Source organism: Oceanicella sp. (genome assembly GCF_056449545.1).
Window position 1 is genome coordinate 1 of sequence record NZ_JBWOMN010000020.1, and the last position, 47195, is coordinate 47195.

47 protein-coding genes are annotated in these 47195 nt (G+C 67.0%); 25 read left to right on the forward strand and 22 right to left on the reverse strand.

Features of this window, described 5'->3' with window-relative positions; genetic code table 11:
- From AC1HC7_RS03340 to AC1HC7_RS03365, 6 genes are all read left to right on the forward strand, one after another.
- A partial coding sequence (locus tag AC1HC7_RS03340; RefSeq protein ID WP_479498688.1) for a murein hydrolase activator EnvC family protein occupies nucleotides 1-556 on the forward strand: 556 nt, incomplete at its 5' end.
- A gap of 14 nt (nucleotides 557-570) precedes the next feature.
- Nucleotides 571-1890 (forward strand): S41 family peptidase, encoded by a 1320-nt coding sequence (locus AC1HC7_RS03345; protein ID WP_479495827.1) that lies wholly within the window; start codon nucleotides 571-573, stop codon nucleotides 1888-1890.
- Nucleotides 1891-1897: 7 nt separating this feature from the next.
- Nucleotides 1898-2392 carry an RNA pyrophosphohydrolase gene (locus tag AC1HC7_RS03350; RefSeq protein WP_479495826.1) on the forward strand — a complete coding sequence of 165 codons (495 nt, stop codon included), beginning with the start codon at nucleotides 1898-1900 and terminating at the stop codon, nucleotides 2390-2392.
- Nucleotides 2393-2486: 94 nt separating this feature from the next.
- Nucleotides 2487-5027, forward strand: coding sequence for an ABC transporter transmembrane domain-containing protein (locus AC1HC7_RS03355; protein WP_479498689.1), 2541 nt, complete (start codon nucleotides 2487-2489; stop codon nucleotides 5025-5027).
- A gap of 82 nt (nucleotides 5028-5109) precedes the next feature.
- Nucleotides 5110-5571, forward strand: a complete 462-nt coding sequence (locus AC1HC7_RS03360) for a cyclic nucleotide-binding domain-containing protein (protein WP_479495824.1) — start codon at nucleotides 5110-5112, stop codon at nucleotides 5569-5571.
- Nucleotides 5568-6620 carry an MBL fold metallo-hydrolase gene (locus AC1HC7_RS03365; RefSeq protein WP_479495823.1) on the forward strand — a complete coding sequence of 351 codons (1053 nt, stop codon included), beginning with the start codon at nucleotides 5568-5570 and terminating at the stop codon, nucleotides 6618-6620. The genes AC1HC7_RS03360 and AC1HC7_RS03365 overlap by 4 nt, the downstream gene beginning before the upstream one ends.
- A 106-nt stretch (nucleotides 6621-6726) precedes the next feature.
- Here the strand turns inward: AC1HC7_RS03365 and AC1HC7_RS03370 are convergent, their stop codons facing one another.
- From AC1HC7_RS03370 to AC1HC7_RS03400, 7 genes are all read right to left on the reverse strand, one after another.
- A complete protein-coding gene (locus tag AC1HC7_RS03370; protein ID WP_479495822.1) occupies nucleotides 6727-8172 on the reverse strand; it encodes an aldehyde dehydrogenase family protein in 1446 nt (481 codons plus the stop codon).
- Nucleotides 8169-9779 carry an ABC transporter ATP-binding protein gene (locus AC1HC7_RS03375; protein WP_479498690.1) on the reverse strand — a complete coding sequence of 537 codons (1611 nt, stop codon included), beginning with the start codon at nucleotides 9777-9779 and terminating at the stop codon, nucleotides 8169-8171. Before AC1HC7_RS03375 ends, AC1HC7_RS03370 begins: the two co-directional genes overlap by 4 nt.
- Nucleotides 9776-10594 carry an ABC transporter permease gene (locus tag AC1HC7_RS03380; protein ID WP_479495820.1) on the reverse strand — a complete coding sequence of 273 codons (819 nt, stop codon included), beginning with the start codon at nucleotides 10592-10594 and terminating at the stop codon, nucleotides 9776-9778. Before AC1HC7_RS03380 ends, AC1HC7_RS03375 begins: the two co-directional genes overlap by 4 nt.
- Nucleotides 10591-11541, reverse strand: a complete 951-nt coding sequence (locus AC1HC7_RS03385; RefSeq protein ID WP_479495819.1) for an ABC transporter permease — start codon at nucleotides 11539-11541, stop codon at nucleotides 10591-10593. The genes AC1HC7_RS03380 and AC1HC7_RS03385 overlap by 4 nt, the downstream gene beginning before the upstream one ends.
- Nucleotides 11541-12026 (reverse strand): GNAT family N-acetyltransferase, encoded by a 486-nt coding sequence (locus tag AC1HC7_RS03390; RefSeq protein WP_479495818.1) that lies wholly within the window; start codon nucleotides 12024-12026, stop codon nucleotides 11541-11543. The genes AC1HC7_RS03385 and AC1HC7_RS03390 overlap by 1 nt, the downstream gene beginning before the upstream one ends.
- 115 nt (nucleotides 12027-12141) lie before the next feature.
- Complete coding sequence (locus tag AC1HC7_RS03395; RefSeq protein ID WP_479495817.1) at nucleotides 12142-13614, reverse strand: ABC transporter substrate-binding protein; 1473 nt, start codon at nucleotides 13612-13614, stop codon at nucleotides 12142-12144.
- A 56-nt stretch (nucleotides 13615-13670) separates the two neighbouring features.
- Complete coding sequence (locus AC1HC7_RS03400) at nucleotides 13671-14933, reverse strand: acetylornithine deacetylase/succinyl-diaminopimelate desuccinylase family protein (RefSeq protein ID WP_479495847.1); 1263 nt, start codon at nucleotides 14931-14933, stop codon at nucleotides 13671-13673.
- Nucleotides 14934-15026: 93 nt separating this feature from the next.
- Here AC1HC7_RS03400 and AC1HC7_RS03405 point away from each other — a divergent pair, with 93 nt between their 5' ends.
- Complete coding sequence (locus tag AC1HC7_RS03405; protein WP_479495816.1) at nucleotides 15027-15596, forward strand: helix-turn-helix transcriptional regulator; 570 nt, start codon at nucleotides 15027-15029, stop codon at nucleotides 15594-15596.
- Between the two features lie 83 nt (nucleotides 15597-15679).
- A complete protein-coding gene (gene dapB / locus AC1HC7_RS03410) occupies nucleotides 15680-16486 on the forward strand; it encodes a 4-hydroxy-tetrahydrodipicolinate reductase (protein ID WP_479495815.1) in 807 nt (268 codons plus the stop codon).
- 31 nt (nucleotides 16487-16517) lie between these two features.
- Here dapB and AC1HC7_RS03415 read toward each other — a convergent pair whose 3' ends face one another.
- From AC1HC7_RS03415 to AC1HC7_RS03425, 3 genes are all read right to left on the reverse strand, one after another.
- Nucleotides 16518-17198: a Smr/MutS family protein gene (locus tag AC1HC7_RS03415; protein ID WP_479495814.1), complete on the reverse strand. Its 681-nt coding sequence runs from the start codon at nucleotides 17196-17198 to the stop codon at nucleotides 16518-16520.
- A gap of 10 nt (nucleotides 17199-17208) precedes the next feature.
- Nucleotides 17209-17982 carry an MltA domain-containing protein gene (locus AC1HC7_RS03420; protein ID WP_479495813.1) on the reverse strand — a complete coding sequence of 258 codons (774 nt, stop codon included), beginning with the start codon at nucleotides 17980-17982 and terminating at the stop codon, nucleotides 17209-17211.
- Nucleotides 17983-18299: 317 nt separating this feature from the next.
- A complete protein-coding gene (locus AC1HC7_RS03425) occupies nucleotides 18300-18968 on the reverse strand; it encodes a Tim44/TimA family putative adaptor protein (protein WP_479495812.1) in 669 nt (222 codons plus the stop codon).
- Between the two features lie 181 nt (nucleotides 18969-19149).
- On the opposite strand from AC1HC7_RS03425, the gene AC1HC7_RS03430 reads away from it, so the two are divergent.
- Complete coding sequence (locus tag AC1HC7_RS03430; RefSeq protein WP_479498691.1) at nucleotides 19150-19731, forward strand: FxsA family protein; 582 nt, start codon at nucleotides 19150-19152, stop codon at nucleotides 19729-19731.
- A gap of 194 nt (nucleotides 19732-19925) precedes the next feature.
- On the forward strand, nucleotides 19926-20408 hold the full coding sequence (secB, locus tag AC1HC7_RS03435; RefSeq protein WP_479495810.1) for a protein-export chaperone SecB: 483 nt from the start codon (nucleotides 19926-19928) through the stop codon (nucleotides 20406-20408).
- 86 nt (nucleotides 20409-20494) lie between these two features.
- Here the strand turns inward: secB and dnaQ are convergent, their stop codons facing one another.
- The 5 genes from dnaQ to AC1HC7_RS03460 are packed head-to-tail and all read right to left on the reverse strand — an operon-like array spanning nucleotide 20495 to nucleotide 24190.
- Nucleotides 20495-21193: a DNA polymerase III subunit epsilon gene (gene dnaQ / locus AC1HC7_RS03440; RefSeq protein ID WP_479495809.1), complete on the reverse strand. Its 699-nt coding sequence runs from the start codon at nucleotides 21191-21193 to the stop codon at nucleotides 20495-20497.
- A complete protein-coding gene (gene coaE, locus AC1HC7_RS03445) occupies nucleotides 21186-21833 on the reverse strand; it encodes a dephospho-CoA kinase (protein ID WP_479495808.1) in 648 nt (215 codons plus the stop codon). The genes dnaQ and coaE overlap by 8 nt, the downstream gene beginning before the upstream one ends.
- 4 nt (nucleotides 21834-21837) lie before the next feature.
- The gene (locus AC1HC7_RS03450; RefSeq protein ID WP_479495807.1) at nucleotides 21838-22674 is read right to left on the reverse strand and encodes a shikimate dehydrogenase; all 837 of its coding nucleotides are present in this window, start codon (nucleotides 22672-22674) and stop codon (nucleotides 21838-21840) included.
- Nucleotides 22671-23285: a Maf family protein gene (locus AC1HC7_RS03455; protein WP_479495806.1), complete on the reverse strand. Its 615-nt coding sequence runs from the start codon at nucleotides 23283-23285 to the stop codon at nucleotides 22671-22673. Before AC1HC7_RS03455 ends, AC1HC7_RS03450 begins: the two co-directional genes overlap by 4 nt.
- An 8-nt stretch (nucleotides 23286-23293) precedes the next feature.
- Nucleotides 23294-24190 carry a pyruvate, water dikinase regulatory protein gene (locus AC1HC7_RS03460; RefSeq protein WP_479495805.1) on the reverse strand — a complete coding sequence of 299 codons (897 nt, stop codon included), beginning with the start codon at nucleotides 24188-24190 and terminating at the stop codon, nucleotides 23294-23296.
- Between the two features lie 411 nt (nucleotides 24191-24601).
- On the opposite strand from AC1HC7_RS03460, the gene hemE reads away from it, so the two are divergent.
- The 8 genes from hemE (at nucleotide 24602) to AC1HC7_RS03500 (ending at nucleotide 33099) form a co-directional block, all read left to right on the forward strand.
- Nucleotides 24602-25639 carry a uroporphyrinogen decarboxylase gene (gene hemE / locus AC1HC7_RS03465; protein ID WP_479495804.1) on the forward strand — a complete coding sequence of 346 codons (1038 nt, stop codon included), beginning with the start codon at nucleotides 24602-24604 and terminating at the stop codon, nucleotides 25637-25639.
- A 1-nt stretch (nucleotide 25640) separates the two neighbouring features.
- Nucleotides 25641-26093 carry a protoporphyrinogen oxidase HemJ gene (gene hemJ, locus AC1HC7_RS03470; RefSeq protein ID WP_479498692.1) on the forward strand — a complete coding sequence of 151 codons (453 nt, stop codon included), beginning with the start codon at nucleotides 25641-25643 and terminating at the stop codon, nucleotides 26091-26093.
- A gap of 156 nt (nucleotides 26094-26249) precedes the next feature.
- Nucleotides 26250-27521 (forward strand): transcription termination factor Rho, encoded by a 1272-nt coding sequence (gene rho / locus AC1HC7_RS03475; RefSeq protein ID WP_479495802.1) that lies wholly within the window; start codon nucleotides 26250-26252, stop codon nucleotides 27519-27521.
- A gap of 66 nt (nucleotides 27522-27587) precedes the next feature.
- Nucleotides 27588-28895 carry a tRNA uridine-5-carboxymethylaminomethyl(34) synthesis GTPase MnmE gene (mnmE, locus tag AC1HC7_RS03480; protein WP_479498693.1) on the forward strand — a complete coding sequence of 436 codons (1308 nt, stop codon included), beginning with the start codon at nucleotides 27588-27590 and terminating at the stop codon, nucleotides 28893-28895.
- A 3-nt stretch (nucleotides 28896-28898) separates the two neighbouring features.
- Nucleotides 28899-30773 carry a tRNA uridine-5-carboxymethylaminomethyl(34) synthesis enzyme MnmG gene (gene mnmG, locus AC1HC7_RS03485; protein WP_479498694.1) on the forward strand — a complete coding sequence of 625 codons (1875 nt, stop codon included), beginning with the start codon at nucleotides 28899-28901 and terminating at the stop codon, nucleotides 30771-30773.
- Nucleotides 30773-31411, forward strand: a complete 639-nt coding sequence (gene rsmG, locus AC1HC7_RS03490) for a 16S rRNA (guanine(527)-N(7))-methyltransferase RsmG (RefSeq protein ID WP_479495799.1) — start codon at nucleotides 30773-30775, stop codon at nucleotides 31409-31411. Before mnmG ends, rsmG begins: the two co-directional genes overlap by 1 nt.
- Complete coding sequence (locus AC1HC7_RS03495) at nucleotides 31389-32210, forward strand: ParA family protein (protein ID WP_479495798.1); 822 nt, start codon at nucleotides 31389-31391, stop codon at nucleotides 32208-32210. The genes rsmG and AC1HC7_RS03495 overlap by 23 nt, the downstream gene beginning before the upstream one ends.
- Before the next feature lie 22 nt (nucleotides 32211-32232).
- Nucleotides 32233-33099, forward strand: a complete 867-nt coding sequence (locus AC1HC7_RS03500; RefSeq protein WP_479495797.1) for a ParB/RepB/Spo0J family partition protein — start codon at nucleotides 32233-32235, stop codon at nucleotides 33097-33099.
- Here the strand turns inward: AC1HC7_RS03500 and holA are convergent.
- The 4 genes from holA to AC1HC7_RS03520 form a co-directional block, all read right to left on the reverse strand.
- The gene (holA, locus tag AC1HC7_RS03505) at nucleotides 33081-34058 is read right to left on the reverse strand and encodes a DNA polymerase III subunit delta (protein ID WP_479495796.1); all 978 of its coding nucleotides are present in this window, start codon (nucleotides 34056-34058) and stop codon (nucleotides 33081-33083) included. The two genes, AC1HC7_RS03500 and holA, sit on opposite strands and share 19 nt — an antisense overlap.
- A gap of 50 nt (nucleotides 34059-34108) precedes the next feature.
- Nucleotides 34109-34636, reverse strand: a complete 528-nt coding sequence (gene lptE / locus AC1HC7_RS03510; RefSeq protein WP_479495795.1) for an LPS assembly lipoprotein LptE — start codon at nucleotides 34634-34636, stop codon at nucleotides 34109-34111.
- Entirely contained in the window at nucleotides 34623-37199 is a 2577-nt protein-coding gene (gene leuS, locus AC1HC7_RS03515; protein ID WP_479495794.1) for a leucine--tRNA ligase, read from the reverse strand. The genes lptE and leuS overlap by 14 nt, the downstream gene beginning before the upstream one ends.
- A gap of 215 nt (nucleotides 37200-37414) precedes the next feature.
- Nucleotides 37415-37933, reverse strand: coding sequence for a DUF3576 domain-containing protein (locus tag AC1HC7_RS03520; protein ID WP_479495793.1), 519 nt, complete (start codon nucleotides 37931-37933; stop codon nucleotides 37415-37417).
- Nucleotides 37934-38234: 301 nt separating this feature from the next.
- On the opposite strand from AC1HC7_RS03520, the gene AC1HC7_RS03525 reads away from it, so the two are divergent.
- The 4 genes from AC1HC7_RS03525 to AC1HC7_RS03540 all read left to right on the forward strand — a co-directional run bounded on the left by AC1HC7_RS03525 (nucleotide 38235) and on the right by AC1HC7_RS03540 (nucleotide 42481).
- Entirely contained in the window at nucleotides 38235-39239 is a 1005-nt protein-coding gene (locus AC1HC7_RS03525) for a porin (protein WP_479495792.1), read from the forward strand.
- A gap of 243 nt (nucleotides 39240-39482) precedes the next feature.
- Nucleotides 39483-40481, forward strand: a complete 999-nt coding sequence (locus tag AC1HC7_RS03530; RefSeq protein WP_479495791.1) for a porin — start codon at nucleotides 39483-39485, stop codon at nucleotides 40479-40481.
- Between the two features lie 280 nt (nucleotides 40482-40761).
- On the forward strand, nucleotides 40762-41745 hold the full coding sequence (locus tag AC1HC7_RS03535; protein WP_479495790.1) for a porin: 984 nt from the start codon (nucleotides 40762-40764) through the stop codon (nucleotides 41743-41745).
- 82 nt (nucleotides 41746-41827) lie between these two features.
- Complete coding sequence (locus tag AC1HC7_RS03540) at nucleotides 41828-42481, forward strand: YggS family pyridoxal phosphate-dependent enzyme (protein ID WP_479495789.1); 654 nt, start codon at nucleotides 41828-41830, stop codon at nucleotides 42479-42481.
- Here the strand turns inward: AC1HC7_RS03540 and AC1HC7_RS03545 are convergent.
- A complete protein-coding gene (locus AC1HC7_RS03545; protein WP_479495788.1) occupies nucleotides 42472-42978 on the reverse strand; it encodes a L,D-transpeptidase family protein in 507 nt (168 codons plus the stop codon). The genes AC1HC7_RS03540 and AC1HC7_RS03545 overlap by 10 nt on opposite strands.
- Nucleotides 42975-44084: a GTP cyclohydrolase II gene (gene ribA / locus AC1HC7_RS03550; protein WP_479495787.1), complete on the reverse strand. Its 1110-nt coding sequence runs from the start codon at nucleotides 44082-44084 to the stop codon at nucleotides 42975-42977. The genes AC1HC7_RS03545 and ribA overlap by 4 nt, the downstream gene beginning before the upstream one ends.
- A gap of 167 nt (nucleotides 44085-44251) precedes the next feature.
- Here ribA and AC1HC7_RS03555 point away from each other — a divergent pair, with 167 nt between their 5' ends.
- From AC1HC7_RS03555 to AC1HC7_RS03565, 3 genes are all read left to right on the forward strand, one after another.
- Complete coding sequence (locus AC1HC7_RS03555; protein ID WP_479495786.1) at nucleotides 44252-44938, forward strand: response regulator transcription factor; 687 nt, start codon at nucleotides 44252-44254, stop codon at nucleotides 44936-44938.
- 223 nt (nucleotides 44939-45161) lie between these two features.
- Nucleotides 45162-45947 (forward strand): exodeoxyribonuclease III, encoded by a 786-nt coding sequence (locus AC1HC7_RS03560; RefSeq protein WP_479495785.1) that lies wholly within the window; start codon nucleotides 45162-45164, stop codon nucleotides 45945-45947.
- Nucleotides 45948-45950: 3 nt separating this feature from the next.
- Nucleotides 45951-46700, forward strand: a complete 750-nt coding sequence (locus tag AC1HC7_RS03565; protein ID WP_479495784.1) for an enoyl-CoA hydratase/isomerase family protein — start codon at nucleotides 45951-45953, stop codon at nucleotides 46698-46700.
- A 9-nt stretch (nucleotides 46701-46709) separates the two neighbouring features.
- On the opposite strand, the gene AC1HC7_RS03570 is transcribed toward AC1HC7_RS03565, so the two are convergent.
- The coding region (locus AC1HC7_RS03570; protein ID WP_479498695.1) for a LolA family protein at nucleotides 46710-47195 on the reverse strand (486 nt) is incomplete at its 5' end.

Genomic DNA, 47195 nt, shown 5'->3' on the forward strand with positions numbered 1-47195 from the left:
GCTCGCCGCCGCCCCGACCGCCCCGACCGCCCCGCGCGCCCCGCGCGCCCCGACCGACAGGCCGCCGACGCCGACGCCGACGCCGAACGCCCCCGCCTACGGCGCCCTGACGCCGCCGGTGGTCGGGGTGCTGACCCGGGCCTTCGGCGCCCCCGACGCGGCCGGGCGCCCCGGCGTCGGCGTCACCCTCACCGCCCCCGCCTATGCGCAGGTCTCGGCCCCCTTCGCCGCCACCATTCGCTTCGCCGGGCCGCTGGAGGGCTACGGCAACGTGGTGATTCTCGAACCCGCGCCCGGGCGCCTGCTGGTGCTCGCCGGGCTGGCGCGCATCGACCGCGCCGTCGGCGAAACCGTGCTCCCCGGCGAGCCGCTCGGTCAATTGGGCGAGATCGAGCCGGGCGCGGCTGAGTTTTTGATTGAAGCCCCCGGCTCCGGCGGGGCAATGTCGGACGCAATGTCCGAAGAAACGCTCTATACAGAGAAATCGCTCTATATGGAGGTCAGAGAGGACGGCGCGCTTGTCGATCCGGCCTCGTGGTTCGCATTTGCGCAGTGAAGGGTTCCGACCGCATGAAGAAACTAGCCATCGCAGCGTCCATCGGCGCTATCGCCGGCGTTCTCGCCACCAGTCAGGTCGCGGCCCCGCTTCTGGCGCAGGAAAGCGACGCGCGCACCACCTATGAATATCTCGACCTGTTCGGCGACATCTTCGAACGCGTCCGCAGCGTCTATGTGGAGGAAGTGGACGAGAAAAAGCTGATCGAGAGCGCCATCAACGGCATGCTCACCTCGCTCGACCCCCATTCCAGCTACATGCCCCCCGACGCCTTCGAGGACATGCGGGTGCAGACCAAGGGCGAATTCGGCGGCCTCGGCATCGAAGTCACCATGGAGAACGGCTTCGTCAAGGTGGTGTCCCCGATCGACGACACCCCGGCGGCCGAGGCCGGGATCGAGGCGGGCGACTTCATCACCCAGATCGACGGCGAAAGCGTGCTGGGCCTGACGCTTGCCGACGCGGTGGACAAGATGCGCGGGCCGGTGGGCTCCGACATCATCGTCACCATCGCCCGCGAGGGCGCGGAAGAACCCTTCGACGTCACCATCACCCGCGCGGTGATCAAGATCCGCGCCGCCAGGGCGCGGGTCGAGGGCGACGTGGGGGTGCTGCGCGTCACCACCTTCAACGAACAGACCTATGACAACCTCAAGGCCGGCATCGCCAAGATCAAGGAAGACCTGGACGGCGCCGAGAACGTCAAGGGCTACGTGCTCGACCTGCGCAACAACCCCGGCGGGCTGCTCAACCAGGCGATCGCGGTGTCCGACGCGTTTCTCGACAAGGGCGAAATCGTCTCCACCCGCGGCCGCGACCCGCAGGAAAGCGACCGCTACAACGCCGAGCCGGGCGACCTCACCGACGGCAAGCCGCTGGTGGTGCTGATCAACGGCGGCTCCGCCTCGGCCTCGGAGATCGTCGCGGGGGCGCTGCAGGATCACCGCCGCGCCATCATCCTCGGGTCGAAAAGCTTCGGCAAGGGATCGGTGCAGACCATCATGCCGCTGTCGGGCAAGGGCGCGATCCGCCTGACCACGGCGCGCTACTACACGCCCTCGGGGCGCTCGATCCAGGCGCTGGGCATCGAGCCCGACGTGCTGATCGCCCAGCGCAAGCTGGCCGAGGAGGACGCCGACGCGCCGCGCCGCCGCAGCGAGGCGGATCTGCGCGGCTCGCTCTCCAACGACAGCCTCACCGAAGACGAGCGCAAGCAGCTGGAGGAGGAGCGCGCCCGCCACGAGGCCACCGCCAAGCTGCGTCAGGAGGACCTGCAGCTGGCCTATGCGCTGGACCTGCTCACCGGGCTCTCGGTCTACAACGACGCGAAGTGAGGCCGCGATGCCGGACCTGACCGACGCGCAGATCGCCGCGCTGCCCTACCGCCCCTGCGTGGGTCTGGTGATCCTGAACAAGGCCAACCAGATCTTCGTGGGCCGGCGGCTGGACTATCGCGGCGACGCCTGGCAGATGCCCCAGGGCGGCGTTGACGAGGGCGAGGCGCCGCTCGACGCGGCGCTGCGCGAGATGGGCGAGGAAACCGGCATCGCCCGCGACCGGGTGGCGCTGCTGGCCGAAAGCCGGCGCTGGATTCCCTATGACCTGCCCAGGGCGCTGGTGCCCAAGCTGTGGAAAGGCCGCTACAAGGGCCAGAACCAGCGCTGGTTCGCCTTCCGCTTCCTCGGCGACGATTCCGAGATCGACATCGCCACCGAGATCCCCGAATTCGGCGAATGGGGCTGGTCGGACCGCGACGACGTCATCGCCCGGATCGTGCCGTTCAAGCGCGAAACCTACCGGCTGGTGCTCGACGAATTCGCGCATCTGTTCGACTGAGCCCCGGCGCCGCCCCGGCGCAACTCTTGCCTTCCCAATCCAGCGCAATTCGTCAATGATTGCCGATGCGAACGATCGGGGATGATCTGGCCGGATGGCGGACAAGCTGACCACTTTCGCCTGGCGGCATTCCAAGCGGGACCAGGTCATCATTCTGGCGCTGACCCTCAGCAGCTTTCCGCTGATCTGGATCATGCTCGAACTGCCCAAGATGATCATCAACGACGCCATCGACGGCGAGGATTTTCCGCGCGACGTGCTGGGGCTGGAACTGGAGCAGGTGCAATACCTGCTGGCGCTGTGCGGGGCCTATCTGGCGGCGGTCGGCGTCAACAACGCCATGAAATTCCTGCTCAACCTGCGCCGCGGCGTCACCGGCGAACGCATGCTGCGGCGCATGCGCTACGACCTGTTCCGGCGGGTGATGTCGCGCCCGCTGTCGCGCCTCAAGACCACCAGCCCCGGCGAGACCGTGCAGATGATCTCAGCCGAACTGTCGCCGATCGGCGATTTCATCGGCGCGATCTTCGCCACGCCGATCATGCAGGGCGGCTCGTTTCTGGTCTATCTGGGCTTCATCATGGTGCAGAATCCGCTGATCGGGGCGGCGGCGCTGATGCTCTACCCGGTGCAGGCCTGGCTGATCCCCAAGCTGCAGGCGAAGGTGGTGGAGGGGATCCGCGCCCGCCTGCACAACATCCGCGCCATGGCCCGCGAGATCAACGAAAGCATCGACGGCGCCGTCGAAATCCGCGCCCTGCGCACGCGGCGCTGGCACATGGCGGTGATCTCGCGGCGGCTCTACGACAACTTCGTGATCCGGCGGCGGATCTTCGTGCTCAAATTCCTCATCAAATTCGTGAACAACGTCGCCAATCACGTGACGCCGTTCTTCATCTTCCTGATCGGCGGCTATTTCGTCATCCAGGGGCGGCTCGATCTCGGCGCCCTGACTGCGGTGCTGATCGCCTACAAGGATCTCGCTTCGCCCTGGAAGCAGCTGCTGCGCTACTATCAGGACTTTTCGGACATGAACGCGCGCTATCAGGACCTGCAGGACCAGTTCCGCGACGACGTCATCACCGACGGCCAACCCGACACGGCGCCTGTCGGACCCGACGCGCTGGCGCTGCAGGGCGCGCATATCGACGGGTTCGCGCATCCCGTGACCTGCGCCGCGCCGCGCGGCGGGATCACCGCCGTCTACGCCGCCAACGACGCCCAGCGCATGGCGCTGCTGCAGGGGCTGGCGGGGCTTGACGACCTCGTCGAAGGGACCTGGAGCGCGGCGCAGCCCAAGCTCTACCGCGCCGTGGCCATGGCCACGATTGACGGGCGGGTTTTCACCGGCTCGTTCCGCTCCAACCTGCTGCGCGGGCTGCAATTCCGCCCGGTGACCGACGCGAACGACCCCGAGGCCCCGCTGCGCCGGCGCGAAGCCGCGCTCACCGGCGCGCCGCCCGACGATACCGAGGGCGACTGGATCGACCCGGTCGACGCCGGGTATCGCGACATGGCCGAGGTGGAGGATCGCATGCTCGACCTCGTGGACAAGCTGGGCCTGGATGACGACCTCTACGTGATCGGGCTGGGCAGCCGCGCGGACCCGGCGCGCCACCCCGATCTGGCCGCGACGCTGCTGACCCTGCGCCGCAAGATCGCGGCCTCCGAAGAACTTGGCGAAATGCGCGAGGATTTCATCGACGTGTGGCGACGCGATCGCTTCAACCCCAACGGGCTGATCAGCGAGAACCTGTTTTTCGCCCGCCCGGCGGATCCGGCGCTGGGCTGGGCCGATTTCGCCGCCGATCCCGCGATCTACGCCCTCATCAAATCGGCGGGGCTGCGCGACACGCTGGTCGATATCGGCGCGGATCTGTGCGAAACCCTGATCAGCCTGTTCGAGGGCGTCGCCGGAGACAGCGACCTGCTGCGCGAATACGGGCTGTTCCCGAAATCCGAGATCCCGGCGATCGAGGCCATGCTGCGCAAGGCCCGGCGGCGCGGCGCGGCGCGGCTGAACCGGCGCGAGGCCCAGCGCATGATCGCCATCGCCTTCGACTATTGCCCGGCGCGCTACCGCCTGTCGGTGGTGCGCGCCCGCCAGCGCGAGGCGGCGCTGGTCGCGGCGCGCCCGAAGATGCTGGCGGCGCTGGCCGGCGACGACAGGTTCGCGGCCTTTGACGACTCCCGCTACGTGGCCCCGTTCTCGATTTCCGAGAACCTGTTCTTCGGACCGGTGAAACTTGAACGCCGCGACAGCTGGCGCCCGTTCAAGGCCCGCATCGACGCGCTGGCGCAGGAAACCGGGCTGCGCGAACAGGTGCTGCGGCTGGGGCTCGACCAGCCGGTGGGCGACGGCGGGGCCACGCTGAACGCGGTGCAGCGGCGCAAGCTGGCGCTGGGGCGGGGCCTGATGAAAAACCCCGGCGCGCTTGTGATCGACGGCATCGCCGACACCGGCGCGGACAAGGACCGCGCCCTGCGCGCGATGCTGTTCGACGAACTTCGCGGCGGCGCGCTGGTCTATGGCGTGCAGCTGCCCGCGGCGGCGGCGGGCGCGGATCACGTGATCTGGATCGGCGACCACGGGGGCGGGGTGCAACAGGGTTCTCCTGAATCATTCACGCCTTGACGTGGAGAAAGGAGAGGACCGATACTCGCCCCGGGGATTTTCCGCGTGGCGCCGGTCTGGTGCGCTCCTGGGGAAGAGGTTGATGAAATTTGAAACCGAAGTTGCGGCGTTGCAACGGACACCCATGTTTCAGGGCGTCGACGCCTCCCGCTTGAGGCTGCTGGCCTTCATGGGCGAGGATCGCAGTTTTCGCGATGGTGAATTCGTGGTCCGTCAGGGCGACAACAGCTACAGCGCCTATCTCATTCTCGAAGGCGAGGCGGATGTGATCGTCGAGGTGGACGGGCGCGCCTCCACCGTCGCGCATCTGGGCCATTCCGAGGTGTTCGGCGAAATGGCCATGCTGTGCGAAACCCCGCGCACCGCCTCGGTGCGCGCCAGCGGCGATCTGCGCACCCTGATGTTCGAACGCGAGGGCATGCTGCGGCTGCTGCGCGAATTCCCGGAAATGGCCATCGAGATGTCGCGCTCGCTGGCGCATCGGCTGGAACGCACCACCAGCGAACTGGCGAGGCTGCGGGTCGCGGGCGGCGACCGGGCGTGACCGACGCGGCCAGCGCCCCCGGCTCCGGCCCGCCGCGCGCGGGGGACTCCGATGACCTGCCCGCCGCATTCCGCCCGACGGCCGGGCGGAACGGCGCCGACAAGGCCGGGCGTCGCCGGACCAACGGGCGCGACCCCACGGACGAAACCGCGGAATCGCCAGGAACCCTGCTTACCATCTGGGGCGCGGGCGGGTCGGCCCCGACCGGCGATCCGCGCCGCGCCGGGTTCGGCGGCGACACCATCTGCTTCGAAATCCGCCGGCTGGCGCCGGGCGCGATTCCGCTGGTGGTGGATCTGGGATCGGGCGCCGCCGGGCTGGGCGCCGATCTGGCGGCGCGCGCCATCGCTTCGGGGCGGCGGGTGGAGATCGACGTGCTGATCAGCCATCTGCACCTGGATCACGTGATCGGCGTGCCGTTCTTTTCGCCCCTTTACTGCCCCGAGGCCACGGTGCGGCTGCATTGCGGGGTGACCGCGAACGCCCGGGATCTGCAGCGGCGGCTGACCACGCTGGCCTCGCCGCCCTTCTGCCCGGTGCGACCGCTGCAGATGGGCGCCGCGACCTTCAGCCAGTTCGCCCCGGACGGCGGGTTTTCGCTCGCCGCGTTCGAGATCCGCGCCGTGCCGCTCAACCACCCCGGCGGCTGCTGCGGATTCCGCATCGCCGGACCCGACGGAACGGTGTTCATCGCCGGAGACCACGAACATGGCGACCCGGCGATCGACGCGCGGCTGCGCGACGCGGCGGCGGAGGCGACGGTGCTGCTTTACGACGGCGCCTATGACGACGAGGATTACCACCATTACGAGGGCTGGGGGCATTCCACCTGGCAGAAAGGCGCCGAGATCGGGGCCGCGACCGGGGCAAGGCGCACGCTGATCTATCACCACCAGCCCGAAAACGACGACGCCCAGCTCGCCGCGCGGGACTCGAAGCTGCGCGCCCGCCTGCCCTCGGCGTCGCTGGCGCGCCAGAACATGCGCGTGCTGCTGCGCGACGGCGTCGCCGAGATCCTGCCTGCGGAAGCGTCGCTCGCCGCACCCTGACGCCTGCGCCCTGCATCGGCCAATGGCGGATCGGGATCCGCCCTACGCAAGACCCGGGATCGGCGCCCGGAAATCCCGCGCCGGCCCGGGGTCGCCCGCAGGCGTTTCAGCCGTGCAGGGCGGCGACGGTTTTCAGGGTCGAGAACCCGTAGAGCGCCGCAAAGCCTTTCTCGCGGCCATGGCCGGACTTGCCGCGCCCCCCGAAAGGCAGTTCGACCCCGCCCCCGGCCCCGTAATTGTTGATGAACACCTGCCCCGCGCGCAGCGATTTCGCCAGCCGCATCTGGCGCGCGCCGTCCCGCGTCCAGACCCCGGCCACCAGCCCGTAATCGGTGCCGTTGGCGATGGCGACGGCTTCGGCCTCGTCGTCGAAGGGGATCACCACCTGCACCGGGCCGAATATTTCCTCCTGCGCCAGCTTGTGATCGCCGGACGCCCCGGCGATCAGCACCGGGGCCACATAGGCGCCGCCCCTGGGCGCGTCATCGACGATGCGCCCGCGCGCCACGATGTTCAGATCGGCGGCGGCGTCGAGATAGCGGGTGACGATGGCCTTCTGGCGCCCCGAGATCAGCGGCCCCACATCCGGGTCCGACATGGCCGGGCCGACGCTGAGGATGCGGTATTTTTCGGCCATGCGCGCCACCAGCCGATCATGGATCGCGCGATGCGCCAGGATGCGCGAGGCCGCCGAACAGGTCTGCCCGGCGTTCTGGATCCCCGCATTGACAAGAAACGGCAGCGCCGCATCGAGATCCGCGTCCTCGAACACCAGCTGCGGCGATTTCCCGCCCAGTTCCAGCGTCACCGGAATGACGTTGCGCGCCGCCGCGCCCTGCACCAGCGTGCCGGTGGCCACCGAGCCGGTGAAGCTGAGATGGTCCACGCCGGGATGCGAGGACAGGGCGGCGCCCGCCTCCTCGCCGGTTCCCGGCACGAGGTTCAGCGCCCCCGCCGGCAGCCCGGCTTCTTGGGCGATGCGCGCAAAGGCGATGGCGGTCAGGCAGGCTTCTTCGGCGGGCTTCAGCACCGCCGCGTTGCCCATGGCCAGCGCCGCGCCCACCGAGCGCCCGATGATCTGCATGGGGTAGTTCCACGGGATGATGTGGCCGGTGACCCCGTGCGGTTCGCGCAGGGTGTAGACCGTGTAGCCGTCGAGATAGGGGATGGTCTCGCCATGGATCTTGTCGCAGGCGCCGCCATAGAATTCCATGTAGCGGGCCAGCGCCAGCGCATCGGCGCGCGCCTGTTTCAGCGGCTTGCCCACGTCGCGGGCCTCGAGCTCCGCCAGGTATTCGACGCAATCGCCCACCAGCCGCCCGATGCGGGTGAGGATGCGGCCCCGGTCAACCGCCGTCATCCGCCCCCATTCGCCATCCAGCGCCGCGCGCGCCGCATCCACCGCGTCGCCCACGTCACCGGCGGAGGCGCGCGACACCTCGCACAGGTTGAGCCCGGTCGAAGGGTCGGTGAGCACCATCATCCGATCCGCCCGGCGCCAGACGCCGCCGATCAGCATTTCATGGGGTTCGACGGGGAGGGGGTCGGTCATAGGGATGGGCTCCGTGCGGTTTCGGCGCGCGTCTGAAGCGCGCGTTCAAGGTCTGGCGTCGCCTCAAGCAGCGTGCGCGTGTAGGGGTGCTGGGGCATCGAAAAGACCCGCTCGGTGGGGCCTTCCTCGACGATCTTGCCCGACTGCATCACCAGCACCCGGTCGGTGATGGCGCGCACCACATGCAGGTCGTGGCTGATGAACAGGTAGCTCACGTCGAGCCGGTCCGACAGATCCGCCAGCAAATCAAGGATCTGCGCGCGGATCGACACGTCGAGCGCCGACACCGCCTCGTCCAGCACCACCAGCTTGGGTTCGGTGATCAGCGCGCGGGCGATGGCGATGCGCTGGCGCTGGCCGCCGGAGAATTCATGGGGGTAGCGGTCGGCGGCGTTCGCCGACAGGCCGACGCGTTCCAGCATCAATTCCACCCGCGCGCGGCGTTCGGCCTTGTCCGGCGGCGGGTGCATCAGGTGGAAGGGCTCGGCGACCAGCCTTTCGACCCGCCAGCGCGGATTGAAGGATCCGTAGGGGTCCTGAAACACCACCTGCGCGTTGCGCCGCAGATCGTCGAGCCCCGGCGCCCCGGGATGGAACGGTTGATCCCCGAGCAGCACCCGGCCCGCCTGCGCGCCCTCCAGCGCCAGAATGGCCCGGGTCAGGGTGGATTTTCCGCAGCCGGATTCGCCCACCAGCCCGACGTTTTCGCCAGACCGGATCGACAGGCTCACCCGGTCCACGGCGCGGAAATGCTCCTGCTTGCGGAACAGCTTTCGCGGCATGGGGTAGTCGCGCACCAGGTCTTCGACCCGCAAGACCTCCGCCCCCGGTTCGCGTCCGTGGCGCGAGGGCTGATGGGTCGAGGCCGCGAACAGCGCCTTGGTGTAGGGGTGGCGCATGTTGCGAAACAGGTCCACGGTCTCGCCGGCCTCCACCACCTCGCCGGTCTTCATGATGGCGATGGCGTCGGCGATGTCGGCGACCACCGCGAGGTCATGGGTGATCATCATCAGCCCGGCCCCGTCTTCGCGCGCCAGCCGCTTCAGCAGGTCGAGGATCCGCGCCTGCGTGGTGACGTCGAGCGCGGTGGTGGGTTCGTCGGCGATCAGCAGCCGCGGGCGCAGGGCCACGGCCATGGCGATCACCACCCTTTGCCGCTGGCCGCCCGACAAATCATGCGGGTAGCGCGACAGCGGGAATTGCGCGGCGGGCAGGCCGACGCGCTCCAACGCCTCGCGCGCGCTGGATTCAGGGTCGCGGTCATCGGTGTGGATGCGGATCACCTCGGCCACCTGGCGGCCGATGGTCTGCACCGGGTTGAGCGCGGTCATGGGTTCCTGAAACACCATGCCGATGCTGGCCCCGCGCAGCGCGCACATGGCCGGTTCCGGCTTTTGCAGCAGATCCTCGCCGTCGAGCAGGACGCGCCCCGAGACCTCGCCCTCGGGCGCCAGCCGCATCACCGACAGCGCGGTCATGGATTTGCCCGAGCCGCTTTCGCCGACCACGCCCAGCACCTGCCCGGACTCGATCCGCATGGACACCTCGCGCAGGATCGGCGCGCCCCTGATGGAATAGCTGAGGTTTTCGATGCTGAGCAGGGTCATCGGGATCTCCGCAAGCGCGGGTCGAGCATGTCGCGCAGCCCGTCGCCCAGCAGGTTGAGCCCCAGCACCGTGAACACGATGGCGAGGCCGGGGAATATGGCGAACCAGGGGGCGACGTAGATCATGGTCTGGGCCTCGTTCAGCAGCCGCCCCCAGGACGGGATCGGCGGCTGCGCGCCGAGGCCCACATAGCTGAGCCCCGCCTCGGCCAGAATGCCCAGCGAAAACTGGATGGTGCCCTGCACGATCAGCATGTTGAGCAGGTTGGGCAGGATGTGCTCGACCGAGATCCGCGTCGCGCTCTTGCCCGCCACCTGCGCCGCGAAGATGTATTCGCGGGTCCACAGCGACAACGCCGCGCCCCGCGTCAGCCGCGCGAACACGGGGATGTTGAAGATGCCGATGGCGATGATGGCGTTGACCGCGCCGGGGCCGAGCGCGGCGGTGATCATGATCGCCAGCAGCAGCGACGGAAACGCGAAGATCAGGTCGTTGCCGCGCATCACCAGTTCATCGAGCCAGCCGCCGCGCCGCGCCGCCGCCAGCAGACCCAGCGGCACCCCGGCGATCATGCCGACCCCGACCGCCACCAGCGCCACGGCGATCGAGGTGCGCGCCCCCACCATCACCATGGAAAAGATGTCGCGCCCGAAATGGTCGGTGCCGAACCAGTATTCGCCCGAGGGCGGCTTCAGCCGCGCGGCGATGATCAGCTTGGTGACGTCGAACGGCGTCCAGACCAGCGACACCAGCGCGGCGGCCAGAAACGCCAGCGTCAAAGCGGCGCCCAGGATCAGCGAGGGCGAGGCTTTCATCGCTTGCCCTCGCGCAATCGCGGATCCACGGCGGCATAGGCCAGATCCACCAGCAGCGTCACCACCACCACCGCGAAGACCAGCAGCACCACCACGGATTTCACCACGATCAGGTCGCGCTGCACGATGCCCTGAAACACCAGCCGCCCGAGGCCGGGCAGGAAGAACACGTTCTCGATGATGATCGCGCCGGCCATCAGAAAGCTGAACTGCATGCCGATGATGGTCAGCACCGGGATCATGGCGTTGCGCAGCGCATGGCGCCACAACGCCTGCGAGGCGCTCAGCCCCTTGGCCCGCGCGGTGCGGATGTAGTCTTCGTCCATGGTGTCGAGCAGCGCCGATCGCATCACCCGCGTCAGGATCGCCGCCTGGGGCAGCGCCAGCGCCACCGCGGGCAGCGTCAGGGCCTTCATGGCCGGGACGACCCCGCCGTCCCAACCCGGGAAGCCGCCGGCGGAAAACCATTGCAGCACCGTGGAAAACAGCATCACCAGCAGCATCGCGAACCAGAAATTCGGCATGGCGATGCCGATCTGCGTGGCCCCGAGCACGCTGACATCGCTGGCGGTCCCGCGCCGCGCCGCCGCCAGCACCCCCGCCGGGATGGCGATCACCGTGGACAGGGTCAGCGCGTAGAGCGTCAGCGGCAGGGAAATCCACATGCGCTCGCCGATCAGCTCGGACACCGGGGTGCGGTAGGTGTAGCTGACGCCGAAATCCCCCGCCGCCAGCCCGGCGACCCAATGCAGATAGCGCGTCAGCGGCGGGCCGCCGAGGCCCAGTTCCCGGCGCAGCGCCTCCACCGCCTCGTCGCTGGCGTTCAGCCCCATCATGGTCAGCGCCGGATCGCCGGGCACCACCTCGATCAGCAGAAAAATGGCGATGGTGGCGGCGAACATGGTCAGCCCGAGCGTGAACACGCGCCGGATCAGGAACGCCCCCATCAATCCAGGTCGTCGAAGGCGCGCGCATAGGCGAGCGGCCCGGCGCCGCTCAGCGCCTCCGGTTTCAGGTTCATCGCCATGAATTGCGGCCCGGCGAAGGCGGTTTCATAGCCCCGCGCCAGCGCGGTCTCGAACCCGAAGCGGGTGTAATAGGCCGGATCGCCAAGCACGAACACCGCGCCCCAGCCGGCCTCATGGGCGCGCTCCAGCGCCTCGCGCACCAGCGCCACGCCCAGCCCGGCGCGCTGGCGCCCGGGGGCCACGGACACCGGGGCAAGGCCCAGCGCCCCGGCCGGGCTGCGCATCCGCGACAGCATCACATGGCCGAAGACCTCGCCGCCCTCCTCGGCGACCAGCGCGATCTCGGCGTCGCCGTCGCGGCGCAGGGCGGCGACCAGATCCGCCTCGTCGGGCTGGCCGAAGGCGGCCTCGACCACCGCGCGAACGGCGGCGAAATCGGCGTCGGTTTCCGGGCGCAGCCGCATGTTGGGGTCTCCGCGTTGGCTGTCGGGCTTTTGCAGGGCGGGCGGCGCGGGGATCGCGCCGCCCGTCCGGCGGTCAGACCGGGGCGCAGGCGCGCGCCCCGGCATGGATCGCGCGTCACCGGTCCCAGTAAACCCCGGTCAGGTCGTTGGCCTGGGTCGGGGCGTTCACCCACAGGCCCTTCAGGTCCTTGTTCCAGATGCCGATGGTGGCGAGCTGGAACAGGTAGCCGTTGACCGCGTCCTCGGCGATGATCCGCTGCGCCTCGCCCAGCATCTTGTCGCGCGCCTCGGGGTCGGTCTCGGCGTTGAGATCGACCATCAGCTGCTGGAACACCGGGTTGTCATACTGGAAATAGTAGTCCGGCCGGGCGTAGATGCCGATATCCATGGGCTCGGTGTGGCTGACGATGGTCAGGTCGAAATCCTTGGCCTTGAACACCTGCTTGAGCCATTGCGCCCATTCCACGTTCTCGATGGTCAGGTCGATGCCCACGTCGCGCAGCTGCGCGGCGATGATCTCGCCCCCGCGCCGCGCGTAGGACGGCGGCGGCAGCTTCAGCGTCGCCTTGAACCCGTCGGGATGCCCGGCCTCGGCCAGCAGCGCCTTCGCCTTGGCCGGATCATGCGGATACAGCCCGGTCAGGTCCACATAGGCCGGGTTGTGGGGCGCGAAATGCGTGCCGATCGGCGTGCCGACCCCGAACATGGCGCCGTCGATGATCGCCTGCCGGTCGATCGCGTAGGCCATGGCGCGTCGCACCCGCACATCGTCGAAAGGCGGGCGCTTGTTGTTGGTGGACAGGATGGTCTCGCCCTCGGTGGAGCCATAGGCCACGGTGAACCGCGGATCCGCCTGGAACTGCGGCGCGGTCTCGGGCGAGGGATAGCCCGGGAACGCGTCGATGTCCCCGCCCAGCAGCGCCGCCATCGCCGCCGTCGGGTCGGCGATGAACTTGAACGTGGCGCTGTCGAGCTTCGCCGGCTCGCCCCAGTAATCGGGGTTCTTCACGATGGTGACGCTGTCGCCCTTGGCCCATTTCGAAAACTTGAACGGCCCGGTGCCCACCGGGTGGGTGGCGGCGTCGGCGATGGTCTCCGGGGCGACGATCACCGCATCCCCCCAGCCCATGTTGAACAGGAAATTGCCGGTGGGCCGCTTCAGGGTGATCTTCACCGTCGCCGGGTCCACGACCTCGACGCTGTCGATGGGTTCGAACAGGCCCTTTTGCGCGTTGGTCGAATCCTCGGCCATGGCCCGGTCGAAGGAAAACTTCACGTCATCGGCGTTGAAATCCGTGCCGTCATGGAACTTCGCCCCGGTGGCGAGCGCGAAGGTGTAGACCAGCCCGTCGGGCGAGATCGTCCAGGACCGCGCCAGCGCCGGGGCCACCGACCCGTCGCTGACGATGCGCGTCAGGCCCTCGAAGATGTTGGCGTAGACCACGCCGTCAATGGCCGCCGCCGCCCCGCCCGTGGGGTCGAGATTGGGCGGTTCAAGCTGCATGCCGAGCGTCAGGTCGTTGCCGGCGGCCTGCGCCGCGCCGGCCATCAGCGCGACGGCGGCGACGGTCTTCAGGAAATGTCTCATGGCTAGTCTCCCTGTCATGCGGCGGATCTCGCGCCCGGCCGCAATGAAACCTCTCGTCAGGTTCCGGTGCGAAGCAGCCGCCAGGCTGCCATGGCCATCACTTTCGCGGAGGCGACGAGATCCTCGATGTCCACATATTCGTCGGGTTGATGCGCAAGGTCCAGCACTCCCGGCCCGTAGGCGATGCAATCGCGCACCCCGCCGATCTGGTCGAAATGCTTCTGGTCATAGGTGCCGGGAGAACAGACGATCTCGGGCTCGCGCCCCAGCATGTCGCGAATCGCCGCCGCGGTCGCCTGCGTCGCCGGCCCGGCGGCGTCGGTCATGGTCGGGCGCACCTCGAACAGATCGCGCAGTTCATATCGAAACCCGCGTTTGCGGGCCACGCGGTCCAGCAGCGCCCGCATCTCGGCCTTCACCTCGTCGAGGTTCTCCTCGGCGATCACCCGACGGTCGAACACCAGCCGCGCCCGGTCGGGCACGTTGGGCGCCAGAAACCCGTCGGCGCCCTCCGCCTGCCCGCCATGCAGCGACGCGATGTTGATCGAGGCGCGCCTGGCCGGTTCCGGCACCACCGGCGCGGCGGTGACGCGCTGTTCGATCATCGGGATCAGCTCGGTCTCCAGCGCGTGCAGCACCGCGCCCATGTGACGCGCCGCGCAATCGCCCAGAAACGGCATGGACCCGTGGGCGATGCGGCCGAACACCTCGATTTCGCCCCACCAGACGCCGCGATGACCGATGCAGACCCGATGCGGCGAGAACGGCTCCGGTATGATCACGTGATCCTGCCTGTCGGCGGCGAAGACCCCCTGCTTCGCCAGCCAGGCGGCGCCGCCGAAACCGCCGGTTTCCTCGTCGGCGACGCCGGACAGCTCGATGCGCCCTGACCAGCCGCCGATATCCGCCAGCGTCGCGGCGGCGATCATCGAGGCCGCCAGCCCGCCCTTCATGTCGCAGGTCCCGCGCCCGTATATGCGCCCGTCGCGGATTTCGGCGCCGAAGGGGTCCGTCGTCCAGCCCTCGCCCGCCGGCACCACGTCGTAATGGGAATTGAAATGCACGCAGGGACCGATGCCGACCGCGCGCCGCGCGATCACGTTGATCCGCGGATAGCGATCGCTGTCGGCCAGCGCGCCTTTCGCGCGGATGGTCTCGATGTCAAAGCCATGCGCCGCCAGATGGCCGCCGACGATGCGCGCGCATTGGGCGTAATGATCCCCGGGCGGGTTCACCGAGGGCGCGCGCACCAGATCCTGCGTCAACGCCGTCAGCGCGCCGCGCCGCGCGTCGATCTCCGCCGCGATGCGCCGCCGCATTTCCCGAGCTTGCACTTGTCTCTCCGTCATGGTCCCTGATGGGCCAGTATCGCCGCAGCGACGCGGCGCGCTCAATATCGTGGAAATACGGACATGTCGGCCCCCAAACCCGGATCGCTGTCGGAACAGGCCTTCGATCTGGCCCCCGTGGGCATCGCGGTGGCGGAGCGGCGGATCATCCGCGCCTGCAACCTCACCTTCGCGCAGATGTTCGACTACCCGCGCGAGGCGCTGATCGGCGCGTCGTTTCGCATGCTCTACCCCTCGGCGGCGGAATTCGACCAGGTGCGCGACATCGGCATCAGCGCGTTGCGGGAAACCGGGCGCTATTGCGACGAACGCATCATGGCGCGGCGCGGCGGCGGGCTGTTCTGGTGCCGCTTTCGCGCCACCACCCCCAATCCCGAAGACCCCCTCAGCCGCGCGGTGCTGAGCTTCGCCGAATTGTCCGAATTCCGCCCCGCCACCGGCCTCGCCCCGCGCGAACGCCAGATCGTCATGCATCTGGCCGAAGGGCGCACCAGCAAGGACATCGCCCTGCTGCTGGGCATCTCGCCGCGCACGGTGGAAACCTACCGCGCCCGGCTGCTGAAGAAATTCAAGGCGGCGAACGTGGCGGAACTGCTGGCGCTGCTGTCGGGCATGCCGGCGCTGACCCGCTAGGCGCGCGGCGGCGGGTCGGCCGCTATGCAGGGCGCGCGACGCGCGCTATCAAGCCCAGGATCGCGAATTGCAGGAGAACCCCCATGTCACTGATCCCCGTCACCGTCACCGGCTGTTCCGGCCGCATGGGCCGGATGCTGGTCCGCGCGGTGATCGAAAACCCTGAAACCGAGCTGACCGGCGCCACCGAGCGCCCCGGGCATGACTGGATCGGCCGCGATCTGGGCGCGGCGCTGGGCGGCGCGCCCATGGGCGTCAGCGTTGAGTCCGACCCGCTGGAGGCCTTCGCCCGCGCCGCCGCGGTGCTGGATTTCACCTCGCCCGCGGCGACGCTCGCCCATTCGGAGCTGGCGGCGCAGGCGCGCTGCGTGCATGTGATCGGCACCACCGGCTTTGACGCGGACGGGCTCGCCATGCTCGCCGCCGCCGCCCGCCACGCGGTGATCGTGCGCGCGGGCAACATGTCGCTCGGGGTCAATCTGCTGGCGGTTCTGACCCGGCAGGTGGCCGCGGCGCTGGGCGAGGATTTCGACATCGAGATCGTCGAGATGCACCACAACCGCAAGGTCGACGCGCCCTCGGGCACCGCGCTGATGCTGGGCGAGGCGGCGGCGGCGGGGCGGGGCGTGTCGCTCGACGCGGCATCCGAGCGCGGCCGCGACGGCGTCACCGGCGCGCGGCGCCCCGGGGCCATCGGCTTCGCGTCGCTGCGCGGCGGCGACGTGGTGGGCGAACATGACGTGATCTTCTCCGGCGCCGGCGAACGGCTGGTGCTGCGCCACATCGCCACCGATCGCATGCTGTTCGCGCGCGGCGCGCTGAAGGCGGCGATCTGGGGGCAGGGCAGAAAGCCGGGCGAATATTCGATGCGTGACGTGCTGGGGCTGTAATCCGGGCGCCTGCGGGGCCAATGGCCGAAACCTATCGAAACCGCTTGAGATAGACGTAGAGCGCGCCCTCGCCGCCATGGCGGATATGGGCCTGAAACACCCCGACGATCATCGGCTTCAGCGGCGCCGTGGCCAGCCAGCGCGGAACCGAATGCTTCAGCACCCCGGCCCGGTCCGGCATGAACGGGGCCGCGCCGGGATCGCGGTCGCCGCGCCCGCCCTTGCCGGTGATCACCAGCACGCAGCGCAAGCCCCGCGCATGGGTGGCGCGGATGAAACCGTTCAGCGCCGCATGGGCGCACTCGGCGGTCATGCCGTGCAGATCCAGCCGCGCCTCGGGCTTGCGCATGCCCCGGCGCAGTTTTTGCGCCGTGCGCCGATCCAGTCCCGGGGCGTTGGGGCCAAGCGCGTCGATCAGCCCCGGGGCGCGTTCGACCCGGACGCCGGGGCGCGAGGCCGGGGCCGAGGGGCCGTGCGGGCGCTGGATGACCGGTTTCGCCGCGACGGGGGGCGCCGGCGCCCTTGCCGCTCCGGGTTTCGCCGACTCCCGTCCGGGCGGCGATTTGGGCTTTGGATCAGGCGCTGATCTGGGCGGTGATTTCGGTGGCGCGTCGGCCAGCCCCGGGCGCAGCGCCCGCGCGCCGCTGGTCACGCGCGCCCACAGCGCGGCCTCCTCGCCGGTCAGCCCCCGGGGTTTGCGTCTGCGCGCCACGCCGATCGCCTTATCGCGCCGGAAACAGGCGGTCCGCCGCCGCGCGCGGGATCAGCGCCACCAGCCGGCCGCGCGCCTTCATGCGCCCCGCGGCCGCGCCCGCCGACGCGCCCGAGCCGAAAAACAGGTCCGCGCGCTGCGCCCCCTTGATCGCCGCGCCGGTGTCCTGGGCCACCATCAGGCGGCGCAGCGCCCCCAGCGGGGTCTCGGTCTCCAGCCAGATCGGCGCCCCCAGCGGCGCGAAAGCCGGGTCCACGGCGATCGAGCGCATGGCGCGCAGCGGCGCGCCCAGCGCCCCCGCCGGGCCGTCATCGGGCGCAAGTTCCCGCGCCTCGCGAAAGAAGATGTAGGACGGGTTGCGGTTCAGCATCGCCAGCCCGCGCGCCGGGTCGGCGCGCACCCAGGCGCGGATCCCCTGCGCCGTCCGCCCGCCGGGCGGGCGGATGCCCTCGCGTTTCATGATCTTGCCGATGGAGCGATAGGGATGGGCGTTGCGCCCGGCGTAACCCACCCGCAGCACCTCGCCATCGGGCAGGACAATGCGCCCCGAGCCCTGCACATGCAGGAAAAACACCTCCACCGGGTCCGTGAGATAGGCGATCTCCAGCCCCAGCCCGTCAAGCCCGCCGGCGGCGATCTGCGCCCGGGTCAGGGGCGAACGTCCCGCGCCTGGCGGCGGGCGCAGGATCGGATGCTGGAAGTCGCCGCCGCGCGCCCGGGCGCCCCGCAGTTCCGGCTCGAAATACCCGGTAATCAGCGACCGCCGCCCGGCGCCGATGCGCACCGGCGCGAATTCGGCCTCGAAAAAGGCCCGCGCGTCGCCCGGTTTCACGGCCCGCGCGCAGGGCGGCGCCCAGTCCGCCGGTGAAAGATCAAGCGCCGCGTGCCCGGCGCCGATCCGGTCGCAGGTGGCGGCGAAGGCGGCGCGGGCGGCGGCGAGGTCGTCCCCGCCCCAGCCCGGCAGATCGGCGAATCGCAGCAAGGTCAGCTTCGGCGCGCCGCCCGTCCCGCCTGCCGCCAGACCCGGCGCGGCGGCCAGGCTCAGCATCAGCGCGGCGCCAAGCGCGAGGATCGGCCTTGCGCCATCTCTGGCGCGCCGGATCATCCGCCCGTGGCGGTCAGCACCCAGTTGGGATCGCCCGAGCCCATCTTGCGGCTGAAGGTCCAGAGGTCGGTCTGACGGCGCACCTCGTTGGGGTCGCCCTCGACGATGTCATGATCGGCGTTGCGCACCACTGAAATCAGTTCGCCCACGAAGCGGATCTCCACATCGGCCTCGCTGGTGTCTTCCGAGAACATGGCCGAAAAGATCTTCGCCTCGCGCACCCCGACGAATCGCGCCTCGACGCTCAGCCCCTTGGCGGCGCGCTCTTCGATGGCGGCGGCGAAGCTTTCGTAGACGTCGTCGGACAGCAGCGGGCGCAGGGTGCGGGTGTCGCCGTTCTCATAGGCCATGAGGATCATCTCGTAGGCTCGCTTGGCGCCTTCCAGAAAGGCCGAGGGCGAGAAGCTCGGCTCCGCCTCGGTCATGCGACGCAGCGCGGCCCCGGTCTCGCTGTCGATGTCGGTGACGCGGGCGATGTCTTCGGCCACTTCGGCGCCGCCCTTGATGACCTCGAATTCGCGGCTGGGGCCCGCTGTGGCGGCGGGCTTGCGCGGCGTGGTCGGGTCCTCGAACCCGGTGCGCTGGCCCAGCACGTTCTTCAGGCGCATGAACACGAAGACCGCAATCACGGCTAGGATGAGAAGTTCGATCATGGCGCTGTTCATCATCAGGTTTCCGGTTGGTCGGTCCGGATCCAGGCTCCGGTGAAAGCATCGTTCTGGCGCAAGAACAGCGCCGGCGTTGGCGCGTGGCGCCCATAGTGGCTATGTAAGGACTGCGACGGCGCGAGTCCAACGACCTGAGCGCATCCGTCGCGCAGTGGCAAGACAAGGATAGCACGAGAACATGTGGTTGTTCGCACTTCTGGTCGGGGTCCCGATCATCGAGATCGCCCTTTTCATCCAGGTTGGCGGGTTTCTGGGTCTGTGGCCGACGCTGGGAATCGTCGTGCTGACGGCGATCATCGGCGCGAATCTGCTGCGGCTGCAGGGGCGCGGGGCGCTGATCGACCTGCAAAGCAGCCTTGGCGGGCGCGGCGATCCGGCCAGGGCGCTGGCCCATGGGGCGATGATTCTGGTGGCCGGCGTGCTGCTGCTGACCCCGGGCTTCTTCACCGACGCGGTGGGCTTCGCGCTGCTGCTGCCGCCGGTGCGCGCGGCGCTGATCCTGTGGGGGGCGCGGCGCATGGCCGGGCGGGTCAACGCCGAAATCCGCATGACCGGGTTTTCCGCGGGTCCCGGCCCCGGCCCAGAACCGCGCCCGGAACCGCGCCCGGGGCCGCGCTCGGGGCCGCGCCAGACTCCGCGGGATCCTGGCGGCGAGGTCATCGACGGCGAATTCACCGAACTGCGCGATGACGGTCCCGCGGACGGCGACGCCCCGCGCAGCCGCAAAGCCCGGCCCAGCGGCTGGACCCGCCCGGATTGAGCGGAGCGCGAAGGACCGGGGCCCGAGCGGGCTGAAATCCGACCGCCCGACCCGGGACCGCCCGACCCGCCCGACCCGGCGTTTCCCCAGCGCCGCCCCCGCCCCCGGCCCGAAAAATCCGCCGCATTGCTCGCGCCGGCCGGAGGTGATAGCCATCGCCGGGAAACCGATCTTTCCAACGGAGCGCATCTCAAATGGCCGACACCGCCCAGCCTCAAACCCAGCCGCAGGTCTCCATCCTGTCGCAATTCACCCGCGATCTGTCCTTCGAGAACGCCGCGGCGCAGAATCAGGTCAACGCGCAGGTCAATCCCGACATCAAGGTCGGGGTCAATCTTGACGCCAAGGCCCGCGGCGAGGACCGCTACGAGGTGATCCTGAAGATCACCGCCAAGGCCACCGCCGATGACACGACCCTGTTCCTGGCCGAGCTCGAATACGCCGGCATCTTCCAGATCAAGAACGTGCCCCAGGAACAGCTGCACCCGTTCCTGCTGATCGAATGCCCCCGCCAGCTGTTCCCCTTCGCGCGGCGCATCATCGCCGACGTGACCCGCGACGGCGGCTTCCCGCCGCTTATGCTCGACATGGTGGATTTCGTCGCCATCTACCGGCAGGAACTGGAACGCCGCCAGGCCGAAAAGCCGGCCCAGAACGGCAACGGCGCCACCGCCTGAATCGCTTGCCTTGATCACGCGCTTTCGGGGGCCACGCGCCGCGTCCCGATCGGCCGCCCTTCGGGGCGGCCGTTTGCGTTGCGGGGTCAGTCGTCCTTGGTCCACAGCGCCGCGTCGCCCATCTCGGCGATGAAATCGGCATGGGCGGCGCGCTCCGCCTCGGTCAGCAGCGGGGCCAGCGGGGTCGGGCGCGGCGGCGGCGTCCAGTCCTCGCCTCCCGCCGCCGCGCGCCCGCCCGCGATCGCGCCGAGCGCGAAATCCGGCTGCCGTCCGCCCAGCAGTTCCAGATACACCTCGGCCAGCAATTCGCTGTCGAGCAGCGCGCCGTGCTTCTCGCGCCCCGAATTGTCGATGCCGAAACGCCGGCACAGCCCGTCCAGCGAATTGTTGGCCCCCGGAAACCGCTTGCGCGCGATGGCCAGCGTGTCGATGGCCTGATCCATGGGCAGCGGCGCCAGCCCCATCCACTCCAGTTCGGCATTGATGAAACGCATGTCGAACCTGGCGTTGTGAATCACCAGTCTGGCGTCGCCGATGAAATCAAGGAACGCCTGCCCGATCCGGTCGAACAGCGGCTTGTCGCTGAGGAATTGCTGCGAAATGCCGTGGACGTTGAACGCCTCCTCGGGCATCGAGCGCATGGGGTTGACGTATTGGTGATACACGCGGTCGGTGGCCAGGTGGTTGTCCAGTTCGATGGCGCCGATCTCGACGATGCGGTGGCGCCCGTCGGGATCGAAGGGGTTGATGCCGGTGGTTTCGGTGTCGAGCACGATTTCACGCATCGGAACGGCTCTCCCCTGCGAAATTCCGCTCGGACATGCGCCCTGCGTCCATGGCGGCCAGGATTTCGCGCACCCGCGCGCGCGCCGCGTCCAGCCCGGCGCCGGTGTCGATGACGAAATCGGCGCGGGCGCGTTTTTGCGCGTCGGGCATCTGCTTGCCGAGGATGGTCGCCAGGGTCGCCTCGGTCATGCCCGGGCGGGCCAGCACCCGGGCGCGCTGGGTTTCGGGCGGGGCGCTGACCACGATCACCGCGTCGAACGCCGCCTCGCCGCCGGTCTCGAACAGCAGCGGCACGTCGCACAGCGCACGCGCGGCGCCCCCGGCGCGGGCGCGGTCCAGAAACCGGGCGCGGTCCTGCGCCACCAGCGGGTGGATCACGGTCTCGATTCGCCCGATCAGCGCCGGATCGCCGGTGACCCGGGCGCGCAGCGCGGCGCGCTCCACCAGCGGTCCCCCGGGGCCGTCGGTCAGGCAATCGGGCGCCAGCGCGGCGATCGCCGCCACGCCTGCGCCGCCGGGCCGGTAAAGCCGCGCCACGGCGGCGTCGGCGTCCCAGACCGCGAGGCCTTCATCGGCGAACATTTGCGCGATGGTGGATTTTCCCATGCCGATGGAGCCGGTGAGCCCAAGCACCTGCACCGGGTCAATCCGCCAGCACGTAGGCGCGCAGGTCGTCATCCACCTGCGGATCGACGCCGAACCAGCTTTCGAATCCCGGGCGGCCCTGATGCAGCAGCATGCCCAGCCCGTCGACGGCGCGCATGCGGCGGCTGCGGGCCTCGGCCAGCAGCGGGGTTTCCAGCGGCGCATAGACGATGTCGTTGACCAGCACGGTTTTCGGCGCCCGCTTCAGCGACACCGGCAGCGGCGGCTGGCCGGTCATGCCCAGCGAGGTGGTGTTGACGATGGTGGCGAGCCCGTCAAACGCCGCCTCGGCCTTGATCCAGTCCACCACCCGCACCTTGGCGCCCAGCTGATCGGCGAGGAATTCTGCCCGCGACCGCGTGCGGTTGGCGACGCGGATTTCCGGCGCCCCGTCGGTGAGCAGCGCCGACACCACCGCCCGCGCCGCGCCCCCGGCCCCGAACACCAGCGCCGGGCCGTCAGAGGCCTTCCACCCCGGCGCCCCGGCGCGCAGGTTCTCGAGAAAGCCGAACCCGTCGGTGTTGTCGGCGTAGATGGCCCCGTCCTCGCGGAAGGTGATGGTGTTGGCGGCGCCGATCAGCGCCGCGCGGTCCGACACCTTGGTGGCGAGCTTCAGCACGGTTTCCTTGAACGGAATGGTGACGTTGACGCCGCGAAATCCCAGCAGCGGCAGGGCGTGAAAGGCGGGTTCGAAATCGCGCGGCTCGACGCCCAGCGGCACGTAATGGCCGCGCAGCCCCTGCCGGCGCAGCCAGTGGCGATGCAGTCGCGGCGAACGGGAATGGGCGATGGGCCAACCGACCACTCCGGCAAGAGGCACGCGCATGTCGGTCATTCGATCAGATGTCCCCTCGTCCGAAGGAAGCCCAGAATTTCCAGCAAGGGAAGACCCAACACGGTGAAATGGTCGCCCTGAACGCGGCTGAACAGCTGTGCGCCAGACGCTTCGAGATGGTAGCAGCCCACAGTCTCGGTCACGGTATCGCCCAGACGGTCGAGATAGTCATCCAGAAAATCATCCGAAAACCCCCGCATCATCAGTTGCGCGCGTCCCACATGGCGCCAGATCGGCCGCCCCTCGGCGACAATCACCGCCGCCGACAGCAATTGATGGCTTTTGCCGCGCAGCGCGCGCAGCTGCGCCGCCGCCTCGCCCCGGTCTCCGGGCTTGTCGAACAGCCGGTCCTCGCAGACCAGCACCTGATCGGCGCCCAGCACCAGGCGGCCGGGGTCGGGCCCGGCGATCCCGGCGCCGACGCGCAGCGCCTTCATTTCCGCCAGCGTGTCGGCAACGTCGCGGGGCGGGGCGTTTTCCGCCAGCAGCGCGCGCTTGATCTCGGCCTCGTCGATGCGCGCCGGGCGGGGGTCGATCGCCACCCCGGCCTTGCGCAGCATCGCCGCCCGGGCGCGGCTGGCTGACGCGAGGATCAGGGGCGCGCGGGTCATCGGGGCGTTCATGCGGGCGCGTCGCGCGCACGCAGGGCGACCATGATCGAGGCGGCGGTTTCCTCGATGGAGCGCCGCGTGACGTCGATCACCTCGACCCCGTAACGTTCGAACAGCAGGCGGGACTGGGCCACCTCCTCGCGGATGCTGTCGAGATCGGCGTAATCCATGGCGCCGCCCCCGCGCATCCCCTGGCCGCCGATGCTTTCCAGCCGCTGGCTGCGGATCTGCGCCAGCCGGGCGGGGCTGACCACCAGCCCGAAAGCGGGCACGCCGGCGGCGATCGCCGTTTCCAGATCGCGCGGCGGCGGCTGATTGGGCACCAGCGGCACATTCGCGGCCTTGATGCCGCGCACCGCCAGATACAGGCAGGTCGGGGTCTTGGAGGTGCGGCTGACGCCAAGCAGGATCACGTCGGCGCGCTTCAGCCGATCGCCCACGGCGCCGTCGTCATGGGCCATGGCGTATTCGATGGCGGCGACCCGGTCGAAATAGGCGCGATCGGTGTCGTATTGACGCCCCGGGCGGCTCATGCGCGCCGGGCCGAGGCTGCGCGACAGGGTTTCGAACAGCGGGTCCAGCAGCGGCACGGCCGGCAAGCCGGCCGCCTGACAGCCCCGGCGCAGCCGTTCGGTCAGCGCCGCGTCCAGAATGGTGTAGAGCACCGTGCCCGGATTGGCGCGAATGTCCTCCAGGGCCGCGTCCACATCGGCCGCGTTGCGCACGAAGACGTGCAGGCGGCGCTGCACCGCCGGGTCATCGAACTGGCTGAGCACGGCGTTGGCCGCGGCGGAGGCCGTCTCGCCCGTCGAATCCGACAGCAGGTGAAGGACATGGCTGGTCAGAGTCCCGGCGCCCCTTTGCGTGGCATTGTTAACGAAGTGTTGTTGGTTGGCCGTCATCATGCAGCCGAGGCCCCTGCGGGGACAATTTCGAAAAGCGTGGACAAGACGCGAGATTCCGCGGCTGTTGCCTGGACGCGTCAGAAACGCCCGATTCATTCGACATGTGCATGGAGCGACCCAGGGTCGCGGTCCGCCCTGTGGAGAACTTTCCACCATGGCGCGCGCCTCGGCGCAGATCGCGGCGTTTTTTCATGTCAGTTATGTGAAAGCTCTCATTAGCTATTGTATTATCATGATAATTTATTGTTCATAACTCTGTGAACGCCCTTCGAAGACCGTGGAGCGCCGCGCCGGCATGGATTGAACCGTGGATAAATATGTGGATTGCCCGACTCGAAACGGTAATCCCCGCTGTCCACAGGTCCATCTACAAACTACAACCTAATCGACTCTTAAAAATCGAGGCGCCTCATGACCCGGGAGACAAAACTCCTCTTGCGCAGCCTGCGCGGCGAAACCCTGAGAACCCCGCCGATCTGGCTCATGCGTCAGGCGGGGCGCTATCTGCCCGAATACCGCGCGACGAGGGAAAAGGCCGGTAACTTTCTCGACCTCTGCTACAATCCGGATCTGGCCGTCGAGGTCACCCTGCAGCCGATCCGCCGCTACGGCTTTGACGCGGCGATCCTGTTCGCCGACATCCTGCTGGTCCCGCAGGCGCTTGGCGCCGATCTGTGGTTCGTGACCGGCGAGGGCCCTCGCCTGTCCACCGTCGCCGGCCCGGCGGATCTTGCGCGCCTGAAACCGGCGGACGCCATTCACGAAACGCTTGGACCTGTCTATGAAACGGTCAGGGGCCTGTCCCAGAGCCTGCCCCCGGAAACCACGCTGATCGGCTTCGCAGGCGCGCCCTGGACCGTCGCCACCTACATGGTGGCCGGGCGCGGCACCCCCAGCCAATTGCCGGCCCGCCGCCTGATCCTGGACGATCCCGAGACCTTCGGGCGGCTCATCGACCTGATCACCGACGCAACGATCGCCTACCTGTCGCGCCAGATCGAGGCCGGCGCCGAGGTGGTGAAACTGTTTGACAGCTGGGCAGGGTCCTTGAACGCGCGTGATTTCCAACGCTATTCGATCGCGCCCACAAAGCGCATCGTTTCGGCTTTGCGCAAGCGTTGGCCCGATCTGCCGATCATCGGCTTTCCGCGCTGCGCCGGAACCGGCTACAAGGCCTTCACCCGCGAAACCGGGGTCGATTGCGTCAGCCTCGATTCCACCATTGCCCCGATCTGGGCCAAGGACAATCTGCAGGGGCTATGCACGATTCAGGGCAATCTCGACCCGTTGCTGCTTGCCAGAGGCGGCGATCCGCTGATCACCGAGACCCGCGCCATCGTCGAAACCCTGCGCGACGGACCCTATATCTTCAATCTCGGCCATGGCATAACGCCGGACGTTGATCCCAAGAATGTAGATATCCTGGTAGAGACCATACGGGCGATGTAGTTTGGATTTTCTGTCAACTTACCATGATTGGCTAAAGGCTTTTCATGTCATCTCGGTCATCGCCTGGATGGCCGGCCTGTTCTACCTGCCGCGCCTGTTCGTCTATCATGCGGAGCAGGCGGCGCCGGGGTCGGAATTTTCCGAAATCCTGAAGATCATGGAACGGCGGCTGTATCGCGGGATCATGAATCCCGCCATGGGCGCCGCCTGGCTGTTCGGCGGCTTGATGCTGACAAGCCTCGGTTGGGACGGTCTCGCTGTCTCGGCCTGGCTGCAGGTGAAGCTGGTGCTGGTGATCGCCATGAGCGCATATCATGTGGCGCTTGGACGCTGGCTGCGTGGCTTCGCAGCGGACATGAATACGCATGAAGGTAAATTTTTTAGATATATCAATGAGATACCAACAGTGTTGATGATCGGCATCGTGATCATGGCCATCGCCGAGCCTTTTTGAACTGACGCTGAACAGCTTTGATTTGACAACCCGTCGCGCTTCGACTTATGGTTGCGCCGAAACGCGCTGGCGTTCTGCCGGACAGCGATACCCCTCCCCCAATCGCCTGAAGCGCAAACATGCGCAGCGTCAGGTCATGACAGGCTCTCCTCACCCATGGATATTCAGGAACTCAAGCTCTCCGAGCTCAAGGAGAAGTCGCCCACCGCATTGCTGGCCTTCGCCGAAGAACTCGAAGTCGAAGGCGCCACCAGCATGCGTCGCCAGGACATGGTGTTCGCCATCCTCAAGGAACTGGCCGAGCGCGATGTGGAAATCATCGGCGGCGGCGTGCTCGAGGTGTTGCAGGACGGGTTCGGCTTTCTGAGATCGCCCGAGGCCAATTATCTTCCCGGTCCCGACGACGTCTATATCAGCCCCACCGAGATCCGGAAATTCGCGCTGCGCACCGGCGACACGGTCGAAGGCTGGATCCAGGCGCCCAAGGAGGGCGAACGGTATTTCGCCCTGGTGAAGGTGCTGAAGCTGAATTTCGAGGATCCGGAGAATTCACGCCACAAGGTGCATTTCGACAATTTGACGCCGCTGTATCCCGACGAACGCCTGATCATGGAAATCGAGGATCCGACGATCAAGGACAAGTCGGCGCGGATCATCGACCTCGTGGCGCCCATCGGCAAGGGTCAACGCTGCCTGATCGTGGCGCCGCCGCGCACCGGCAAGACCATGCTGTTGCAGAATATCGCGCATTCGATCGCGCGCAATCACCCCGAATGCTACCTGATCGTTCTGCTGATCGACGAGCGGCCCGAGGAGGTGACCGACATGCAGCGCTCGGTGGCGGGCGAGGTCGTGGCCTCCACCTTCGACGAACCGGCGACGCGGCATGTGGCGGTGTCCGAGATGGTCATCGAGAAAGCCAAGCGGCTGGTGGAGCATGGGCGCGATGTGGTGATCCTGCTCGATTCGATCACTCGTCTCGGGCGCGCCTACAACACCGTCGTGCCGAGTTCGGGCAAAGTATTGACCGGCGGCGTGGACGCCAACGCGCTTCAGCGCCCCAAACGGTTCTTCGGCGCCGCGCGCAACATCGAGGAGGGCGGATCGCTGTCCATCATCTCGACGGCGTTGATCGACACCGGCAGCCGCATGGACGAAGTGATCTTCGAGGAATTCAAGGGCACCGGCAACTCGGAGATCGTGCTCGACCGCAAGGTGGCGGACAAACGGGTGTTCCCGGCGATCGACATCATCAAATCCGGCACCCGCAAGGAAGAACTGCTGGTCGGGCGCGGGGATCTCACCAAGATGTTCGTGCTGCGGCGCATTCTCAATCCCATGGGGCCGGCTGACGCGATCGACTTCCTGCTCGGCAAGATGAAGCAGACCAAGACCAATGCGCAGTTCTTTGATTCCATGAACGCCTGATACGGGTCTGACATTCTGACGAGGCCCGGGCATTGTCCCGGGTTTTGTCGTTTCCGGGAGCATGGCATGGAGACCGACACGATTTTCGCATTGTCCACGCCGCGCGGCCGCGCGGCGATCGCGGTCATCCGTGTTTCGGGACCGCTGGCGGATCAGACCCTGGCCCGGTTGACCGGCGCCGCCTTGCCGGCGCCAAGACTGGCCTCCGTTCGAACGCTGCGAAACGGGCCCGACGGTGATGCAATCGATGAGGCGCTGATCATCCGGTACCAGGATGGCCAGAGCTATACATGCGAAAACAGCTTTGAAATTCAATGCCATGGCGGAATTGCAGTGGTAAAGGCCCTGCTTGACGCCTTGGCCGATTCGCCCGGTCTGCGATTGGCGGAACCCGGGGAATTCACCCGTCGGGCATTGGAGTTCGGGCGGATGGACCTGTCCCAGGTGGAGGGGCTCGCGGATCTGATCGACGCGGAAACGCAAGCGCAACGGCGTCAGGCTCTGCGCGTGATGCGGGGCGATCTGACGCGAAGGGTGGATACATGGCGGCGGCTGCTCACCAGAGCCAGAGCATTGACCGAGGCCTCGATAGATTTTGCTGATGAGGAAATCCCCGACAACCTGAACATAGAAGTGGATCAACTGCTTGCCGAGGCACACAGCAGCCTTCTGAATACCCTGAAAGGCGCGAACGCGGCCGAACGAATCAGGGATGGATTTGAAGTCGCCATAATCGGCGCGCCAAATGCCGGAAAATCAACATTGCTGAACAGATTGGCCGGGCGAGATGTTGCCATTGCCTCCGATATTCCGGGAACCACGCGGGATGTTCTGGAGGTTCATATGGAGCTTGAAGGCCTGCCGGTGACCTTGTTGGACACGGCTGGATTGCGTGAAACACAGGATACGGTCGAATCCCTGGGCGTGGAGCGGGCCCGGTCTCGCGCTGCGGCGGCGGATTTGCGGGTATTGCTGGTCGGGCCTGATGAATGCATCTCTGACAAGTCGCTTCTGCAAAGCGGAGATCTGGAGGTATCCAGCAAAGCGGACCTTCAGGCTGGACCTTGCGAATTGCACCTTTCCGCTCATACCGGTCAGGGTATCGACGTTTTGACCAAGCGAATTGCCGACATCTTGAGCAAACGCGCCTCTGGGGCATCCTCGGTGATTCGACTACGGCAGCGAGTGGCGGTAGAACGGGCGTCGGAACTTATCGGAGAAGCTCGTTCCATCCTCGCAAACGGGCGGCGTGAAGATGAAATGGTCGCCGAATCCATACGGCTTGCGAATGCAGAACTGGCATGCGTGGTTGGTCGCGTCGATATTGAGCAGGTGCTTGACGAGGTGTTCTCCAGCTTCTGCCTGGGCAAATAGGGAATGTTTCACGTGAAACACCAGGACTTCGACGTCGCAGTCATTGGCGGTGGTCACGCAGGCGTAGAGGCCGCGCACGCGGCGGCGCGGCTGGGGGCAAAAACCGCATTGATCACCCACTCCATCGCCAGTTTGGGTCAAATGTCCTGTAATCCAGCGATTGGCGGACTGGGAAAAGGACATATCGTTCGAGAAATCGACGCGCTTGGCGGATTGATGGGCAAGTTGGCGGATCGAGCCGGCATCCAGTTCCGCTTGCTCAACCGCAAGAAGGGCCCCGCTGTTCGTGGCCCGAGGGCCCAATGCGACAGAGATCTCTACAAAAGGGCAACCCAAGGCGAAATCTCACAAACTCGAAATCTGCACATCATTCAGAACGAAGCGGTGGATATCTCCATGGAGACTATTGGTCTCAATGCGGTGTTTCTCGCTGATGGAACAAAGCTTTCGAGCAAATCCATCGTTATCGCCACGGGGACTTTTCTTCGGGGTGTCATGCATATCGGAGACAAACAGACCATCGGCGGTCGTACGGGCGACAGGTCTTCGACGCGCCTCGCAGAGCGGTTCGATGACCTCTCGTTGCCGCTGAAACGACTGAAAACCGGTACGCCGCCGAGGTTGGACCGAAAGTCCATAGATTTCACCAAGCTGGATATCCAGACAGGTGATATCCGGCCGACCATGTTTTCCTTTGAGAACGACAGACCGTCGGCGGAACAATTGGTTTGCCACATAACCCATACCAACGCCGAAACGCACCGAATAATCCGGGATAACGTATGTCGATCGGCGATGTTTTCCGGAAACATCTCCGGTGTGGGCCCAAGGTACTGCCCTTCGATTGAGGACAAGGTAGTCCGGTTTTCTGAGAGGGACTCGCACCAGATTTTCCTGGAACCTGAAGGACTTGAAAGCGATCTGGTTTACCCGAACGGCATTTCCACGTCCTTGCCGCTTGAGGTGCAAATCGAATTTGTTCGGACGATATCGGGCCTGGAACATGCGGAAATCGCGCAGCCAGGCTACGCGATCGAATATGATTACGTGGACCCGACAGCGCTTGACCGAACCCTGCAGGTCAAATGCCTGCCGGGCCTGTATCTTGCCGGACAGATCAACGGCACGACGGGGTATGAGGAGGCGGCTGGTCAAGGCCTCGTCGCGGGTCTGAACGCCGGCCTTCGCGCGCTTGGTCGGCCGAAGTTTTTAATGGATCGCGCCGATAGCTACATCGGCGTGATGATTGACGATCTCACGTCCAGGGGCGTGACAGAACCCTACCGCATGTTCACATCTAGGGCCGAGTACAGGCTTTCCCTCAGAATTGATAATGCAGATCAACGATTGACGCCAATCGGCGTGGAGTTGGGATGCGTGACGAAAGATAACGCCAAGGCGTTTCGCAAGAAGCTGTCCAGGCTCCAAAAGGCCATTGCGATCTGCAAATCGTTGACCATTTCTCCGTCTGACAGCAGGATCAATCACTTGAAGCTTGCTAAAGACGGCGAAAAGCGCACTGCTTTCGAACTGCTGTCCTACCCCGATGTTTCCATGAGCGATCTAACGATGATTTGGCCTGAACTGAACATTATTGTCCCTGCAACAGCCGAGCAGGTTTCCATCGAGGCCCTTTACGACAGGAGCATTGAGCGACAGAGAGCAGATGTCGAGAGAATGCGTCGGGATGACCGGGTTTCGTTGGACCAGATTGAGGACTATTCGACGATCGATGGTCTTTCCAACGAGCTCGCCGACAAGTTTTCTCGTTTGCAACCCGAAACCCTCGGGCAGGCCAGTCGAATCGAAGGCGTCACGCCCGCCGCCTTGACCTTGTTGATTGCTCATGTTCGAAAAATCGAAAGGAAATCTGCCTGATGGGCTATGCGAATGCCTTCGGAGCAGCCTTTGGTGTTTCACGTGAAACAATGGTCAGGCTTGAGGCCTACGCGTTCCTTCTTTCCAAATGGAATCCCAGGATCAACCTTGTAGCGAAATCGACAATCGATGACATGTGGTCACGCCATATGGCAGATTCCGCCCAATTGACCTCTCTGGCGCCCAGGACCATCCAGACATGGATCGACCTCGGGTCCGGCGGCGGATTCCCGGGGCTGGTCGTAGCCGCGCTGCTGTCCGAGTCAAATCCACCTGCAAGGGTGACTTTGCTCGAAAGCGATCAACGAAAATGCGTGTTTCTGGAGGCGGCCGCGCGTGCGATGACTATCGACGTGAATGTGTGTTGCGCACGTATCGAAGAGGTCAAGCCTGAAAAGTTCGATGTCATATCGGCCCGCGCCCTGGCGCCTCTGGATAAATTGCTGAGCTATTCCGAAGGTTTTTTCGCCCCCAACACGATCGGCCTGTTTTTGAAGGGGTCGAGGGCCAATAGTGAATTGACCAAGGCCCGCCGTAATTGGCATATTGATGCGAGGCTGCATCCCAGCCAGACCAATGAAGACGGCCATATCATTGAAATTCGGGAGCTTTCGCGTGCCAAACCCGCAGAAATCTGACGATTCGGGGGTGCGCGCCAGCGTTCTCGCGGTGGCCAACCAAAAGGGCGGCGTCGGCAAGACAACCACCGCCATCAATCTGAGCGCCGCATTGGTGGAAACCGGCCGCAAGGTGCTCATCATCGATCTCGATCCGCAGGGAAACGCCAGCACCGGCCTTGGCATCGGCGCGGATCGGCGTGAACTGACCAGCTATGACTTGCTTATCGGCGACTCCACGCCCCTCGAAGTGATCCAGGAAAGCAGTGTCGACGGCTTGTCCATCATCCCGGCAACGGTGGATCTGAGTTCGGCCGATGTCGAGATGGTCAAGGATCCCCGCCGCACGCGCCGCTTGCGCGACGTGCTTTCCAAGGCGCCGGAGATTCAGGACTTCGACCATGTCATCATCGATTGCCCGCCATCGCTCAACCTGCTCACCATCAACGCCATGGCTGCGGCACGAGGCGTGCTGGTGCCGCTGCAATGCGAATTCTACGCCATGGAGGGTCTTACCCAGCTCCTGACAACGGTTCGCGAGATTCGCCGCGGCCTCAACCCGGGCTTGAGCATCGAAGGCATCGTCCTGACCATGTATGACCGCCGCAACAACCTTTCGCAGCTGGTGGCCGAGGATGTTCGGCGCAATCTCGGCGATGTGGTCTACCGCACCGTGATCCCTCGAAACGTGCGCCTGTCCGAGGCCCCCTCCTACGCGGTGCCGGTCATGGCGTATGATTCCAACTCGACCGGCAGCCTCGCCTATCGCGCTCTCGCCAGGGAACTGCTGGAACGAGACCGCCCGGCCGCCGCCGCATGACAATGATTGACAGGATGAGATAATGGCCAGAAAGACACAGGCGAAAGGGTTGGGCCGCGGCCTGTCCGCGTTGCTCGCCGATAGCGACGAGGCTGCGGAGACGACCGCGTCGCAAGCGGATGCAACCGCCTCCATCGACCTCATCCGCCCCAATCCGGGGCAGCCGCGCAAGGATTTCAATGACAGCGAGCTTGACGAACTCGCCGCCTCCATCCGCGAGAAAGGCATCATCCAGCCGCTGATCGTTCGTCCGGATCCCGGTCGCAAGGCCGGTTGGCAGATCGTCGCCGGCGAACGCCGCTGGCGCGCGGCGCAGCGCGCCCAGCTACACGAAATTCCCATCATCGTCCGGACCCTCACCGATCTTGAGGTTCTGGAACTCGCGATCATCGAAAACATCCAGCGCAGCGACCTCAATCCCGTTGAAGAGGCCTCCGGTTTTTCGCAATTGATGGACAGTTTCGGTCATACCCAGGAAAAGCTTGCCGAAGCCATGGGCAAGAGCCGCAGCTACATTGCTAACTCCTTGAGATTACTAACACTTCCCGACGAAATTCTGACCTATCTTCGCGAAGGTCGTCTCAGCGCCGGCCATGCCCGCGCGCTGATCACCGCGGATGATCCGCTGCGGATGGCCGAAGAGGTCATCGCCCGCGGGCTATCGGTGCGCGCCACCGAGCAGCTCATCAAGGCCGCCAGGACCAGGCCCGCTCCGCCCCGCATGCCCCGCGAAAAAGACGCCGACACCCGCGCGCTGGAAGCGGATCTTTCCGCCGGGCTCGGTTTCAAGGTGGTGATCGATCACAAGGGCGATCGCGGCGGCGAGGTGCGGCTGCGCTATCGTTCGCTCGACGAGCTTGACGGCATCTGTCAGCTGCTGTCGCGCTGACCTCGACGCCGGGTCTCCATGGCGATGCGCATCAGCGTTCGCTCCAGCACCGCGAAAAACGGCGCCGGGCTCGACGAGCGCAGCGCCAGTTCGGTCTCGGTCAGCGCCGCAAGCGCCCGCTCCAGACCCGCGCGCCCCATCTTGCGCACCTGCGTCAGCATCGCCGCGCGCCGGGGGCCGAAGATTGGCGGCCGGGCGCGCTCGATGGCCCGGTCCGGCCCTTCGGGCGCGCAGGTCAGCGCATGCAGCTGGCGAAAATGCCGCGACACCCCGATCGACAGCGTCGTCGGGTTGACGCCCTGTCCAGCAAGCCGGAGCATCGCCTCCGGCAGGCCTTGCACGTCACCGCCGGCCACCGCCGCGATCACCGCGTCAACTTCGCCCTCCAGCGTCAGCGGCGCGCAGGCGGTCACGTCATCGCCGGTAACCGGCCCCCGATCCCCCAGCTTGTAAAGCCCGAGCTTGGCCACCACGCCGCGAAACTCTCCGGGGTCCAGGCCGTTGGCCAGCGCCAGCAAATCCTGCATGGCCGCGCCCTCGGCCTCTGGCGCGCCGGCCGCCTTCAGCATCGCGTCGATCTCGCCCCGGTCCGGCGGCTCGGCGTAGATCGGAATGGCGGCGGTTGCGCGCCCGGCCTCGAACAGCTTGCGCAGGGATGACGATGGCTTCAGCTGCCCGGCGGTCGCCACCAGCACCGCATGGGCCGGGTCCAGCCCGTCAAGCGCCGCCCGGATCGCCGCGGCGCAGCCGTCCCCGGCGCTCTCCAGCAGCACGATCTGGCGCCCGCCGAAAAATCCCATGGCCCGCATGGCGTTCGACAGCGAACCCGGATCCCGTCGCACCCCGGCGCCGTCAAGCCGCGTCAGGTTCATCTCCTCGCCGGCCAACCCGGCCACCAGACGTTCGCGCCCCTGCGCGGTTTCCCCCGGCGCCGGCCCGTACAGCAGAAAACCCTTCATCCCGGGATCAGGGCGCCTGATCGCGCGTTTCGCGTCCCGGACGGATACCTTCACTGCCCGGAGTCCCCGGCCTTTTCCAGCCCGACGGCGATCTGATTGGCGATGCGCTCGCCCAGATCCGCGGCGACCCGCTCCTCCGCGTCACGCTTGGCGGCGCGGGTGGCGTAAAGCGATCCTGTGGCGGAATAGGCTGACATGCTCTCCACATAGCCGCTGATCGGGGGCATGTCGTCGGGTCCGGTCAGCTCGTATCGGCTGTAGCCGCGCAAAACGAATCGGGTGATCGAACTGTCTTCAGTGATCGCCAGCCCGGATTGACGCAGCCGCATGTCGGCCACCAGATGCAGAGGCGCATCGGCCCCGGCGCGCCCCAGCCGCCGTTCCAGAGTCTGGCGCAGATAATAACCGACGCGGTCGGTGGGGGCTTCGATGCTCACCCGCCCCAGCGCCCCGCCCGAGGCCGAGGCCTCGCCATAAATGGGTTTGAAGCCGCAGCCGCTCAGCGTCGCCGCGAATGCTGCACCGCAGCATAAACGCCAGGCGGCGCGGCGCGACACGCCGCCTTCAAACCACGACATTGACGATCCGCCCCGGCACCACGATGATTTTTCGCGGCGAGGCGCCGTTCATGAATTTTCGCACCGTGGCGTCGTCCAGCGCCATGCGTTCGATATCCGCCTTCGCCGCGTCGCGCGCCACCCGGATTTCGGCGCGCCGCTTGCCGTTGACCTGCACCGGCATCATCACCGTGTCCTCCACCAGCAACGCCGGGTCCGCCACCGGCCAGGGATGCCCGGTCAGCAGGTTCGCATGGCCCAGCGCCTCCCAGATCTCCTCGGCGATGTGCGGGGCCATGGGGGCCATCAGCCGGGCGAGGCTTTCCAGCGCCTCGCGCCGGGCGAAATCCATGCCGGGCGCGTCGGATTTCGCCTTGCCGAAGGCGTTGGCCAGTTCGTAGATCCGCGCGATCGCCTTGTTGAAGGCGAAGCCCTCGATATCGGCGGTGGCCTCCCTGATCACGCGATGCGTCACCCGGCGCAGCGCCGTCGCCGCGTCGGACATGCCCTCCGGCGCCGCGCCGCCCACGGGCGAAAGCCCCGGCAGCGCCTCCTCGACCAGCCGCCAGACCCGCTGCAGGAACCGCCAGGCCGCCTCGGCGCCCGCCGCGGTCCATTCAACGTCCCGATCCGGCGGGCTGTCCGACAGGATGAACCACCGCGCCGTATCGGCCCCGAACTGGTCGATGATATCCTCGGGATCGACCACGTTCTTCTTTGATTTCGACATCTTGATCGAGGGCCCGACCTCGACTTTTTCACCTGTCTTGCCAACCACATATCCGCCATCGGCCGGTTCGATCTCATCCGGCGACAGCCAGCGCCCATCCGCGCCGCGATAGGTCTCGTGGCAGACCATGCCTTGGGTGAACAGCGCGGTCAGCGGCTCGACGGCGCTGTCGGGCAGATGCCCGGTCTTGTGCATGGCCCGGGCGAAGAACCGCGCATACAGCAGGTGCAGGATCGCGTGCTCCACGCCGCCGATATACTGGTCCACATTCATCCAGTAGCCCACGGCCTCCGGGTCGGTCGGGGTCGCGGCGCGGGGCGCGGTGAAGCGCGCGTAGTACCAGGAGGAATCGACGAAGGTGTCCATGGTGTCGGTCTCGCGCCGCGCCGCGCCGCCGCATTTCGGGCAGGTCGCGTCGCGCCAGGTCGGGTGCCGGTCCAGCGGGTTGCCGGGTTGCTCGAAGCTCACGCCCTCGGGCAGGCGCACCGGCAGGTTGGCCTTGCTTTCCGGAACCGCCCCGCAGGTCTCGCAATGCAGGATCGGGATCGGGCAGCCCCAATAGCGCTGACGGCTCGCCCCCCAGTCGCGCAGGCGGAAATTCACCTTGCGCTCGCCCATGCCCTCGGCCTCGAACCGGTCCGCGACCGCGGCGATGGCGTCGCGCACGCCCAACCCGTCCAGAAACCGCGAATTGATGATCTTTCCCGCCCCCAGATAGGGCTCGTCCCCGATGGCGAAATCCGCCGGGTCGCAATCCTCGGGGCAGACCACCGGCACCACCGGCAATCCGTATTTACGCGCGAAATCAAGGTCGCGTCGGTCATGGGCCGGACAGCCGAAAATCGCTCCCGTGCCGTAATCCATGAGAATGAAATTGGCCACGTAGACCGGCAGCGTCCACTCGGGATCGAACGGGTGGGCCACCCGCACGCCGGTGTCAAAGCCTTTTTTCTCGGCTTTCTCCATGGCCTCTTCCGAGGTTCCCATGCGCCGGCATTCGGCGTTGAACGCCGCCAGCCCCTCGACTTCGCCCTCCAGCGCCCTGGCCAGCGGATGATCGGCGGCCACGGCGCAGAAACTGGCGCCGAAGATGGTGTCGGGGCGGGTGGTGTAGACCTCGAGCGCCGCGTGGCCCTCCGGCGCGCCCAGGGTCCGAAAGCGAAATTGCAGGCCTTCGGAGCGCCCGATCCAGTTGCGCTGCATCAGCCGCACCTTCTCGGGCCACTTTTCCAACCCGTCCAGCCCGTCCAGCAGATCCTGCGCGTAGTCGGTGATGCGGAAGAACCACTGGGTCAGCTCGCGCCGCTCCACCAGCGCGCCGGACCGCCAGCCGCGTCCGTCCTCCACCTGCTCGTTGGCGAGCACCGTCATGTCCACCGGATCCCAGTTCACCACCGAGGCCTTGCGATAGATCAGCCCGGCGTCGAGGAAATCCAGGAACAGCGCCTGCTGCTGCGCCATGTAATCCGGATCGCAGGTGGCGAATTCGCGATCCCAGTCCAGCGACAGGCCCAGCGGCAGCATCTGCGCCTTCATCGAGGCGATGTTCTCGTAGGTCCAGAGTCCGGGATCGACGCCCCGCTCCATGGCGGCGTTTTCCGCCGGCAGGCCGAAGGCGTCCCAGCCCATGGGGTGCAGCACGTTGAAACCGCAGGACATCTTGTAGCGCGCCACCAGATCGCCCATGGCGTAGTTGCGCACATGCCCCATATGGATGCGCCCCGAGGGATAGGGGAACATCTCGAGCATGTAGTATTTCGGCCGGTCGCGATCGATCTCGGCGCGGAAACAGTTCCGCCGGTCCCAGATCTCGCGCCATTTCGGCTCGACCTCGCGATGATTGTAACGCGCCATGTGCATGCCCTCGGCTAGCGGCCGTCGCGACCGCCCGTACGGCGCCGCCTGTCCGGCGCCGCCACCTCAATACGGGCGCGTGGCGGGGTTTTCAATGCGCAGGGCGCGGATAGGCGGCCGCGCCGGGGACAGGGCGCGATCGGCCCCGGCCGCAGCGCGCGATCGCCGCAACGCCCGGGCGGCAGGCGAAACCGGGGGCCGCCGCCCCCGGGCCGTCACTTGTTCTTGGCCGCCAGCTCCTCGACCTTGATCTGGCGGGCGCGGGTCAGGATCGAATCCTCGATCCGGCGCGGGGTCTCCGGGCTGACCGCCGCCATGACCCAGGCGCCGTCCTCGCCTTTCACCTCGCGAAACACCGCGACCTTCAGCGACTGCGCCGCCAGATCCACGCTGGTCACGTAGGCGGTGACCTTGAAGCGTTCGTCGGGGGCGTTGCCGCTCATGCCCCAGTCGGTGGCGATCACCCCGGAAAACGGATCCGTGGAATTCAGCGGCAGGAAGGCCAGCGTGTCCAGCGCCGCCATCCACAGGTAGCGGTTGACGGCGATGTTGCCGGTGGTGGTCCGTTCTTCGCGCGTGGCGGCGAACAGGTCGCCGATGGTGGATTGCCGCTTGTCGGTGGTCAGGTCCGCGATGGACTTGTCGTAGTTCTCATAGGGCGCCTTGGCCCCTTCGCAGGCCGAAATGGTCAGAACCAGCCCCAGGCACGCTATGGCCCGCATGATAGACGTCACGCCGTATCTCCTCGCGCATGCGCGACCCCAAGCGCGCTTCGGAAAGCATTTAGTGGCCAGCGCCGCGACCTGTAAACCCCCGCCGCGCGCGCGGTCGTCGCGGGCCGGGCCTTCCGCCTGACGGGATGCCGCCCAAAAATCGCCGCATTCGTTGCAGCCGGCGCACAGCCGACCCCGATCGCGGGGCGGTCGCGGGCATGTGAATTGACGGTCACGACCCCGTGTCACGAATGTGTCCGCGACCTGACGGGGGACAAGCCTGGCGACAGGTCAAGGCATCGCAACAACCGCGAGATACATCATGAAACGCATTCTTATCGCTTCGACCGCCCTGGTTGCGGCGACCGTCGGCGCCCAGGCGGCAGAGCCGCTCAAGGTCAGCGTGAACGGCTACATGTACGCCGGCATCGGCTACAATGACGACGGCGTAGCGCGCAAGGATATCGGCGTCGTTCGCGACGGCGAGATCCACTTCAAGGTCAAGGGCTCGTCCGACAACGGCCTGACCTTCGCGGCGCGCATCGAACTCGAGGCCTTCACCTCGGGCGATCAGATCGATGAGAACTACGTCACCGTGTCCGGCGCCTTTGGCGCGGTGCAGATCGGCGCGAACGATTCCGCCATCAACAACATGGCCACCGGCGTCCTTTACGCGCCGGGCGGCAAATACGGCCACTACGACGCCTTCGGCGAATCGGGCTACGACAGCTCGATGAACTTCTTCGGCGATGACATCGGCATCGCCTACACCACGCCGAACTTCAACGGCCTGCAGGCGCAGTTCAGCTACCAGCCGAACGGCTCCTCGGATGGCGGCGGCGACACCAACATCCTGTCGCTCGGCGCCCAGGACGAAATCGCGGCGGCGATCAACTACCGCGGCGAATTCGACGGTTTCGCCGTGCAGATCGCCGGCGGCTACGCGCAGGCCGATTTCGCCGCCGGCGACTTCACCCAGTGGATGGCCGGCGCCCAGGTCGAATACGCCGGATTCATTCTCGGCGGGTTCTGGCAGAACTACGACTTCGACACCCCGGCGGGCGACGCCAATGACTTCGTGGTCAACGGCTCCTACACCACAGGACCGTGGAACATCGGCGTCGGCTATGCGCTGATCGAAGCCGGCGCGGCCACCTACGGCGCCGCCTCGGCGCTGGGCAACACCGGCGACGCCGACAAGCTCGGCGGCTGGGTCACCTACTCGCTGGCCCCGGGCGTCAACGTCACCGGCGCCATCGAGTACTACAATCAGGACGGCGGCACCGACGGCTACGCCGCAGCGCTCTACATGGGCCTGTTCTTCTGATCCCGGCCCGCTCGGGCTGACCGACGCAAGAGAAGACCCGCCCCCAGGCCTGACGATCGCCACGGCGATCCGACGGGGGCGGGTCCGTTGATTTTGTTGCCCCCCCGACACATGCGCGCCGCCCACTTTTCTCAGGCGGAAAATAATCTTGACCCCGCGGGCCCTTTTTAATGAAAGTCCCTCTGACCTTCGGGGGACAAACCCGACGAAGGGCAAGACATCGCAACAACCGCGAGGGACATCATGAAAACCATCCTTATCGCTTCCACCGCGCTCATCGCGGTCGCCTCCGTTGCCCAGGCTTCGGAGCCCCTGTCGCTGAAAGTCACCGGCTACATGTACGCCGGCATCGGGTACGTCGACAACGGCGTGAACCTCGAAGACATCGGGATCATGCGTGACGGCGAAATTCACTTCAAGGTCAAGGGTTCGTCCGACAACGGCCTGACCTTCGCGGCCCGCGTCGAACTCGAGGCCTTCACCTCGGGCGATCAGATCGATGAGAACTACGTCACCGTGTCCGGCTCCTTCGGCACCGTGCTCATCGGCGCGAACGACTACGCCATCAACAACATGGCCACCGGCGTGATCTACGCCCCGGGCGGCAAGATCGGTCACTACGACTCCTTCGCCGAATCCGGCTATGACAGCTCGATGAACATCTTCGGCGATGACATCGGCATCACCTACACCACGCCGAACTTCAACGGCCTGCAGGCGCAGTTCACCTACCAGCCGAACGGCGGCTCGGATGGCGGCGGCGACACCAACACCCTGTCGCTCGGCGCTCAGGACGAACTGTCCGCGGCCCTCAACTACCGCGGCGAATTCGACGGCTTCGCGATCCAGCTCTCGGGCGGCTACGCCCACGCTGACATCGGCACCGGCGACTTCACCCAGTGGATGGCCGGCGCGCGCGGCGAATTCGGCGGCTTCGTGGTCGGCGCCTTCTGGCAGAACTACGACTTCGACACCGCAGCGGGCGACGCGAATGACTTCGTGATCAACGCCGCCTACTCGACCGGTCCCTGGACCATCGGCGCGGGCTATGCCTTCACCGAAGCCGGCGGCGCCAACTACGGCATCTCGGGCGGTCTCGCCGACACCAACAAGTTCGCTGGCTGGGCCACCTACGCCCTGGCCCCGGGCGTCAGCGTCACCGGCGCTGCCGAGTACTACGACCAGGACACCGGCGGCAACGACGGCTTCGCCGCGATGCTCTACATGGGCCTGTCCTTCTGATCTGACGATCAGTCAAACGACTTGCGCAAGAGCAGGCCCTCGGGCCTGCTCTTTTTCGTTGCCGACCCCAACCAATCCCCGGCCAATGTTAACCACCGTTCAGATCGCGCCGATTCATTGACAATCTGTTTCTATTTAGTCGCTTGAATCAGCAAATTTCGGGCTGAACCCGGGCGCCGGTTGCATCGCAGCAACTGAATATTATGCTCGGATCACTGCGTTTCGCAGCCCGTCATCGTCCCGACGGTCATTTCGGAACAACTCTGGAACGAGCAAGCCCATGAAACCGATCATCGCCTCAAGCGCCGCGCTCGCCGCGACACTGCTGCTCTCCTCCACCGCGATCGCCGCCGAACCGCTGAAGCTTTCCGTCAGCGGCTACATGGCCGCCGGATTCGGCTATGTCGAACGCGCTGGAACCAACCAGTCCGACATCGGCGTCCTGCGCGACGGCGAGATCCACTTCGAGGTCAAGGGCTCCTCGGACAACGGCCTGACCTTCGAGGCCCGCGTCGAACTCGAAGTCTTCACAACCCGCGACCAGATCGACGAAAACTGGGTCAGCGTCTCCGGCGATTTCGGCACGCTGATGATCGGCGGCATTGACAGCGCCAAGACCCGCCTGCAGGTCGGCGTGCTCTATCCCAACCCCGACAAGATCGGCTATTACGACGACGATGCGGACCAGGGTCTGACCGGCGGCGTCGATGGCGGCACGGACAGCATCGGCATCCACTACACCACGCCGAATTACGGCGGTTTCCAGGCCGCGTTCTCCTACCAGCCCAGCGCTTCGGACGACGGCGGCGGCGACACCAACATCCTGTCGCTGGGCGCGCAGGACGTGCTGGCGGTGGCCGGCGGCTATCGCGGCTCGTTCAGCGACGTCGACGTGGCTTTCTCCGCCTCGTTCGAATCCACCGATTCCGCCACTGGCAGGTCCGAGACCTGGGGCCTCGGCGCCGAGGCCGGCTATGGCGGTTTCGTCCTCGCCGGGTATTTCGAGGAAAACTACGACGACACCGAGGATTACGTCATCGGCCTTGGCTATCAGTCCGGCCCCTGGACCATCGCCGGCGGCTATTCGCTGACCGATTCGGCCGGGGCGGATGACGTCGACACCTTCTCGGGTTGGGTCTCCTACCAGTTGGCCCCGGGTCTGCGCCTGACCTCGGGCCTGACCTACGCCACCGGCGGCGCCGTCCCGGCGGGCACCCACAACGACGGCGTCATCGGCATGTCCTGGATGACCCTGGACTTCTGATTTCGCCCACCGGGCGTAGTTGCCAGACCAAGGGGGCGGGTCCGCCGGGCCCGCCCCTCGCCATGTCGCGTCGGAGCCCCCCATGTCGCTCGCAGAAATCACCGATCGCGTCCGCAAGGCCGAAGCCCGGGCCAACCGCGCCCCCGGCTCGGTGACCCTGGTCGCGGTCTCCAAGGTGCAGCCGCTGGCCCGGGTCGAATCCGTGCTGGAACAGGGCCACCGCGTCTTCGGCGAGAATCGCGTGCAGGAGGCGGCGGGCAAATGGCCCGATCTGCGCGCCCGCCACCCCGGCGTCACGCTGCACCTGATCGGACCGCTGCAAACCAACAAGCTGCGCCAGGCGCTGGACCTGTTCGACGTGATCGAGACCCTCGACCGCGCGAAACTGGCCCGCAAGCTGGCCGACGAAGCCCAGGCGCGGGGCGCATGCCCCGACCTGTTCATCCAGGTCAACACCGGCGAGGAGCCCCAGAAAGCCGGCGTCCTCCCCGCCGGAACCGATGATTTCATCGGCGCATGCCGCGCCATGGACCTGCCGGTGCGCGGCCTCATGTGCATCCCGCCGGTGGAGGAAGAACCCTCGCTGCATTTCGCGCTGCTGCGCAAGCTCGCCGAACGCAACGACCTCAAGAACCTGTCCATGGGCATGAGCGCCGATTTCGAATCGGCGATCTCGCTGGGCGCCACCCATGTGCGCGTCGGTTCGGCGCTGTTCGGCGCCCGCGATTACGGCTGAGCGATCGCCACCCGGCTCGCCGGCGTCCAGCGCGCCAGAATCCAGCGCAGATCGCGCGGCGCGAAGGCGACGCAACCCTCGGTGGGATGCCGCGGCCCGCGCCAGATATGCAGGAAAATCGCGCTCCCGGCCCCGGGACTGGCCGCGCCCCGGTTGAAATCCATGTCCACGACGATGTCATACAGCCGGTCGGCGCGCGCCATGCGCTCCGCCGAAAACCCGCGCCCCAGCGCCACCGGCGCGTTGTAGGACGGATCGCGCGGATCATCCGACCAGCCCAGACCGGGCCCGACAGGCGCGCAGGGCAGGCGGGTCGCGGGCCGCGCGATCCGGTCCGCCCGCCAATACACCGCGCGCAGCGCGAATCGCCCTGCCGGCGTGGCGCCGTCGCCCTCGCGCTTGACCGCCGCGACGCCGCCGCGCCCGATGGCGCAGGCCATGCGCCGCCCCAGAAACCGCGCCTCCATGGGCGTCACCAGCAGATCGGCGCTCCTCACAGCAGATGGCCGCTCTTCGCCGCCTTGACCGCCAGATACCCGGCGTTGAGCGGGTTTTCCCCCACCGTCAGCGGCACCCGCTCGACCACCTCGATGCCGGATTTCGCCATCATCCCCACTTTGCGCGGGTTGTTGGTGAGCAGCCGCACAGCGCGAAAACCCAGCCGCCGCAGGATCGTCGCGCCGATCTGGAAATCCCGCTCGTCATCCTCGAACCCCAGCCGGTGATTGGCCTCCACCGTGTCAAATCCCTGATCCTGCAAGGAATACGCACGCATCTTGTTGGCCAGCCCGATGCCCCGCCCCTCCTGATTGAGATACAGCAGCACCCCGGCCCCGTCGGCGCCGCCCTCGGCGGCCATGCGCGCCAGCGCCGCGCGCAGCTGCGGGCCGCAATCGCATTTCAGCGACCCGATCACATCGCCTGTGAAACAGGCCGAATGCAGCCGCGCCAGCACCGGCGCATCGCGCGGCGGCGCGCCGATCTCGATGGCGTAGTGTTCTTCGGACCCGTCGCGGGGGCGGAACACATGCACCCGCCCGGCCCGGGACACCGCCAGCGGCACCCGCGCCTGGGACACCGCATCCACTTCCACCGCCGCGTCGATGCGCATCAGCGCCTCGATGTCGAGCGCCGAAAGCCCCTCGGCCCGGGCCAGCGCTTCGCCCGCCGCGCGGCTTTCCAGTTCGGCCACCACCGCCGCGGGCAGCAGATGCGCCTGCTTGGCCAGCCGCACCGCCGCGCGGTGCAGATCCGCCGCGCCCGCGCGCCGGGTGCGAAACGGCCCCTTCATGGGCGCGTCCAGGTCGGTGGCCGGGTCGGCGATCAGCCGCAGCCGCGCCATGTCGTCGCCGGGTCCGGCGACGATGCGCGCGATGTCGCCGTCATAGGCCCGCGCCTTCAGCGTCTCGGCGCGCCGGGCGGTGATCGCCAGATCCGTCGCCGCGCCGCGCCGCCGCAGTTCCGCCAGCCGCGCCGGGCTCAGGGTCTCCGCCGCGCCGGCCAGCGCCGCGCGATCCCCGGCCAGCAGCACCACCGCCGCGCCGATGCGCAGCTCGGCGCGAATGCGCGCGGCGCGCTCCTCGATGCTGAGAGCCAGACTCATCCGCGGTTCCTCATCTTCGCCCGACCCATACCGGAGCCCCCGGCGCTTTGAAACAATCCATGTAGAGCGCTAACACCTCTGTGAAAATGTCTGAAACTTCTTTTGCAAATCCTGCGGCGCCCCCACATCGATCCTCAGACCCGCCCCAACAGCACAGGAGTCCCGCCATGGCCGCCCCGAAGAAAATCCTGCTCGTGGATGATGACGAGGATTTGCGCGGCGCCCTCGCCGATCAACTGGTGCTGACCGAAGACTACGACGTGTTCGAAGGCGACACCGGCGCCGCGGGGCTGGAAAAGGCCAAGGCGACGATCTACGATCTGGTGATCCTCGACGTGGGCCTGCCGGACATGGACGGGCGCGAGGTCTGCCGCCTGATGCGCAAGCAGGGCGTCAAGTCGCCCATCGTCATGCTCACCGGTCACGCCTCGGACGCCGACGCCATCCTCGGGCTTGATTCCGGGGCCAATGACTATGTGACCAAGCCGTTCAAGTTTCCGGTGCTGCTGGCCCGCATCCGCGCGCAGCTGCGCCAGCACGAACAATCCGAGGACGCGGTGTTTTCCATCGGCCCGTATTCCTTCCGCCCGGCGGTGAAGATGCTGCTCGATGAAAACGAAAAGAAGATCCGTCTGACGGAAAAGGAAACCAACATCCTGAAATTCCTTTACCGCGCCAATGATGCGGTGGTGGCGCGCGACGTGCTGCTGCACGAGGTCTGGGGCTACAACGCCGGGGTCACGACCCACACGCTGGAAACCCATATCTACCGCCTGCGCCAGAAAATCGAACCCAACCCCTCCGAAGCCCAGCTGCTGGTCACGGAATCGGGAGGATACCGTCTGGTTGTGTGAGCGCCCTTGCACCCGCCGCATTCGTCACTACCTGAGCGTTAACCCTAGGGAGAGCCCGCCACCGTAGGCGGCGTTCACCGGGTCGTCCCCTCGACCCGGCAGAAATTCTCTTCTGGAGGGCGGCGCCCGGCGATCCCCTCTCGCCGGGCGCTTTTCGCATGTTTCGGGTTGAGCCGCCGGGCCCAGCCGCTACAACGGGACCTCCCGTATCGCCGGAGGCCCCATGCCCATCACCATCTGCACCTGGAACATCAATTCCGTGCGCCTGCGCGAAGGCCTGGTCATGCGATTGCTGGAGCAGGAATCCCCGGACGTGCTCTGCCTGCAGGAACTGAAATCCCCCACCGACAAGGTGCCCCTCGACGGCTTCGCGTCGCTGGGCTACCGCCATGCGGTGACGCGCGGGCAAAAGGGCTATAACGGGGTGATGATCCTGTCGCGCCTGCCCATCGAGGACGCGGGCCAGCGCGACTATTGCCAGAAGGGCGACGCCCGCCACGTGGCCGCGCGCCTGCCCGGCGGCGCGGTGCTGCACAATGTCTATCTGCCCGCCGGCGGCGACGCGCCCGACATCGACGCCAATCCGAAATTCGCCCACAAGCTGGATTTCGTTGACGAGATGGGCGCCGCCTTCGCCGATTCGCGCGATCCGGCGATCCTCGTCGGCGACCTCAACATCGCCCCCGGCGAAGACGATGTCTGGTCCCACAAGCAATTGCTGAAAGTGGTCTCCCACACCCCGATCGAGGTCGAAAAATTCAACGCCGCGCGCCAAGCGGGCGGCTGGACCGATACGGTGCGCGCCCAGATCCCCGACGGAAAGCTTTATTCCTGGTGGTCCTATCGGGCCCGCGACTGGTCGGCGGCGGACAAGGGCCGCCGGCTCGACCATGTCTGGGCCCGGGGCGGGCTTGAAAACGCCGTCGCCTCGGCGCGGATCCTGCGCGCGGCGCGGGGCTGGGAAAAACCCTCGGATCACGCGCCGGTCTTCGTCAGTTTCGATATCTGAGCCATGATCGAACACCGCATCGACGGCGACATCGCCCGCCTCGCCCTGAATCGCCCCGAAAAGCGCAACGCGCTGGAACTGGGCGACATCGCCGATTTCGCCGCCGCGCTCGACGGCCTGCGCGCCCATGCCCCGCGGGCGCTGATCCTCACCGGCGCCGGGTCAAAGACCTTTTGCGCCGGGGTGTCGCTGGGCGATGTGGGCGGGGCGGACACCTGGGCTGAAAACCCGCTCACCGCGCTGTGCGACGCGCTCGAAGGCTTTCCCTGCCCGACCATCGCCGCGCTCAACGGCGGGGTCTTCGGCGGCGGGGCCGAGATCGCGCTCAGCTGCGATTTCCGCATCGGCGTCACCGGCATGCGCTGCTTCATTCCGCCCGCCCGGCTCGGCATCCATTACGAACCGGCGGGCCTGGCCCGGGCCGTCGCCACGCTTGGCGCGCAGGCGACGCGCCGCCTGTTCCTTGCGGTGGACGCCTTCGACGACGAAGCCCTGCGCCGCATCGGCTTCGTCGATGATCTGGTCGCCCCCGACGATCTGGCCGCGGCCGCCGACGCCCTCGCGCGGCGCATCGCCGCGCTCGCGCCCATGGCGGTGCAGGGCATGAAGCGGACCATCAACGAAATCGCCCATGGCCGCCTCGACGCCGAGGCGGCGGCGCGCCGCATCGCCGCCTGCTGGACTTCCGAGGATCTGGCCGAGGGCCTCGCGGCCATGCGCGACAAGCGCGAGCCGGCGTTCAAAGGCCGCTGAGGGGGCCCGTCAGCGGTTCGACTTGTCCTTGCAGATGTCGAGGATCACCCGCTGGGGCAGGAATTTCTCGATGCCGATCTTGATGTTCTGGCGCACTTCGCTCAGCGCCACGGTGGTCACCTGTCCCTGCGCGTCGGTGACGATCCATTGGCGCAGCTCCAGCGGGTTGTCCGAGAATATCAGCGTGATCGAACCCTGATCCGGGTTGCTCGGGTTGATCGCGGTCACCCGCATCTGCCCGGGGCGACGGTCGATCTTTTTCACCGCGCCTTCCTTGCGCAGATCGATGCGATCGCGCAGCAGCAGGTCCAGCGGCGTGTCGCTCAGCGGCGCGGTCTGCTGGGAACAGGTGCGCAGGTCGAACACCACCACCCAGGTGCCGTCCGACACCACCAGCGCCGGGTTGGGCGGGGTGTATTCGAAGCGGATCTTGCCGGGGCGCGAGATGTAGAACCGCCCGTCCGAGGTCTCGCCGTTGGGGGCGATCTGCACGAA

Excerpts from the sequence above, each read along its gene's own strand:
- AC1HC7_RS03360 (WP_479495824.1), top strand. The coding sequence starts at position 5,110 with ATGAAATTTGAAACCGAAGTTGCGGCGTTGCAACGGACACCCATGTTT.
- AC1HC7_RS03390 (WP_479495818.1), bottom strand. The coding sequence starts at position 12,026 with ATGCGGCTGCGCCCGGAAACCGACGCCGATTTCGCCGCCGTTCGCGCG.
- AC1HC7_RS03380 (WP_479495820.1), bottom strand. The coding sequence starts at position 10,594 with ATGAAAGCCTCGCCCTCGCTGATCCTGGGCGCCGCTTTGACGCTGGCG.
- AC1HC7_RS03385 (WP_479495819.1), bottom strand. The coding sequence starts at position 11,541 with ATGGGGGCGTTCCTGATCCGGCGCGTGTTCACGCTCGGGCTGACCATG.
- AC1HC7_RS03395 (WP_479495817.1), bottom strand. The coding sequence starts at position 13,614 with ATGAGACATTTCCTGAAGACCGTCGCCGCCGTCGCGCTGATGGCCGGC.
- AC1HC7_RS03430 (WP_479498691.1), top strand. The coding sequence starts at position 19,150 with ATGTGGTTGTTCGCACTTCTGGTCGGGGTCCCGATCATCGAGATCGCC.
- dapB (WP_479495815.1), top strand. The coding sequence starts at position 15,680 with ATGTCACTGATCCCCGTCACCGTCACCGGCTGTTCCGGCCGCATGGGC.
- leuS (WP_479495794.1), bottom strand. The coding sequence starts at position 37,199 with ATGGCGCGTTACAATCATCGCGAGGTCGAGCCGAAATGGCGCGAGATC.
- AC1HC7_RS03345 (WP_479495827.1), top strand. The coding sequence starts at position 571 with ATGAAGAAACTAGCCATCGCAGCGTCCATCGGCGCTATCGCCGGCGTT.
- AC1HC7_RS03455 (WP_479495806.1), bottom strand. The coding sequence starts at position 23,285 with ATGACCCGCGCGCCCCTGATCCTCGCGTCAGCCAGCCGCGCCCGGGCG.
- mnmG (WP_479498694.1), top strand. The coding sequence starts at position 28,899 with ATGTTTCACGTGAAACACCAGGACTTCGACGTCGCAGTCATTGGCGGT.
- AC1HC7_RS03355 (WP_479498689.1), top strand. The coding sequence starts at position 2,487 with ATGGCGGACAAGCTGACCACTTTCGCCTGGCGGCATTCCAAGCGGGAC.
- AC1HC7_RS03405 (WP_479495816.1), top strand. The coding sequence starts at position 15,027 with ATGTCGGCCCCCAAACCCGGATCGCTGTCGGAACAGGCCTTCGATCTG.
- hemE (WP_479495804.1), top strand. The coding sequence starts at position 24,602 with ATGACCCGGGAGACAAAACTCCTCTTGCGCAGCCTGCGCGGCGAAACC.
- AC1HC7_RS03555 (WP_479495786.1), top strand. The coding sequence starts at position 44,252 with ATGGCCGCCCCGAAGAAAATCCTGCTCGTGGATGATGACGAGGATTTG.
- rsmG (WP_479495799.1), top strand. The coding sequence starts at position 30,773 with ATGGGCTATGCGAATGCCTTCGGAGCAGCCTTTGGTGTTTCACGTGAA.
- dnaQ (WP_479495809.1), bottom strand. The coding sequence starts at position 21,193 with ATGCGTGAAATCGTGCTCGACACCGAAACCACCGGCATCAACCCCTTC.
- ribA (WP_479495787.1), bottom strand. The coding sequence starts at position 44,084 with ATGAGTCTGGCTCTCAGCATCGAGGAGCGCGCCGCGCGCATTCGCGCC.
- AC1HC7_RS03560 (WP_479495785.1), top strand. The coding sequence starts at position 45,162 with ATGCCCATCACCATCTGCACCTGGAACATCAATTCCGTGCGCCTGCGC.
- rho (WP_479495802.1), top strand. The coding sequence starts at position 26,250 with ATGGATATTCAGGAACTCAAGCTCTCCGAGCTCAAGGAGAAGTCGCCC.
- mnmE (WP_479498693.1), top strand. The coding sequence starts at position 27,588 with ATGGAGACCGACACGATTTTCGCATTGTCCACGCCGCGCGGCCGCGCG.
- AC1HC7_RS03450 (WP_479495807.1), bottom strand. The coding sequence starts at position 22,674 with ATGACCGACATGCGCGTGCCTCTTGCCGGAGTGGTCGGTTGGCCCATC.
- lptE (WP_479495795.1), bottom strand. The coding sequence starts at position 34,636 with ATGTCGTGGTTTGAAGGCGGCGTGTCGCGCCGCGCCGCCTGGCGTTTA.
- AC1HC7_RS03460 (WP_479495805.1), bottom strand. The coding sequence starts at position 24,190 with ATGATGACGGCCAACCAACAACACTTCGTTAACAATGCCACGCAAAGG.
- secB (WP_479495810.1), top strand. The coding sequence starts at position 19,926 with ATGGCCGACACCGCCCAGCCTCAAACCCAGCCGCAGGTCTCCATCCTG.
- AC1HC7_RS03530 (WP_479495791.1), top strand. The coding sequence starts at position 39,483 with ATGAAAACCATCCTTATCGCTTCCACCGCGCTCATCGCGGTCGCCTCC.
- holA (WP_479495796.1), bottom strand. The coding sequence starts at position 34,058 with ATGAAGGGTTTTCTGCTGTACGGGCCGGCGCCGGGGGAAACCGCGCAG.
- AC1HC7_RS03540 (WP_479495789.1), top strand. The coding sequence starts at position 41,828 with ATGTCGCTCGCAGAAATCACCGATCGCGTCCGCAAGGCCGAAGCCCGG.
- AC1HC7_RS03375 (WP_479498690.1), bottom strand. The coding sequence starts at position 9,779 with ATGACCCTGCTCAGCATCGAAAACCTCAGCTATTCCATCAGGGGCGCG.
- AC1HC7_RS03525 (WP_479495792.1), top strand. The coding sequence starts at position 38,235 with ATGAAACGCATTCTTATCGCTTCGACCGCCCTGGTTGCGGCGACCGTC.
- AC1HC7_RS03565 (WP_479495784.1), top strand. The coding sequence starts at position 45,951 with ATGATCGAACACCGCATCGACGGCGACATCGCCCGCCTCGCCCTGAAT.
- AC1HC7_RS03350 (WP_479495826.1), top strand. The coding sequence starts at position 1,898 with ATGCCGGACCTGACCGACGCGCAGATCGCCGCGCTGCCCTACCGCCCC.
- AC1HC7_RS03425 (WP_479495812.1), bottom strand. The coding sequence starts at position 18,968 with ATGAACAGCGCCATGATCGAACTTCTCATCCTAGCCGTGATTGCGGTC.
- AC1HC7_RS03370 (WP_479495822.1), bottom strand. The coding sequence starts at position 8,172 with ATGACCGACCCCCTCCCCGTCGAACCCCATGAAATGCTGATCGGCGGC.
- AC1HC7_RS03500 (WP_479495797.1), top strand. The coding sequence starts at position 32,233 with ATGGCCAGAAAGACACAGGCGAAAGGGTTGGGCCGCGGCCTGTCCGCG.
- AC1HC7_RS03535 (WP_479495790.1), top strand. The coding sequence starts at position 40,762 with ATGAAACCGATCATCGCCTCAAGCGCCGCGCTCGCCGCGACACTGCTG.
- AC1HC7_RS03400 (WP_479495847.1), bottom strand. The coding sequence starts at position 14,933 with ATGCGGCGGCGCATCGCGGCGGAGATCGACGCGCGGCGCGGCGCGCTG.